Below are 56,497 nucleotides of genomic sequence, written 5' to 3'. Positions count from 1 at the left end.
CGAGGCCGAAATCGTCCGCTGGCTGGTGAAGGTCGGCGACGTGATCACCGTCGACACCCCCATCGCCGAGGTCGAAACCGCCAAGTCCATAGTCGAGCTCCCCTCGCCCTACGCCGGCACCGTCGAAGAACTCCACGGCGACCCAGGCACGACCATCCCGGTCGGCAAACCCCTCATCACCATCGCCGAGGCGAGCCGGACGGCCCAGCCCAACGCGGGCGAGGCCTACCGTCAGGAGGAACGTGCCGGCTCTGGCAACGTCCTGATCGGCTACGGCACCGGAGCCGGGGCCGCATCGGGTCGCCGGCGCAAGCCCCGCCCCGCGGCGACGGTTTCCGGAACATCACTGCCACCCAGCGCAAACAATGTTCCGGAAAGCGGAGACGCGCCGCGGGTGCCGTTGGTGATCTCGCCGTTGGTACGTCGGCTCGCGCGGGATGCCGGCGTGGATCTGAAAGGTCTGACCGGGTCGGGTGAGGGCGGTCTCATCGTGCGGCGGGACGTGGAGTTGGCGATCGCTCGCCGGCTGGGCACCGAGGAGGTCCAGGCCGAGGTGCGGCCGGTGACCATCGCGCAGAGCTCCCGGACCGGGTTGGCGGAGTTGCGGCGAGAGCCTATGAGTGGGTTCCGGAAGGCTGTCGTGGCCACGTTGAGTCGTAGCCGGGCGGAGATTCCGGAGGCGACCACCTGGGTGGACGTGGATGCGACCGCGCTGGTCGAGCTGCGCGAGTCGTTGCGCTCGGCAACCGATGGCGGGCCGGGGCTGCTGGCGTTGATGGGGCGGTTCGTGGTGGCGGGGCTGCTGAAGTATCCGGAGTTGAACGGGTACGTCGACACCGAGCGGGAAGAGCTGGTGCAGTACGACGGCGTCAACCTCGGCCTGGCCGCCCAGACCGACCGCGGGCTCGTCGTACCGGCGGTGGCCAACGCGCACCGATTGACAACGCGGGCTCTGGACGCGGAGATCCGGCGGCTGACCGAATCCGCGCGCGCCGGCCGGCTCACGCCGTACGAACTCGCCTGCGGGACGTTCACGCTGAACAACTACGGCAGCTTCGGAGTGGATGGCAGCGCGGCGATCATCAACCACCCGCAGGTCGCGATCCTCGGTGTCGGCCGGATCATCGACCGGCCGTGGGTGGTCAACGGTGAACTCGCGATTCGCAAACTCACCCAGCTGTCCCTCGTCTTCGACCACCGCGTGTGCGACGGCGGCACGGCAGCCGCCTTCCTCCGCTTCGTCGCGGACGCCTTCGAGAACCCGGCCTCGGCCTTCGCGGACCTCTAAAAGTTGTCCGCGATTGCCGCTAGCGTGGCGGTATGGCCAAAGCTCCGGCCGACAAGGTTGCCCTGTTCGACGTGCTCGTCGAACTGTTCCCGGACGTCGAGCGGAAGGGCGCCGGGTTCCCGTACACCTCGGCCAACGGCAACATGTTCTCGATCCTGAACGAGAACGGCACGCTCGCGCTGCGACTTCCCGCGGCTGAGCGTGACGCGTTCCTGACCAGGTACGACACGACACTCAACGTCGCCTATGGCGTGGTGCAGAAGGAATACGTGGTCGTGCCCGACGCGCTCCTGGCGAACACCGATGAGTTGCGCGAGCACTTCGCGGTGAGCGTCGCGTACGCCCGATCGCTCCGGCCGAAGCCAACGACCCGCAAGAAGGCCACGGCCGGCAAGAAACCCACGACCCGGAAGAAGCCGGCGGGTTAGGAGAGCTCGCGCGGGCGGAGGCCGATCAGGATGACGCGGAGGCCCGAGCTGAAGCGGGCCTCGGGTCCGGCCAGGCTCTCGCGGTTCAGGTAGGACGCGAGGCTGGCCGCGTCGACTCCGAGCGCACCGCCGGCCTCCCGTGCCCACCGGAACTCGTCCATGCCACTGCGCCGGATAACCGCGGCCCAGGCCGAGTCGGTGACCGCGGACCCGACCAGGTAGTGGAAGATCGCCGACACGGCCGAGTCCAGGTACGCGCCCTTGAACCCGGCCGACTTCAGGATCGCCTGCACCCGGTCGGTCAGCGCCTGGTAGTTCGGCCCGAGCCCGGCATGCGACGGAAGCAACTGCGACGCCCACGGGTGCATCCACAACGCGTGGTACGCCGCCTCGACGACCACGGTCACCTGGTCACGCCAGTCGCCCGCGCCCTCCGGCACCTGTGCATCCGCGAGTACTTCGTCAACGGCGAGCTCGAGCAGATCGTTCTTGTTCGCGATCCGCCAGTACAGGGCCGAGGTCGCGGCGGTCCCGAGCTCGGATGCCATCACCCGCATCGAGAACGTGTCCAGACCAACGCGGTCCAGCACCTTGATCGCCGTACGGACGATGTCGCCCCGACTCAGCCGCGCGCGCGTCGGCTCCGGCTCGTCCCGCAACCACACCGACCCGAGCACCGTCTTCTGATCCGCCTCGCGCGTCACCCGCGAGAGCATAGCGAAACCACTGTTCTTCGTTAAGGAACACTGTTTCAGCGGCGTGTCGGGCCTGCACAGCTTGCGCATGACACCTCAGCGCCTAAGAATGCCGGGGTCGAGGGGGCGTGGTCCGGGGGGACCACCGACGACGCAGCCGGTCATCCGACCGGCCTCCGACAACGCGTGGGGAAGACTTGTGAACGACGAATCTGTCGACGGGCGCGTGAAATCGCCGCGCTCGCGAGCGGTCGCATTGCTGGGTGGAGCCGGCGCGCTGGCGCTGGTCCTGGGCGGTGTCACGTTGGCGCTGGCTCCGTCGGCATCGGCCAGCGGGGACATCATCGAGGGCAACCCGACCTGCGCCGACGTGATCCCGGGCTCGATCGAGATCGCGTTCGACGGGGAGGGCGACAACCCGCCGGCGCCGGGCGAGAAGACCGTGGACGGCGTGACAGTGAGCTGGACCACGCGCACACTCGGCGAGGACGACCCGGACCACAACGGCGATCAGACCGGCGGCCAGCAGGTCGACTTCACCGCGACGGGCGGCACCGTGCGGGGCGCGCTGGTCAACTCCGCGATCGACGGCGGTGGGCACGCGGCGAACTACTTCAACTTCCAGCCGGCCGGAGTCACCTCGTATAACGGCCTGCACGCACCGGTGCAATCGTCCACCGGGAAGTACTACGTGATCGGCAACCTCCGATTCTGCGTCGCCAAGCCGGTCGTCACGCCGACGCCGACGCCGACGCCGACGATGACGCCGACCGAGTCCCCGTCGGAGACGCCAAGCGAGACGCCTTCGGAGACGCCGTCCGAGACGCCTTCGGAAACGCCGTCCGAGTCGCCTTCGGAAACGCCGTCGGAGTCCCCGAGCGAGTCGCCGTCGGAGTCGCCGAGCGAGTCGCCGTCGGAGTCTCCAAGCCAGTCGCCGTCGGAGTCGCCGTCGGAGTCGCCGAGCCAGTCGCCGTCCGAGTCGCCGAGCGCGACGCCGTCCAGCTCGCCGTCGGAGACCCCGTCGGTTACGCCGTCGGACAGTCCGACCAGTTCGTCGAGTTCGCCGGTTGTGGTGCCGACCGAGGTCGACGCCGGTCAGTCTGGTGGGTTCAAGCTCACCTCCGCGATCACCGCTCACCAGAGCAGCTGGGGTATCGCCCTGCTCCTGCTTGGTGGGGTGCTCGTGGCCGCCGGCATCCTGAAGTCACGGCAGACCCGCGGTCAGCACGCGGCCTGACATGTCCGAAGAGCGTCGCCGCCCGGGTCGCGCTCGGTCGTCATGGTTGACGATCGCGGCTCTGGCGGCCGGCGCCGCACTTCTGCTGGTTGGTGGATTCCTGCAGTTCACCGGCGGCAAAGCTGACGACGGCCGCCAACCGGCGGCCGTCGGCCGGCCCTCCGCGTCAAGCCACTCTCCGGGTACGGCGTCCGCCGTGCCCGGGAAGCCGTCGACGCAAACTGAGAGTCCACGGCAGAGCACGCCACCGCCGGAGGTCCGGAGTACCGCACGGCTCAAGCCTGTGGACCCGATCAAGGTGTCTGTGCCCAGTCTCGGTGTCTCTGCCCGCGTGCTCGGGATCCGCGCCCGCGGCGGCACGCTGATACCACCGTCGAACCCACTGCTCGTCGGCTGGTGGTCCGACGGCGCCCGGCCCGGCGCAGCTAAAGGCTCAGCGATCATCACAGGGCACACGGTGCATACCGGTGGTGGTGCCTTCGACGACCTGGACCGGCTGACCGCGGGCGACGCGGTCACAGTGACCACCGGTCGAAGCACCATCAAGTATCTGGTCGCGTCGGTGACCGTCTACCGCAAGAAGGCGCTGGCCAAGCAGGCTGCCCGCCTCTTCGACCAGACCGTCCCTGGCCGGCTCGTCCTCGTCACCTGCGAGGACTGGGACGGTACGGCGTACCTCAGCAACGCCGTAGTGATCGCGACCCCCAAGAAGTAGGTGGCCGGTCCCCGTGGACCGGCCACCATGAGTGAGAAGAGTCGTCCTGCCGCGGCGACTGGTGCAAGCGCTTGACAGGGGCACATCGGTGACGGGTCATGGCTGTGTCACGCGACCAAAGTCATGACGCCGTGGACCTCGGTACGACGACCTGACCGGCGTACCGGCGAACACTCGAAGCTATGACCGCATCGCGTATCGACCGGGCCCAGTTCCTCCGACGCGCGGCCGCCCTCGGCCTGTTCGCGACCACGACCGGCATCACGACGACCGGCATCACCACGGCCGCGACCGCCTCCGCCGCCGTACGACGCAAGCTCGAGCTCAAGGGGGTCGCCTACGACACCGGGACCGGGTTCCTCGGCGACGACAGCCGGATGCTGTGGCGGAGCAGCATCATGCGCGGCGAGATCCACGCGGTCCGCCACCGGCTGCACGCGAACTGGGTCAGCATCTACGGCAGCGACGTACGCCGCCTCACCGACACCGCGACCGCCGCACTGGAACAGGGGCTGACGGTGTCGATCCAGCCGCGGTCTTTCGACGAACCGCAGGCCGACGAACTGGAGAAGCTGCGCAAGGTCGCGGTCGAGGCCGAGCGGTTGCGGCGCCGCTACGACCAGGAGGTGATCCTGGTGATCGGGTGCGAGTTCATGCTGTTCACGCCGGGCATCGTGCCTGGTGCGACCTTCTTCGAGCGGGTCGAGTACCTGACCAAGGGCGAGTTCGACCTGGCCGAGCTGCAGCGGAAGTTCCGCGCCTTCACCGCCCGGATGGTGAAGGTTGCCCGCAGCAACTTCAAGGGCCGGATCACGTACGGCGCCGCGTCCGACCTGGAGCGGGTGGACTGGTCCCTGTTCGACCTGGTCGGGCTGGACTACTACTCGTACCACGCCGACCGCGCCGGTCACACCCAAGAGCTGGCGCCGTTCCGTCGCTGGGGCAAGCCGATCGTGATCCTGGAGTTCGGGTGCTGCACCTTCACCGGCGCGGCCGAGCTGGGCGGGATGGGGTGGGACATCGTCGACTACAGCGGCGATGTACCGGTGATCCCGCCGCAGTACGTCCGCGACGAGCACGAGCAGGCCGACCACCTTGCGAACATGCTTGGCGTCTTCACTGCCGAGGGGTTCCTCGGCGCGTCGCCGTACACCTTCATCTCACCCGACGCCCCACCGCCCGCATGACCGGCCCCATGACGAGGACGTCGTCGCCTTCAGCCTCTGCAAGGTCCTGCGCGACCACGATGCGGATTCGGCCTCGCCGTACCGCTGGCAACCGAAGAAGTCGTTCCACGCTGTCAGTGCCTTCTATGGGCGCTCGTGACAGTCTTCGGGGATGTCTGAACACCTGGGTGTCTACAGCGACTGGATCGAGCACGCGAGTGCGCCGGCTGCCCGCGCGGCGAGCTTGCCGGCGAGTCAGCAGGTCCGCGACGTCGTCCGGCGGATGGTCTCGACCGCCGGCACCGCGGACGGCCCGTCTGACGTCGAGGTCGAGCGACGCTGGACGGCCGGCGGCCTGATTGGTGAGGAGATCTCCTACTCGGTCGGATTCGGCCCACGGACGCACGCCTATGTGCTGAAGCCGGCCGACGCCACTGGACCGCTTCCGGGAGTACTCGCGCTGCACGGCCACGACGGCTTCAAGTACTACGGCAAGGAGAAGATCGCCGACACCGATCAACCACCGTCCGCCGCGGTCAGGGCACTGCGAGACAGCCTGTACGAGGGCCGGGCCTTCGCCAATGACCTGGCCGCGCAGGGGTACGTCGTTCTGGTGCCGGACGTCCTCGCCTGGGGCAGCCGCCGGTTCCCGCTGGAAGACATGCCGCCGCAGATCACGGCGGGTGTGGATCTCGATGTAACGGAGGTCGGCAACGATCTGCGGGCAACCGCCGCGTACAACGCCGCCGCAGGCCATCACGAACACCTCGTCGAGAAGTACTGCACCCTCCTCGGTACGACGTTCGCCGCCGTCGTCACCCGGGAGGACCGGATCGCACTCGCCTGCCTGCTCGGCCGCGACGACACCACCGACCGGACCGCGAGCATCGGCCTGTCCGGCGGCGGGTGCCGGTCCGCGTTGCTGCGGGCAACGAGCAGTGAGCTGACCGCCGCCGTGGTGGTCGGGATGATGGGCACGTACAACTCGCTGCTCGACCGGAACGTCGTCAGCCACACCTGGATGCTGATGCCGCGGCTGTTGCCCGCCGAGGTCGACTGGCCGGATGTCGCGGCCTGTCAGGCACCGGCGTCGCTGCTGGTGCAGTACAACCGGCAGGACGAGCTCTTTCCGCTGGACGGAGCCACCGCCGCACACGACCGGATCGCGGCGCATTATGCGGCCGCCGGCGCCGCGGCGTCGTACACCGGTCAGTTCTTCGACGGCCCGCACAAGTTCGACCTCGCGATGCAGGACGCGGCGTTCACCTGGTTGCGTGAGTCCTTGTGAGGCTGCCCGGAGAGAGCGGGCTGGTGGCCGGTTCCTGACGTCACACTGGCGCTCGGCGTACCGGACCGGCCAGGGTTGATGGCAGTCGAGGGAACGGGAAGGGCGTATGACGAACAGCAACGCCGGCAAACACACCGAGTCGACCGGCTTCCAGGAGCAGGCGCCGTACGACGAATCGATCGACCTGCGCACCGATTTCGTGATGGTCTACGGCCTCAACGACACAACGCCGGAGCGGATCGCCCGCTGGCGCGAGGCCGGGTATCGCGTCCATCTGATGACCGGCATCTCGTGGGGCACCTATCAGGACTATCTGGATGGACGGTGGGACGGCTCCGACCACTGGGCCGACGCGCAGACCGCGGGCGACGGATCGCCGATCCTGCACGGTCAGAGCACCGACATCCCGTACATGGTCCCGACGTTCAGCTTCACCGAGTACCTGGTGCAGAAACTTCGCCCGATCATCGAACTCGGTGTCGAAGGCATCCACCTCGAAGAGCCGGAGTTCTGGGCCCGCGCCGGCTATTCGAAGTCGTTCAAGCGGGAGTGGCAGGCCTTCTTCGGTGAGCCGTGGCAGCCCCCGCACAGCACCGCCGAAGCGCATTTCCGCTCCGGGCAGCTCAAGCAGCACCTGCTCTCCCGCAGTCTCGACCGGGTCACCTCCGTGCTGCAGGACGCAGCCCTCCAGCAGAGCCGCCAGGTGCGCTTCTACGTCCCCACGCACAGCCTCCTGAACTACACCCAGTGGCAGATCATCAGCCCCGAATCACGGCTCCGGACGCTGCCCTCCATCGACGGCGCCATCGCGCAGGTGTGGACCGGAACCTCCCGCACGCCGAACGTGTACGCCGGAAAGGTCGCCGAGCGCACGTTCGAGACGGCGTACCTGGAGTACGGCATCGCCCAGGACCTCACCCGCGGCACCGACCGTCGGATCTGGTTCCTGCACGACCCGATCGAGGACCACCCGGACCGCACCTGGGAGGACTACCTGGCCAACTACCAGCGCACCCTCGTCGCCTCGCTGCTGCACCCGGGCGTCTCGCGGTACGAGGTCGCGCCGTGGCCGAACCGGATCTTCAACCGCCCCTACCTGCGCGAGGGATCCACGGAACGGCAGCCCATCCCGCCGGACACCGCCACCAGCTACCTGATCGCCATGAACAGCCTGCGCGACCTGGACCAGCCTGACGTGCGCTGGGCCAGCGAAGGCCCGCGAATCGGGATCGCGCTCTCGGACACCGCCATGTTCCAGCGCTGGGCACCCGGTGGCGAGAGTGGACATTACGACGGCCTGCAGGACGCGCTGGCGCTGGAAGGCCGCGAGCAGTTGCACTTCTCCGACTTCTACGGTCTGGCTCTGCCACCGCTGTACGACGGGCAGCGGGTCAGCCCAGTCCAGCTGGAGAACGTGATCGACACTCCCGACGCACTGGACGATGTCGACGTACTCGTCCTGAGTTACGAATTCCAGAAGCCGCTGGCGCCCAGCATCCATTACGCGCTCGCCGGGTGGGTCAGCCGCGGTGGCAGTCTCCTGTACGTCGGCGGCGGCGCCGATCCGTATCACGAGATCCGCTCCTGGTGGACCGGTCGCTACCACACCTGCGCCGACCACCTGGCCGAGGCGCTGGGCGCGGACCGCGACAGCGACGGCGTTCAGCCGATCGGTAAGGGCCGGGTTCGATTCCTTCCGTCCCGGCCGGCCGGCTTCACTGAATCACCGGAACGCGCCGCCGAGCTGGTCGCGGCGATCCGCGAGTTGGCCGAAGCGGGCGGTCACACCTGGGAGTCCACCAACTGGCTGTCGGTGCAGCGTGGTCCGTACCTCGTCGGAGCCGTGCTGGAGGAGGCCGGCGGCTCGCATGTCGTCGAGGGCAGCTACCTCGATCTGCTCGACGCGCAACTGGGCATCGTGCGGAAGCGGGAACTAGGCCCGGGTCAGCTGACCTGGTTCCGCGATCTGACCTTCGACGAGGAACCGGTGCTGGCCTCCGCCGGCCGGGTCGTGGACTGGCAGGCCGACCAGGCCGGGATCCGCTACGGCTGTGAGGCTCCGCGCGGGGTGCAGGTGACTACCGCGCTGCGCGTTCCGGCCGAGCCGGCGGCCGTCCGGGCTGACGGCGCCGACGTCACCGACCTGCGGTACGACGCCGAGGTCGGTGTGCTGTGGCTGCGGCATCCCGGCGTTCCCGCCGGGACACGTGTCGAGATCAAGTTCTGATTGCTTCAGGCAACAGAGTTGAAAGCGGAGCGGCGGTCCGGCGTCGGTCCAGCAGGCCGCTGATCAGGGCGACCATCAGGCCGGAAACGGCCAGCGCGGCGCCGACCCAGTTGGGCGCGGTGTAGCCGAGGCCGTGCTGGATCGTCAGCCCGCCGAGGTACGCGCCGATCGCGTTGCCCAGGTTGAAGGCGGCGATGTTGGCCGCGGACGCCAGCGCCGGAGCGCCTTTCGCCTTGTCCATCACCCGCTTCTGCAGCGGCGCGACGGTGGCGAACCCGGCCGCGCCGAACACGGCGATCGTGACCGCGGACGGCACCTTGCCGTGCGCGGTGAAGACGAACACGACCAGTACGGCGGCCAGCAGCGCCAGGATCACGGAGAGACTCGGCATCAGCGACCGGTCCGCCGCCTTGCCGCCGAGCAGGTTGCCGACGACCAGACCGACACCGAAGAGCACCAGCAACCAGGTCACGGCGCCGGCCGAGAAGCCCGCGACCTCGGTCATCATCGGCGCGATGTAGGTGAACGACGCGAACACCCCGGCGAACCCGAGCGCCGTCATCGCCAACGCCAACCACACCTGCACACTCTTGAACACGGCCAACTCGCTCCGCAGCCCAGGACCCTCGGACGTGTCCTGCCGAGGGACGAGGAACACGATGCCGAGCAGCCCGATGACACCGAGCGCGGTCACGGCCCAGAACGTCGACCGCCAGCCGAACTGCTCGCCGAGTGCGGTCCCGCCCGGAACGCCGAGCACGTTCGCCACGGTCAGGCCGGTGAACATGAGCGCGATCGCACTCGCCTGTTTGGCCTTCGGCACCAGCGATGCCGCGACCACCGAGCCGACGCCGAAGAAGGCTCCGTGGGACAGCGCAGCCACGATCCGTCCGGCCATCAGAACGCCGTACGACGGAGCGACCGCGGCGACCAGGTTGCCGGCGATGAAGACGCCCATCAGCGCGATCAGCACGGTCTTGCGGGACACCCTGGACCCGATCGCGGTGAGCAGTGGAGCGCCGACCACGACGCCGAGTGCGTAGCCGGAGATGAGCAGGCCGGCGGACGGGATGCTGACCCCGAAGTCCGTCGCGACCTCGGGCAGCAGGCCCATGATGACGAACTCGGTGGTCCCGATCCCGAAAGCGCCGATAGCTAGCGCGAGCAGAGCCGCAGGCATAGCTGGTCGTCTCCTTCGAATGTAGTCTTATGACTGTTACCGGCGTGTGCGATAGTTGCACACGCGGGCTATTGCACAAGCGCTATGATTGCGCATGCAATCGTGAAGTTCAAGTGGAGGACTCGTGGGCCTACCGGATGACGCCGCCGAGGCGCGGGCGCAGGGGTGGCGGACCCTGGCCGCTCTGCATGCCCGGATCGAGGACGAGCTGGAGCGCGCGCTGCAGAAGCAGCACGGCCTGTCCGTGAGTGAGTACAGCGTGCTCGACGTACTGGCGCGGCAGGACGACTACCACCTGCGGATGAACCAGCTGTCCAACGCGGTCGTGCTGAGCCAGTCCGCTACCACCCGGCTGGTCAACCGGCTGGAGGACCGCAAGCTCCTGCAGCGATACCTGTGCCCGACCGACCGCCGCGGCATCTACACCGAGGTCACCAAGGCCGGTCGCGACCTGCTCGACCAGGCCCAGCCCACGCATGACGCCGTACTCACGGCCGCCCTGGAGAAGGCCGCGGAGCTGCCCGAGCTGGCTCCGCTGGTCGGTGCGCTGGACAGGCTGACGATGAAGGTCTGAGATGGCCCGCCGGTACGACAATCGGAAGCTCTACATCTGGTTGATGGGCAGTTGCCTGGTGCTGATCGGCCTGGCCTGGTTCGTCGTGCGCTTCTTCTCGGTGCCGGTGGCGATCGGGATGAGCGCGGTCGCGGCCGTGCTGCCGCCGATCGCGGTCATCGTGGCCAACTGGGGTCAGGACTGAGCCCCGGGGTGGGATCCAAGTAGAGGTGCCGGACCATCGGGAACTCCCGGCGGACGTCAGTGTCGACCTGCTCGGCCAGTTGCTCGATCGCGGAGCCGGTGGTCCGCATGTCGGCGAGGTCGACCGTCGCCACCACCAGGACCCGGTCCGGCGCCAGTCGCAGACTGAGCAGCTCCAGGACACCTTCGATACCTGGCGTGCCGCTGATGATGCCGCGGATCTGCTGCTGGACCGTGTCGGCGACCGAGTGTGCCGCCTCGGCCAGGAGTGCGGTCGACCCCGACAGCAGGCCGGCGACGACCTTCGCGATCGCGATCGCGAGGTTGGCCGCGCCGGCCAGGAGGACTGTGCTCTCGGACTCTTCTGCCATCAACTCCGCGTGCCCGCGGCCCCGCTGCTCCAAACCAGAACGTCGATGAACGCCGCGGCGAGCGGGTCGGGCTCACCCCGGGTGTACGCCGTGAGCGTGCGGCAGACGCGTGGTTCCGGGTGCAGGACGTGACCGTCGAAGTCCTTGGGCAGGATGTTGTCGGGGACGAGCGCAGGGCCGAGGCCCGCGGCGGCGAGGGCCGGTGCGGCGGCCGTCTGCTCGGTCCGTACGGCGACCCGCGGTTCGAAACCTGCTTGTGCACAAGCGAGATCGAGTACGTCGGCCAGTCCGTGGCCCGGGGTGTAATGGACCCAGGCGCGGTCGGCCAGATCCTTCATGCTGACGGTGTCGCCGACGGCCGCGGGATCGTCGGCCGCGACCACCACGACGAGCTCCTCGGTCCCGAGCGTGCGGCTGACGCCCGTCCAGCCGGCCGGCTCGGGGCCGACGGCGAGATCGGCCTGGCCGGCGTTCATGGCCTCGACGAGCTCGTCGGTGTGCCGGTGCTCGAACAGCCGGATACCGACGTCCGGGTAGGCCTGTCGCCAGCTTCGCAGTGCCTTCGGGAGCACGCCCAACGTGATCGAATACAGGGTCGCGATCTGGAGCTCGCCGACCTCCAGCCCCGCCGCTTGCCGCGCGGCGCAGCGGGCCCGGTCCGCGTCGGCGAGCGCTGCGCGGGCGTGGGGGAGCATGGCGCGGCCGGTCGGGGTGAGCCGGACGTTGCGGGGGAGCCGCTCGAGTAGCGGCCCACCGGCCGAGCGCTCCAGGGTGCGGATCTGGTGTGACAGTGCCGGCTGCGTCACATGCAGCAGCTCGGCGGCCTTGGTGAACGACCCCTGGTCGACCACGGTCACGAGGTATTCGAGCTGCCGCAGCGTTGTCATGATCTGAGCTTATGACATCAGTGAAAACTATGTCTTTGTCTTATCCGCGCAGGTCAGGCAGGCTGTCAGGCATGGAAAAGGTCGCATTGGTAGTCGGTGCCCGTGGGGTGATCGGGACGAATCTGGTCGAGCATCTGTCGTCGTTGCCGGACTGGCGGGTGATCGGGCTGTCCCGCCGCCGCGGGGTCGACGTGCCCGGCCGGGTCCGGCATGTCGCCGTCGACCTGCTCGATCCGGACGACACCCGGGCGCAGTTGGCCGGGCTGTCCGAGGTCACCCATGTGTTCTACGTCGCGTACCAGGACCGTCCGACCTGGGCCGAGCTGGTGGCGCCGAACCTCGCGATGCTGGTCAACGTGGTGGACGCGATCGAGCCGGTCGCGCGCGGTCTCCAGCACGTCAGCCTGATGCAGGGCTACAAGGTGTACGGCGCGCACCTCGGACCGTTCAAGACGCCGGCCCGCGAGGACGATCCGCCGCACCTGCCGCCGGAGTTCAACGTCGACCAGCAGCAGTTCCTCGAGGACCGGCAGCAGGGCAGGTCCTGGACCTGGTCGGCGCTGCGCCCCTCGGTCGTCGGTGGTGTCGCCCTCGGCAACCCGATGAACCTGGCGGTCGGGATCGCCGTCTATGCGTCGATGTCGAAGGAGCTCGGCGTACCCCTGCGGTTCCCGGGCAAGCCTGGCGCGTACGACGCTCTGCTGGAGCTGACCGATGCCGGATTGTTGGCCAAGGCAACGGTCTGGGCGGCCACCGCGCCGGCCGCGGCGAACCAGGCGTTCAACATCACGAACGGCGACCTGTTCCGCTGGAACGAGCTGTGGCCGAAGCTGGGCGCCTGGTTCGGGCTGGAAGTCGCTCCGCCTCTGCAGCTGTCGTTGACAGACGTGATGGCCGACAAAGAGCCCTTGTGGAAGGAGATGCAGGCGAGGCACGGCCTGGCCGCGACCTCCTTCGCCGAGGTCTCGTCCTGGCCGTTCGCCGACTTCGTCTTCGGCTGGGACTACGACTTCTTCGCCGACTCGTCCAAGGCACGCCGCGTCGGCTTCCACGAGTACGTCGACACCGAGCAGATGTTCTACGACATCTTCACCGACCTCCGGCGCCGGCACATCATCCCGTGACCAGGTGATCCACTCCGGTCACGGGGCCTCCCGTCCTGGACTGAGGAGCGGAGGGAGCGAAGCGACCAGAGCGACGAGGGAAGGGCGGGAGTGAAAGCCCCATGACCCGCCGTGCCGGAGGCGCGGCCGAAAGCACAGCGACCGGAGCGACGAAGGAAGGACGGGAGCCAAGGCCCCGTGACCGCGCCGCGCCGAAGGCGCGGCAATTGATATGGCATGCTCCGGGCTGTGGCGGCGATGGGTGCGGGTAGGTTGCTCGGAACGAATCTGCGGGCGCGGCGGGACGAGCAGGGCATCTCGCTGTCCGAGCTGGCGCGCCGGTCCGGGATCGCGAAGGGGACCCTGTCGCAGCTGGAGTCCGGGGCGGGGAACCCGACGATCGAGACAGTGTTCAGTCTGTCGAACGCTCTGGGAGTCCCGGTATCGGCCCTGCTGAGCGAGTCGCCGACCGCGGACCTGGTGCTGGTGCGGTCCGCGGACATCGACGTACTGTCCGGCGACGCGATCGACCTGCGGATGCTGCGGCGGCTGGAGAACCCGGGTGGGTTGTTCGAGATCTACAACCAGGAGGTCCGGCCGGACGCGATCCAGCATTCGGATGGTCATCCGGGGACCGAGCATCACATCGTCCTGAGTGGGCGGTTGCGGATCACCTCGCGCGGGCGGACCGAGGAGTTGGGGCCGGGGGACTACCTGGCGTTCCGGGCCGGCGGGCCGCACGGGTACGAGGCGGTGGACGGGCTGGTGCGGTCGGTGCTGCTGCTCGAGTACCCGCCGGACGCGTATCCGATCACGCCTGGCGGGCCGCATCTGCCGGGATAGTTCCTGGAGAGTGCGCGGAGAGTGCATTGACCGTGCGGCTCGGCGGCGCGTACGCTCGGAATCGTTCATTTTAGTGAACGGTTCTGACGGAGGAGTGTGCGATGCCCGGATCCGCGACGCCCGATGTGGTGATCGTCGGTGCGGGCATGGTCGGGGCGGCCTGTGCCGAGGCGCTGTCCGCGGCCGGGGTCCGGGTGCTGGTGATCGACCGCGACGGGCCTGCCGCCGGGACGACGGCGTCCGGCGAAGGCAATGTGCTCGTCTCGGACAAGGAGCCCGGGCCTGAGCTCGAGCTGGCGATCGCGTCGCGGGCCGAGTGGGACGTAGTACTCGATCGGCTGCCGGCGCGGGTCGCCGACGTCGAGTGGGAGTCCAAGGGCGGGGTCGTGGTGGCTACCGGTGAGCCCGGGCCGCTGCGGGAGTTCGCGGCCAAGCAGTCGGCGGCCGGGGTCGATGCTCGGGTGATCACGCCTGCTGAGGCGTTCGAGCTCGAGCCGTTGCTCACGCCTCGGGTGACAGTTGGCGTGCACTACCCGGACGACGCGCAGGTGCAGCCGGTGCTCGCGGCAACGGCTGTGCTGGCCGCGGTTCGCGACCGGGGTGGCGAGGTGCGGTCGGGGGTGACTGCGCTGGGAGTGCGGCAGTCCGGTGGGCGAGTCGTGGGCGTGGACACCTCGGAGGGTGACATCGCGTGTGGCGCCGTACTTAATGCCTGTGGTCCGTGGGCTGGGGCGTTCGGAGCCGCGGCGGATGCGCCGATCCAGGTGTTGCCGCGACGCGGGATGATCCTGGTGACGGCGCCGCTGCCGGAGTGCGTGCGGCACAAGGTGTACGACGCGGACTACGTCGGCGCGGTCGGGAGCGGTGTCGCGGACCTGCAGACATCGACGGTGATCGAGTCAACGCGAGCCGGGACCGTCCTCATCGGCTCGAGTCGCGAACGCGTCGGCTTCGACGACTCGGTCCGGGTGCACGTACTGCGCGAGCTGGCCCGGAAGGCGGTTGGGTTGTTCCCGTTCCTGGGCGACGTTCCAGTCATGCGCGCGTACGGCGGTTTCCGCCCGTACGCACCGGATCATCTGCCAGTGATCGGTCCTGATCCCCGCCTCCTCGGCCTCTGGCACGCGACCGGCCACGAAGGCGCCGGCATCGGCCTGGCCCCCTCGACCGGCCGCCTGATCACCGAGCTCTTCCTAGGCCTCACCCCCCATGTCGACCCTTCTCCCTTCCGGGTCGACCGCCCGGCGGTGGTAGCCGCATGACCGCCTACCTCCGTCCGCACTCGGACGACCCGGCCGAGATCGGTACGCCGCCCGCCGTACAAGTCACCATCGACGGCGAACCGGTCACCGCCCGAGCCGGCCAAACCATCGCCGCGGTCCTCCTCGCCCAGGGCCGCACCTCGTGGCGCACCACCCGGAGCACCGCGCGCCCCCGAGGCGTGTTCTGCGCCATCGGCGCGTGCTACGACTGCCTGGTCGTCGTCAACGGCACCCCCGACACTCGAGCCTGCCAACGCACGGTCCACGAAGGCGACGCAATAACCGCCCAACCCGGCGCCGTTCTCCCCCACCCCTCCGCCCCAAACCCCGAGCCCACCACCCCTAACCAGCCACCCGTCGCGGAGCACGCAACTCCCGCCCAGGCGCAGCACCTCGCCCTCAACGAGCCCCCGCAGTCCACCCCCGATCACCCGCAGCGCACTGCCCTGAATGAGCCGCCGCAGGCGGCGCGGGGTCCAGCGATGGATCGCCCGCCGAAGGTGGCTGATGTTGTGGTGGTGGGGGCTGGTCCTGCGGGGATCGCGGCGGCTCTGGCTGCTGCGGATGCCGGTGTCGACGTGGTGCTGATTGACAGCGGGCGGGCTGTGGGTGGGCAGTTCAACAGGCAGCTACCGGTGGAGTTCAACGCCCAGCGCCCAGGGAAGTTGCAGCACGGGTGGAAGGGGTTCGCGGAGCGGCGGGATCGCGTGGGTGCACACCCGCGGATCACCCACCTGGCGGACAGTTCTGTGTGGGCGATCGAAGGTCTCCGCCTGTGGGTGCAGCGCGGGCCGGCGGATGCCGTGGGCCGGGAGGTCTTCGCCGTCGACGCCAAGGCCGTCGTGCTCGCGACCGGTGCCTATGACCGCGTACTTCCCTTCCCTGGTTGGGATCTACCGGGGGTCTACAGCGCAGGTGCCGCCCAGGCGCTCGCGAAGGGACAACGCATCTCGGTCGGGAAACGCGTGATCGTCGCAGGCGCCGGCCCGTTCCTCCTCCCGGTCGCGGAATCCCTCGTCGAGGTCGGCGCCCAAGTCATCGGCCTACTCGAGGCCAACTCCCTGAAGACAGTCCGCCAGGGCTGGGCCACAGATCCACTAGTTGCCTCCAGCAAGTTTCGTGAAGGCCTTGGGTACGGCGCCCTGTTGGCCCGCCACCGCATCCCCCTCCGCCACGGCTGGACCGTCACCGCCGCTCACGGCACCGACCACGTCGAGGCCGTCACCATCGCCCGCCTCGACGACAACTGGCACCCGACCCCAGGCACCGAACGCCGCGTCGAAGTAGACGCCGTCTGTCTAGGCTTCGGCTTCACCGCCCAACTAGAACTAGCAGTCTCCGCCCACTGCGACCTCACCACCGGCCCCGACGGCGGCCCAGCCGTAACCGTCGACCCCAACCAGCAAACCACCACCCCCGGCATCTACGCCGCCGGCGAACTAACCGGCATAGGCGGAGCCGACCTCTCCACAGCCGAAGGCCACGTGGCCGGCACCGCCGCAGCCCACCACGCCCGAAGCCCAGAGAGCACGCCGCATGCTGCCGCGGCCGCAAGCCCGGCGGTGGTTGAGGAAGCGCGGAAGGCTGTGGTTAAGGGGCGGCGGTTTGCGGTGGCTTTGGGGAAGGCTTATCCGGTGCGGGAGGGGTGGCGCGGGTGGAGTCAGGCGGAGACGGTGGTTTGCCGGTGTGAGGAAGTTACGCGGGGGGAGATTGAAGCGGCGGTTACCGAGCGGGGCGTGGGGGATGGGCGGGGGTTGAAGCTCAGTACTCGCGCGGGGCTCGGGCTGTGTCAGGGGCGGGTGTGTTCGCGCACCGTCGCCGAGTTGGTCGCCGGACCAGGCAACGTACCGAAACCAAGCATGAAACGACCGATCGCCGTGCCTGTCAGGTTGCGGGATTTGGCTGAGGCTCAGGAGGAGCTGTGAGCGAGAAGTTGGACGGCGTGATCGTCGCCACCGCACTGCCGTACGCCGAGGATGCGTCGGCGCCGGCGGGTTTGCGCCCGGATCTGGACAAGTTCGCCGAGCACTGCCGCTGGCTGGTCGACAACGGCTGCCGCGGCGTCGGGCCGAACGGCTCACTCGGTGAGTACTCGTCACTCACCGACGACGAACGCCGGGCCGTCGCGCGGACCGCGATCGAGGCCGTCGGCGACGACGGCGTCGTGGTCGTCGGCGTGCACGGCGTCGGCGCGCACCAGGCGCGGGCCTGGGCGGAGAAGGCGGCCGAGGACGGCGCGGACGGCGTACTGTGCCTGCCGCCGACCATGTACCGGGCGAACCGCGGCGAGGTGCTCCACCACTTCACCGAGGTCGCGAAGGCCGGCCTGCCGGTGATGGTCTACAACAACCCGCACGACACGAAGGTCGACCTGACGCCGGACCTGCTGGCCGAGATCGCGCAGATCGAGAACGTCGTCGCGGTCAAGGAGTTCTCCGGCGACGTCCGCCGGATCCTGGAGATCCGCGAGCAGGCGCCGGATCTGGCCGTCATCGCCGGCGCCGACGACCTGACGCTCGAGGCGCTGCTGATGGGTGCGACCGGCTGGTTCGCCGGGTTCCCGAACGTGTTCCCGAAGGAATCGGTCCGCTTGTTCGACCTCGCCGTACAAGGCAAGCTGGACGAGGCCCGGGCGTTGTACGAGCCGCTGGTCGCCGCGTTCCGGTGGGACTCGCGGACCGAATTCGTCCAGGCGATCAAGTACGGCATGGACTACGTCGGCCGGTACGGCGGTCCGTGCCGCCCGCCGCGTGGGCCGCTGGTCCCCGAGCACGTCGCACAGCTGGAGCAGGACATGAAGAAAGCCGTGGAGTCCCTCGGATGAGGTCTGTCCGGACGATCACCGCGATCGATTCGCACACCGAGGGGATGCCGACGCGCGTCGTGACCGGCGGCGTCGGCGTCGTCCCCGGTACGACGATGGCCGAGCGGCGCGAGTACTTCGTCAAGCACCTGGACGACCTGCGGTTGTTCCTGATGAACGAGCCGCGGGGTCACTCGGCCATGAGCGGCGCGATCCTGCAGCCGCCGACCCGGTCCGACGCGGACTGGGGCGTGCTGTACATCGAGGTCTCCGGCTGCCTGCCGATGTGCGGCCACGGCACGATCGGCGTCGCCACGGTCCTGGTCGAGTCCGGCATGGTCGAGGTGACCGAGCCGATCACCAAGGTCCGTCTCGACACCCCGGCCGGCCTGGTCGTCGTTGACGTTGCCGTGAGCAACGGTCGGGCGGAACACGTGACCTTGCGCAATGTCCCGTCGTACAGCCACGCCCTGAGTGCGGCCGTGGACGTGCCGGGGCTCGGGAAGGTGACCTACGACCTCGCGTACGGCGGCAACTTCTACGCGATCCTGCCGTTGGAGCAGCTGGGGATCCCGTTCGACCGCGCCGAGAAGGACCGGATCCTGAAGGCCGGGCTGGACATCATGGACGCGATCAACGCGACCGATCGGCCGGTGCATCCGGTCGATCCGGGGATCAACGGGTGCAAGCACGTGCAGTTCACCGCACCGGGTCTCGACGGCGCGGACTCGCGGAACGCGATGGCGATCCACCCGGGCTGGTTCGACCGGTCGCCGTGTGGCACCGGTACGTCGGCGCGGATGGCGCAACTGCATGCCCGCGGCGAACTGGCGCTGGACACCGACTTCGTGAATGAGTCCTTCATCGGCACCCGCTTCACCGGCCGCCTCATCGAGGAGACCACGCTCGGCGACCGCCCGGCCGTCGTGCCCACCGTCACCGGCCGTGCCTGGATCACCGGCACCGCCAACTACCTACTCGACCCCGACGACCCATTCCCAGCCGGCTTCATCCTCTAGCCCACCTGAACCGGCCTCAGGCGCGCCAGGCGTGAAACCGCCCGCACGGCCCCAGGCGCGGTTTGCGCGGTAGGCGTGCAGACCGGCCGCATGGCCGCGGGCGCAGTAGGTGTGGAGACCGGCCGCATGGCCGCGGGCGCAGTAGGTGTGGAGACCGGCCGCACGGCACGGGCGCGCAGCAGACGTCGAGACCGGCCGCACGGCCGCAGGCGCGGTTGGCGTCGAGGCTGGCCGGCACGGCTGCGGGCGCGAGGCCGCCACTCTGCTTCCGTCGGCAACCCTGGTTAGCGTGGAGCGGCAGGTCGGGACGCGCTGTGATTGAGGCCGACGCTGCGTTCAGACGGTCCGCGTTGACTCCGGCGGGGGGCTCGTCAGCGGGCTCCTCGGCGCGGGGGGTCTCAGTGGTTGAGTTGGTGCGCCAGCCGTCGGGGACGTTGCCGCCGGGGGTCCGGCTGGTCCTCCGGGGGACTCCGGCGGGGCGAGCTCGGGGACCCGCCACTCGGCCTCCGCCGGCAACCCGGTTGACGAGGAGGGGCAGGTCGGAACGCGTTGTGGTTGAGGCCGATGGAGCGTTCAGACGGTCCGCGTTGACTCCGGCGGGGGGCTCGTCAGCGGGCTCCTCGGCGCGGGGGTGTCAGTGGTTGAGTTTGGTGCGCCAGTCGTCGGGGACATTGCCGCCGGGGACGGGCTGGTTCTCCGGGCGGGACTCCGGCGGCGCGAGCTCCGGGCCGTCGTAGTACTGGGACTCGCCGTAGTGCCAGAACCAGTCCTCGCCAGGCTCGAAGCTGCGGACGATCGGGTGACCGCTCGAGGCCGCGTGGGCGGAGGCGTGCTGGGCCGGGGACGAGTCACAGCAGCCGATGTGACCGCACTGGGCACAACGGCGGAGGTGGAACCACCAGCCGTCGACCTGCAGACAGTCCGCACAGCCGGTCCCGCTCGGTGGGACCGTCGCATCGATCCCCGGAATATCCGTCATAGCGGCCATCCTTGCGCGCCCCAGCCTCCCGGACAAGGAGCACCCCACCGTCCGCGATCCGGCAGGCGAGGGTGTTGGACCACCGGGCGAGGTGCAGTCCACGTCCCATCACCCGGCCTTCCGGAAACGCAACCCGCTACCGCTAACGGGCTGGTGCGGGTGTGGCGCCTCGCTCTCGGGCGGCCGCCCTCGCCCGTGTGCGGTGGGGTGGTCGGTGGGCTGTGCCGGTTTTGGTGTGGCAGCGGCGCCGCTGCCGGTGGGTCGGGAGGCAGGGCGCGTCGGCCGCGTGCGGGCAGGTGGAGGTGTGGCGCCCGGGCTCTCGGGCGGCCGCCCTCGTCCGCGGGCCGTCGGTGTGCAGTGGACTGTGCCGGTTCTCTTGCAGACCACGCCGCCGCTGCCGATGGGGCGGGAGGTAGGACGCGTCGGCCGCGTGCAGGCAGGTGAGGGGTGTTGTGCCCGGGGCTATCGCCGGGCGGCGCGTCCAGCGCGGCGGGGGTGGTGGGTGGGGTTCGGCGGTGGGCTGTGCCGGTTCTGGTGCGGGCCACGGCGCCGCTGTCGGTGGGTTGGGAGGCGGGGCGCGTCGGCGCGTGCAGGCAGGTGAGGGGTGTTGTGCCCGGGGCTCTCGCCGGGCGGCGCGTCCAGCGCGGCGGAGGTGGTGGGTGGAGCTCGGCGTTGGGCTGTGCCGGTTCTGGTGCGGGCAGCGGCGCCGCTGCGGTTCGGGGGAGGGCGCGTCGGCCGTGTGCGGGCAGGTGGACGTGTTCTGGCCTGGGCTCTTGGCGGGCGGGCGGTCCGGTGTGGTGGAGGTGGTGGGTGGAGCTCGGCTGTGGCTAGCTGCGGCGTCCGGGCCTGTGTGTGGCTGGAAGCGGGCTCGGGTGTGGTCTTGGGATGGGGTGGGTGTCGGCGGGTCGGGGGATGGCTGGGTCGGGGGTTCTGGTGGTGGGTGGGCTCGGCGGCGGGCTGCTGGGGGCTAGGGCTCGGGTTGGGAGGGGCGAGGTGCGGTTTGGTGACGGGGAGGTGATGGGCGTTGGCCAGTCAGGTGGTGGGTTGGTGGTGGCTGTGTTCAGTTGGAGTGCGGGGTGGGGGAAGTGGTCCCGGCTGTGGCCTGCGTTGGGCCGGGACTGCTGGTGAGTGGGGCGGGATGGTGATGGGCGTCAGGTAGGGCGGGATCGGGTTGGTGGGGGTTTTGCGCGCGACCGGTCGAGGGGTGGGGTGGTTGGTGGTGAGGAGTTTGGGCGTGCTGGGGTGACGCCTGGGGTGGCGGGGTGGTGGGTTTGATTTGGGGGGTTGGTGGGTGGTGGCGGTTGGGGTGATTGGTGGGGTGGTGCGGTTGGGGTCGCCCAGGTGGGGTGGGTGGCTTGGGCGTGGCCGTTGACCAAGTGGATGGGCCAGTGGGACTTGTGGACGGCGGTGTGGTCGCGTTTGCAGAGGAGGGTGAGGTTGTCGAGGGACGTGGTGCCGCCGTCGGCCCAGTGGACGATGTGGTGGGCTTCGCACATGGCTGCGGGTGCGCCGCAGATGATGCAGCCTTTGTCGCGGGCGTTCAGGGCGTGGCGGAGGGCCTTGGTGACGAAGCGGTGTTCGGTGCCGACGTCGAGGGGTTCGGAGTTCGAGCCGAGGACCAGCGGGATGACGCCGGCGTCGCAGGCCAGGCGGCGGACGGCGGATGCGGGCAGGGTGTCGCCGTGGATCAGGTCGCCGGTGCCGATGCCGGATCGGAGGTCGTCCAGGTCGATGGTGACGGTGATGTGCGGCTTGATGTCGCCGTGGCCGGGGACCGCCGTGCCGGTGCCGGCGGCGTTGTGCAGGATGGCGGTCAAGGCGTCGGCCTGACGTTTGCCGCGGAGCCGGGGGTCGCGGTGGCCGTCGGGGGTCTTGTGTGGTTTGGCGCCGGCGAAGATCAAGGTTTGCAGGAGTTCGGCGTTCTCGCCGGCGAGGTAGCCGCCGAAGGTGACGCCGTGGTCGGCCTTCTTGAGCCAGAGGTCTTCGCGCTCGCGGGCCTGGTCGTCTGCGGGTTCGGGGCCGTCGGTGTCGAGGCGTTTGCGGACCTCGACACCGAGTTTGCGGAGCTCGTCGGAGGAGAGGAAGCGGGCGGCCTTCACCATCTGTTCCTCGGCGACTTGCAGGTCCTCGATCGGCACCATCGCGGTGACCGGCACCTTTTCGAGCGCGGACACGATCGCCTGGGCTCAGGCCGGGTTCAGCGGCACGTCGGTTGGGGGCTGCGGGACGTCGGTGGAGCTGTCGGCGGCGGAGTTCGTGCTGTGGTTGAGGGCTGCGGAGACGGTCGGGTACTTCGGGAGCGCGGTGGCCAGGCGGAGATCACGGCGTACGTCGCGTGGGTCGAGGCGATGGCGGACGGACAGCAGTCGCACGGTGTCTCCGGCGCCGATGTCTTTGGCGTGGCCGTTCGCGTCGAGGGCGGCCAGGAGTTCGAGGCGACGTACCTGGCGGCGGGTGAGGTCGGCCTGGAGTCGGTCGAGAGCGGCGAGCATCTCGGCGCCGCTCATCGACCAGACCGGTCGCTCGTCCAGGAGTTCCATGCCAATGACTCTAGGCATGTCCACGGACAGTTTGCGAGCCGAGAAGGCCTTATTTGTAAGGGATTCCGACATTGGCACGTTCCTGCCAACTTATCCACATTCGACGGGAGGCTGTGCAGTTCCGTCGCGAAACTGATAGGCGTGAAGCGGCGACGTAGTTGCATTTGGCAACAGGTTGGCAGCTTTCCAGGTGGAGGACAGTAGCTGTCCTCTACCTGGGGCAGGCTGATGGGTATGACGCAGATTCCGGGTGGTAAGTCGACGGTTACGCCCGACGTGGTGGTGAAGGGAGCGGATCGGTTCCTGGAGTTTGTCGAGGGGACCTTCGGGTGCGTACGGCGTTGCGAGTGCCGAATGAGGATGGAACGGTCGGGCAGTCGGTCGTGATGGTGTTCGACGCGGCGGCGGATTGGCCTTGATACGCCGAGCTTCTTGAGTGTGCACGTCGATGATGTCGACAAGGTGTATGCGCGGGCGTTGGAGTCCGGGGCGACGGTCGTCACTGGCTTGATGTACTCGCGGATCACTGGTGATCGCGGGTGCCGGGTGAAGGATCCGGTGGGGAATATCTGGTGGCTGCAGACGCATCTGGAGGATGTCGATCCGTCGACGCTGGGTGAGCTGTTCGCGGACCCGGCCGAGTCGGCGGTGATGCGCGAGGCGCAGGAGTCCTTCGCGACCGAGATGTGGAGCCGGATCAAGTAGCCGACCCCTGCCGGCCGATGCCCGCCGTCGGCCGGACTTCCTTTAGGCCGGGATCAGCCGGAGCGGTTGGCCGGGGCGGAGTTGGGCGCAGGTGTCCAGGTCGGGCTCGGTGACGTAGGCGATGACCGGGTAGCCGCCGGTGACCGGGTGGTCGGCGAGGAAGATGACGGGGGTGCCGGACGGCGGGATCTGGATCGCGCCGAGAGTCATGCCCTCGCTGGCGAGTTCGCCGGTCCGGGCGCGGTCGAGAGGTCCGCCGTCCAGCCGCACGCCGACGCGGTTGCTATTGCTGCTCACCTGATAGGTCTGAGTGACCAGCGACTGCCAGCCCGCCTCGGTGAACCAGTCACGTCGAGGACCGGGCGTCACCCGGACAAAGGCCTTGCCACCCAGCGGATCGGCAACCGGAGCGATGTCGACCCCCGGCATCGGCCCGTACGAGCGGCCGACGGGCAACGTCTGACCGGACTCCAGCGGCGCCGGGCCCAGCCCGGAGAGGAGATCGGTGGAGCGGGAGCCGAGGACCGGAGGTACGTCGATCCCTCCTCGGACGGCGACGTACGTCCGCAAACCGGTGCGCGGCGGGCCGAAGCGGAGGACATGGCCGGCCTTCACCAGGGCGGGAGCATTGAGGGGAACGCCGGGGCACGGAGCGCCGGTGATGGCCAGGACAAGGTCGGTGTCGGCGTGCAGGACGAGTCCGCCGAAGGTGACCTCGATGACGCCGGCGCCGGGCCGGTTTCCAACCAACCGGTTGGATAACGCGTACGACGTACGGTCGCAGGCGCCGGAGAGGGGGATGCCGAGCGCGGCCTGACCGGCCCGGCCGCAATCCTGGATTGTTGCTAAAGGCCCCGATTCGAGGATAGTGAGGCTGCTCATCCACGACCCGCGTCGACGAACCGGACCCGGCGGCCCGGATGGAACAGCGCGGCCGGGTCGCGCTCCTGGTCGAAGATTTTCACGTCGGTCCGGCCGATCAACTGCCAGCCGCCCGGCGACTCGCGGGGGTACACACCGCTGAACTCACCGGCGAGAGCGACGGCGCCCCGAGGCACCTTCGTCCGCGGAGACTGCCGTCGCGGAATGTCCCACGACGACGAGCCGGTCAGATAGCCGAAGCCGGGAGCGAAGCCACAGAAGGCGACGGTCCACTCTTCGCCTGCGTGGCGAGTAACCACCTCGGACGCAGCGCATCCGAGCAGGTCGGCGACGTCCTGCAGGTCTTCCCCGTCGTACGTGACCGGGATCTCGATGAGGTCACCAGCGGCGCGAGTCCCGGGAGTCGGCGTGACCGAGCGAAGCGTGCTGGACAGGGCATCCAGGCTGCCCGCCGTGGTGACGAGCACGGTGCGTGCGGCCGGGACGATGTCCACCACGTCCGCGGGCGGGTCCGCGGCGAGGGCGGTGTAGTAGCCGAGCACCTGGTCGAGGTCGTCGAGTTCGATCAGTACCCCGCGGTCACCAGAAGGCAGGATCCGCATCAGTGCGCGAACGGGCGCAACGTCACGCCCGCTCCCTCCACCGCGGCTCGCACCCGGCGGGCGATGTCGACGGCGCCGGGGGTGTCGCCGTGCACGCAGATCGACGCGGGGCTCAGGGTCAGCGAGCCACCGGCGTTGTCCTGGATCGGCCGACCGGTCGCCATCGCCCTACACCGAGCGGCGATCTCGTCCGCATCGTGCAGTACCGATCCGTCCAGCCGCCGCGACACCAGCGTGCCCTCGGCCGTGTAGGCCCGGTCGGCAAAGGCCTCGTGTACGACGGTCAGCCCGGCGTCGGCCGCGAGCCGGAGCCAGGCGGAGCCGGGCAGGCCAAGGACGGGCAGTGTCTTGTCGTAGTCCGCGACCGCACCGACCACGGCCGCCGCCTGCTCCTCGTGAGAGCCGATCGTGTTGTAGAGCGCCCCATGCGGCTTCACGTACCGCACCCGGTCACCTGCGATCCGCGCGAACGCGTCCAGCGCCCCGATCTGGTACACCACCTCGTCGCGCAACGCAGCGGGCTCGATGTCGACGAACCGCCGTCCGAAGCCGGCCTTGTCGGCGTACCCGACATGCGCCCCGATCGCCACCCCGCGCTCGACCGCCTCCCCGGTCACTCGGCGCATGATCGACGGATCGCCGGCGTGGAAACCGCACGCCACGTTGGCACTGGTGACGACGTCCAGCAAGGCGCTGTCGTCACCCATCGGCCAGGATCCGAAGCCTTCGCCGAGATCCGCGTTGAGGTCCATGAGCACTCCTACAAGGTAAAGACCGGCTGACGGTGAGCAGAACAGCCAGACAGATCACCGTAGCGACAGCGAGATATCACCCGACAGTAGAGATTGTTCAACAATCCGGCAAGAGGCTTGTTCCACGAAACTTCCCCTGGGCGGCTTGGGTGGACGATGATGCCGGGATGAGCACGGGTGGGCAGGACACCGGCCGGCAAGCGTGGTTGCGGACAGTCGCCGCCGACGTCGCGCGGCTGGACCGCAGCAGCTCGGCCGAGCGGGCCGCCGACATCCTGCGCCGCAGCATCACCGAGGGTGCCTTGCCGCCCGGCGCGCAGCTGTCCGAGATCGAGCTGACCGAGGTGCTGGAGGTCAGCCGCAACACCCTCCGTGAAGCGTTCCGGCTGCTCACCCACGAAGGGCTGCTGGTCTACAAGCTGCATCGCGGCGTGTTCGTTCCCGAGCTGGGCGAGCGGGACGTGGTCGACCTGTACCGTCTCCGCCGGGTGCTCGAGGTCGACGTCGTCCGCGGCCTGGTGGACCGCGATCCGGAGCTGCCGTCGAGCCGGCTCGAGCCGCTGCAGGACGATGTCGAAGCCGCCGAGGCGGCCGCGCTCGCGGATCGCTGGCCGGCGGTCGGTACGGCGAACATGCGGTTCCACGAACACCTGATCGGCCTGGCCGACAGCGCCCGGATGGACGCGGTGACGGGCCGGCTGCTGGCCGAGCAGCGGCTCCTTTTCCACGTGATCGCGGCGCCGCGCGAGCTGCACGAGCCGTACATCGCGCGCAACCGTGGATTGCTCGAACTGCTCGAGGCCCGCAAGTACGACGAGGCCGCGGCCGACCTGCATCAGTATCTGCTGGACTCCGAGCAGGGGATCCTCGCGGCGTTCCGTTCGCGCTGATCTGGGACAGATCTCATAAGGGCTTGCGCGCCCCCGCGCAGACCTGAGTTGATGAACTCTGACCGTCAGCTGCAAAGGGGAGCTCAGCTCATGACCGAAGACGACCGGACCGATCCGACCCCGAAGTCCTACCGCCCGATCGACGCCAAGGGATTCCGGGACTTCGTCTCGCGGGGCTGGGGTCCGGTGGACCGGTCGGTGACGGTGCCGGAGGGCCTGGCCGAGGCCGCCGCCGCGCACCGGCGGAAGCTCTCCGCCGCGTTGCCGGGCCGCCGGATCGCGCTCGCGGCCGGCCTGGCGCCGGTGCGGTCGAACGACACCGACTACCAGTTCCGCGCCGACAGCGACTTCGTCTGGCTGACCGGTTGCCAGGCGGAGGGCGCCGTACTGGTGCTGTCGGCGGATGGTGAGGCGACGCTGTACCTGCGGGAGACCGCCGGTCCGGACGAGGCGGACTTCTTCGCCAACGCGCGCGACGGCGAGCTGTGGATCGGCCCGGTGCCGGGGCTGAAGGACTGGTCGGACGCACTCCAGATCGCCTGCCGCCCGATCGAGGAACTGCCGGCGGCCGTGCGCGGTGCCGTGCCGTTCATGCTGTCGACGCCCGGTGTCGAGCCGATGCTGGACGCGCTGGTCCGGACCTCTCCGACGGACGGCAACTCGCTGCGCCAGACGCTGGCCGAGCTGCGCCGGATCAAGGACGACTGGGAGCTGGACCAGCTGCGCGAGGCGGTCGCGGCCAGCGTGCTCGCGTTCGGCGACGTGGCCCGGGAGCTGCCCGAGGCCATCCGGGGTGGCGGCGAACGGTGGCTGCAGGGCACCTTCGACCGGCGCGCGCGGACCGCGGGCAACGGCGTCGGGTACGCCTCGATCGTTGCTGCCGGCCACCACGCGCCGGTGCTGCACTGGGTCCGCAACGACGGCCCGGTGAACGAGGGCGACGTGATCCTGCTTGACGCCGGGGTCGAGACCCGTACGCTCTACACCGCCGACGTGACCCGGACCTTCCCGGCCACTGGTGAGTACACCGCGGCCCAGCGGCAGGTCCACGACCTGGTGCACAAGGCGCAGTTGGCGTCCCTCGATGCCGTCAAGGTGGGAGCGCCGTACCGGGCCTTCCAGTACGAGGCGCTGCGGGTGCTGGCCCAGGGTCTGCGGGACTGGGGTCTGCTCGACGTGTCGATGGACGAGCTGCTCGGCCCGGACGGGCAGCAGCACCGGCGGTACATCGTCTGCGGGACCGGGCACTACATCGGCCTCGACGTGCACGACTGCGACGCGTCCCGGCCGGAGGCGTACTTCGCCGGCGACATCGAGGCCGGGATGGCGCTCGCCGTCGAGCCGGGGCTGTACTTCCACCCGAACGACGAGACCGTACCGCCGGAGCTGCGCGGGATCGGCATCCGGATCGAGGACAACGTCGTCGTGCATGCCGACCGGCTCGAGATCCTCACCAAGGACCTGCCGATCACGACCGACGAACTGGAGCAATGGACCCAGTCGCAGCTCAACGCTCGGTGACAGGCCGTCTACGCAAAATTAATCGTCACAAGCAGTAACATTCGCCCCGCCGCCGACGATGTATCGAGCGGGGGAGGGTCGAACTCGGCAGGGCGCGTGGCAGTGGGGGGCCGCGTACCACGCGCCCAGCCGAGCCGGCCCCGACTGGGGCCAGGGGGGACCCAGGATCCCTGGGCACGGGGAGTAGTCACCATGAATCTGCGAGTGCGAGTAGTCCACTACGGAGATCAGCACTGGTACGCCGACATCGACGATGCCGACGATCCGCAGCCCGACGACCCGTTCTGGTACGTCGACCACTGCCGATCGCAGATGCAGGCACTCGAGACCGCCTGCGCCGAACTCCGTCTGCTGGCGGGCCGCCTGGTCCGCGGCGACCATCTCGACCGCGTTTTCGACGTGGCCGGCGTCCCGGTCTGAGGGTCACACAGGCACCGGGGCCGGTGCTGGTTGGGAGGCGCCGGCCCCGGATCTCTCAGCCCTTCGGCGGTACGGCGGCGCAGCTGGTGCCGCGTTCGGGCACCTGACGCGAGACCAGATACGCGTCGATGGTCGTCTGCATGCAGGGGCTCGAGTTGTAGCTGCCGTGACCCCAGCCCTCGTAGGTGAGCAGTACGCCGTACCTGCCGAGCTGGCGTTCGACGCTCCAGGCCCAGTCGTAGCCGGTGGCCGGGTCGTGGATCGCGTTCGCGAGCAGGACCGGAGTCTTCAGGCCGTGGACCTTCAGCCGGTGCTGCGGGTTGGCGGCAGGCGGCTGCCCGAGGCAGATCGACACCGCCATCAGCTGACCGGGGTAGCGCATGTCGGGGTTGTTCCTGGCCAGCCGGTCGAGATGGCCGGCGTACTCCCGATAGTCGCGGACGCCGAGGTTCCAGTCCTGGCAGAACACCGCCAGCGGGTACGACGCCAGTCCGGGTGGTACTGGCGCCTGCCCGGTCGGCGGCGTACTCGCGTCGAGATGCTTCAACGTGTCGGCGAGAGCGACCCACTCCGGGTCATAGAGCTTGCGGAACACGAAGAAGCTCAGGTTGAACGGTGTGATCGCGACGGTCGGGTGCTGCGGATCCGGCACCTCGCCGCGGTCGGCCCGGGCGAGCAGATCCGCCCACAAGGTGTGGATGTCGCGACCGTGCACTGCGCAGGTCGTTGCCGCGTCGCACCATTTCACGAACTCGGAGAACGAGTCCTGGGCCGCAGCCGCCTGGGCGTCGAGGAACTCCTTCGCCGGCGCGGCACTGTGGTCGCTCACGCTCTCGAGCACCATCGCGCGCACCCGGCCCGGATACGTCTCGGCGTACTGGCCGCCGAGCACCGTTCCGTACGAGCTGCCGTGGAAGGAGATCGTCGACTCGCCGATCGCCCTGCGGATCGCGTCGACGTCATGGACCGTCTGCCAGCTGTCGAGGTGGTCGTACACCGGTCCGGTGTGGTCGCGGCAGTCGGTCGCGAGCTGCTGGTTGTAGCGGATGGTCGCGCGGAACTCGGCCGCACTCTTGATGATCGGTGACGGCTGATTGACCAGCAGCGCGGCCGTGCACTTCACCGGGTTGCTGCGGGCGACACCCCGCGGGTCGAAGCTCACGACGTCGAACCGATCCTGCAGGTTCTGACTGAACCGGGACATCCCGGTCTTGACCCGGTCGACGCCCGAGTCACCGGGACCGCCAGGGCCCCACATCAGCACGCCGACGCGGTCGGCCGGCGACTTCGCCGTACGACGGGCGATCGCCAGGCCGAAGGTGGGTCCGTCGGGATCGTGCCAGTCGACCGGTACCTGCAGGGTCGCGCACTGCGATCCCTTCACCTCCTCCGGATCATCCCTGCCCTCGGGCTTGCAGTCGGACCACTGCACGGTCACTTGCCTGGGTACGGCGGCCGGCGCCGGCAACGCGGTGAGGCCGGCCGCACCGAATCCGAGGACCACACCCCACGCGGTGGTCCTGAGAACTCGTCGGGACTTCATCAGCGGAATCTCCTGTCTGGGGACTCCCTCGATCCTCAGCAACCGTTTGCCTCACCACATCCGGGACAAGCCCCCGCCAGACCCCGGCCGGTGCTTGGGGGACTCGTTGGGGTCGGTCGCTGATGGTGCGGATCGGCCGGATTGACGTTGCCGGTGGGAGCGCCGTACCGTCCACACCGTCAGTCAATTCAACAGCCGCATGAACCCGTGCGGGAGAGACCCGGGCGTGACCTGGGCGCCGTAGGAGCAACTCTCCCCAAGAATCTCTCAGGCACCTTCACCGCGCGGGCGAGGCACCTCTGGAGGACTTCCGGTCCAACAGAGTGGGGAGGACACCAAACGGTCAACGGCGACCGGAAGGAACCTCCACACGATGGCGATCAGCGTCTTCGATCTGTTCAGCATCGGGATCGGCCCGTCGAGCTCCCACACGGTGGGGCCGATGCGCGCAGCCCGCACCTTCGCACTCGGCCTGGCCGACGCCGGCCTGCTGGCCGCGACGGCGAGGGTCGAAGCGCAACTCTTCGGTTCGCTCGGCGCGACCGGGCACGGCCACGGCAGCAACAAGGCGGTCCTGCTCGGGCTCGAGGGCGAGGACCCCGAGACCGTCGTCACTCATTCCGTCGACGCGCGGGTCGAGACGATCCGCGAGCGCGGCAGGGTGCTGCTGGCCGGTACGCACGAGATCGCGTTCGACGAGAACACCGACCTGATCATGCACCGGCGCAAAGCGCTGCCCTACCACCCGAACGGGATGAGTTTCGTGGCCCGCTCGGCGGACGGCGCCGTACTGCGGGAGCGCACGTACTACTCGGTCGGCGGCGGATTCGTGGTCGACGAGAACGCGGCGGCCGGCGACCGGATCGTGCTGGACACGACCCCGTTGAAGTACCCGTTCACCACCGGTGCCGAGCTGCTCGACCGCTGTCGCGAGTCGCAGTTGTCGATCAGCGAGGTGATGCTCGCGAACGAGCTCGCCTGGCGGACCGAGGAGGAGATCCGGGCCGGGCTGCTGCACATCTGGCAGGTGATGCAGGACTGTGTCCGCGAGGGTTGTGAGACCGAGGGCATTCTGCCCGGCGGCCTGAAGGTGCCGCGCCGGGCGCACTCACTGCACCGTCGACTGAGCGCTGACCCGTGGTCGGTGGATCCGCTGAAGGTGATGGACTGGGTCAACCTGTTCGCCCTCGCGGTGAACGAGCAGAACGCGTCCGGCGGCCGGATCGTCACCGCGCCGACGAACGGTGCCGCCGGCATCATTCCCGCCGTACTGCACTACTACCGGCGGTTCGTGCCGGGGGCGACCGACGACGGCGCGGTCAGATTCCTGCTGACCGCCGGTGCGATCGGCGTGCTGTACAAGGAGAACGCGTCGATCTCCGGCGCCGAGGTCGGCTGCCAGGGCGAGGTCGGCTCGGCCTGCTCGATGGCGGCGGCCGGCTTGTGCGAGGTCCTCGGCGGTACGCCGGGGCAGGTCGAGAACGCGGCCGAGATCGCGATGGAACACAACCTCGGCCTGACCTGCGACCCGGTCGGCGGGCTGGTGCAGATCCCCTGCATCGAGCGGAACGCGATGGCGTCGGTGAAGGCGATCAACGCGGCCCGGATGGCGATGCACGGCGACGGCGTGCACGTCGTCACCCTCGACAAGGTGATCAAGACGATGCGCGAGACCGGCGCCGACATGAAGATCAAGTACAAGGAGACCTCCCGCGGCGGCCTCGCCGTCAACGTCATCGAGTGCTGATCACCAGGGCACGTTGCCGTCCAGGCTGAGGTACTGGCCGGTCGGGCCGTTCGGGCCGATCGTGGCCAGGCGGACGATGATCTCCGCGCCCTTCTCGACGCTCTGTACGCCCCGGTGATTGTTGAAATCGGTCGCGGTGAACCCGGGATCGACGGTGTTGATCCGGAGCTCCGGTAGTTGCCGCGCGTACTGGACCGTGAGCATGTTGAGGGCCGCCTTGGACGATCCGTAACCCGCCGCGTACACCCAGACCGGTACGGCGGGAGGCCAGATCTCCGGATCGACAGCGGTGGCGATCGAGCCGAGTCCGCTGGACACGTTCACGACAACCGGGTTGTCGCTGTGATCGAGCAGCGGCAGGAAGTGGTGCACCATCCGGACCGGGCCGAACACGTTGACGTCGTACGTGATCCGCAGGTCCTCCGCCGTCAGCTCCCGGGCGGTGTGCCGCGGACCGGGGATGCCGGCGTTGTTGATGAGTACGTCGAGCCGGCCGGCTTCGGACTCGAGTTGCCGGGCCGCCGCTGCGACGGAGTCGTCGCTGGTGACATCCAACGGGAGGTAGTGCGCGCCGAGGTCGGTCGCGGCCTGCTTGCCGCGCTCGGGATCCCGGGCGCCGAGGTACACGGTGTGTCCCGCCGCGACGAGGCGACGGGCGGTTTCGAAACCGAGGCCCTTGTTGCCCCCGGTGATGAGTGTCGTGGTCATGACTCCACCCTCGCGCTGCGGCGGTCGGTCAGGTAGTGCCCGCGATGTCCTAGGGAATGGCAGTACCAGGCTGGTTCGGGGGGTGCGCGGAATACTGGGCGTATGGGTGAGCTCGGCCGGACACTGCACGCGTGGCGCGATCGAGTGACCCCGGACGAGGCCGGGCTGCCCGCTGGCGAACGGCGGCGCGCACCGGGGCTGCGTCGGGAGGAGTTGGCGCAGCTCGCCGGACTGTCGGTGGACTACATCGTCAGGCTCGAGCAGGGACGCTCGGACTCGCCGTCGGTGCAGGTGCTGACCGCGCTGTCCCGGGCACTCCGGCTGTCCGATGCCGAGCGCAACCATTTGTTCGTCCTCGCGGGCCAGGTGGAACCGTCCCCCGGCCGGATCTCGGCGTACATCCCGCCTGGGGTGCACCGGATGGTCGATCAGCTGGAGGGTGCGCCGCTCTGCGTGTGCGACGCGGCCTGGGGGCTGATCACCTGGAATCCGCTCTTCGCGGCCCTGATCGGGGACCCGTCGGAGTGGCGGGGTCGCCGGCGCAACATCATCTGGCGGCACTACGCGGCACCGGGCGAACGCGTGCTCCAGACACCCGAGCAGCGCCGCAGCTTCCAGATCGCGATGGTGACGGACCTGCGCGCCTCCCTGGCCCGCTATCCGCACGACCCGGAACTCAGGGCGCTGATCGACGAACTGCGCGCCGGGTACGACGAGTTCGCCCAGCTCTGGGATCAGCCCGTCGTCGGTTTCCATCAGACCGAGCAGAAGACCATCCGCCATCCCGGCCTCGGCACCCTCGTCATCGACTGCGACGTCCTCACCGTGCCGGGCAGTGATCTGCGCATCGTCGTCTACACGGCCGCGCCGAACAGCGAGGCCGCCGAGAAGCTGCGTCTGCTGTCGGTCATCGGCCTGCAAACCCTCGGCTGAATTCTGAACGCGTCAGTCCTAATAACGGACAGAGATGCTACGAGTACGGACTGGTTATCCAGCTGCCAAAAGGTTGCGATCCAGTGTGGAATTTCTTCCACGGTCTGTTTGAAGCGCTGGTTCAACCGCTACTCTGCGGAACCGTGAGACCGTTCCCTGCCACGGCATCCGGCCGCCCGCCCTGGCAGAACCCGCAGCGACTTCGACAGGTCGCCGCCGGCGCCGGCGTACTGCTGCTGCTGTACGTCGTGCTGTTCCTCACGGCGCTGGCGGGCGGCCCGCGGATCGGGGCCTCGTTCCTGCCGCTCCCGGGTGGTGGCCCCGACCCGGCCAACCCGGTCGCCGGCCTCGAACCCGGTCAGCCCAGCCAGAACGTCCCGGCGATCCCACGCGGCACCACGGCCACGCCGACCTCCCCCGGCACCACCCCGCCCGCGCCGTTGCCAACAGCAACGACTCCTGGAATCGGTGCGACCACCGCCCGCGTCCCCGGCGAAAACACCCCGTACCCGACGCCGGCCCCGGGTCGGCCGACCACGCAGATCGTCGACCGCTTCGAGCCGACCATCCCGGGCGCCACCAAGACCCCACCCACGCGCCCCGCCGATCCGCCCCGCACCGAGCCCACCACGCAGCCGACCACCAGTAATCCGACTGCCCCACCCCCGACCAGCACCACCCCGAGCACCCCGCCGACAACCCCCGAAAACCCAGACCCGCCGGACTCGCCTTCCCTAGGCGGCCTCCTCGGCGCCCTGCTCAACAAGCTCGGCCTTTAGGCGGCCCGGCGGATCGTGGTGGCCCGCCAATGGGACAGAGACGCTCAGTAGGCTTCCACCTCGGTGGTTTTCGCGTTGCCGCCGAGGGTGGGCTCCAGGTTCACCTGCCAGCTCTCGCTCCGGCCGAAGGCCTGCTCGAACTTCTGGAACGAGCAGTCCTCGCCGAACTGGCGACGGGTGGGACTCCAGTCCGTGCCGCTCTTGAAGTAGATGTGGTACGCGCCGCCGATCCGGCTGATTGTGGCGGCCTTGCCCGCCTGGATGTACATCATCACGTGCGGCTTGGCCGGCGGCTTACCGTCGGTGACGATCGAGACCGCGACGTCGTTCGCCGTACCGTTGGTGACCTTCAGCCGGCCGGTGCCGGTCGGGCCGCTGCGGATCACGATGGCACCGTTCGACGGGCGCACGGTCTTGGGTCCCGGTCCGGGATCGGGCAGCGTGCCGCCGAACTTCAGCCCCAACCGGTCCAACGGCACGGTCGCGCCGCTCAGGTCCGCCCGCAGCTGCCGCTGCACTTTCTGCGAGGTGTAGGCGACACCACCGCAGCGCGCGTTCGCCTCCGTCCGGTCGGAGTTCGACAGGGTCTCGGCCGCCGACCCGAGACTGTCCTGCAGCACCTCGTGTACGGCGGTCAGCCGCGCGGTCACCGTGAGGTCGGCCAGCTGTGACGATGCCGCGTCGAGTGAGTCGGCGAGCGTGGTCATCGCCTCGGTCAGACCCTCGGCGGTGCGCACCCGGGTCAGCGTGCGCAACGGACCGGCCAGGCTCTGCTCGAGCTTGGTCAGCTCCGCTTGGTACGCCGCCGACCCGAGCGGACCGCCCGGTGGTACTGACGCGGCCGGCGCCGGTGCGGGCGTCGTACCGATCGTGGATTGTGACGACGCGACCGGAGTCTCCTCCGGCATGCCGCTACAGCCGGCGAGCACGGCTAGCATCCCCACCCCTGCGCAGAGCGCAGCACAGCGCTTCATGTACTTCCCCCCAGGTCGCCCCAAAACCCTGTGCCGCACAGGGTATGCGCACACCTGCCTCGGAAGCGAGTGGCCTCAGTCCCGCGGAGCCGGCCGCACGAAGGGGAACGCGAGGGTCGCGCGGATGTTCTGGCCCGTCAGCATCATCAGAACGCGGTCCACGCCGATTCCCAGGCCGCCGCTGGGAGGCATCGCGTACTCCAGCGCGTGGAGGAAGTCCTCGTCGAGGGACATGGCCTCGGGGTCGCCCGCGGCGGCCTTCAGCGACTGCTCGGTGAGGCGACGGCGTTGCTCGACCGGGTCGACCAGTTCGGAGTACGCCGTACCGATCTCGGCGCCGAACGCGACCAGGTCCCAGCGTTCGGCGAGGCGTGGTTCGGATCGGTGGGTCCGGGTCAGCGGCGACGTCTCGAGCGGGAAGTCGGTGTAGAACGTCGGCAGCGTGGTGGCCGGCTCGACGAGTTCGTCGTACAACTCCAGGACGAGCTCACCGGCCGTCATCTCGAAGGTCGTGTGTACGCCGTGCTCCGCGCAGAGCTCCCGGAGTCGCTCGGCCGACGTGCCGGCGTCGATCGTCACCCCGGTGGCCCGGCTGACCGCGTCGTGCACGGTGATGACCGGCCACTCACCGGAGATGTCGATGTCGCCGTCCGGCCGGCGGACGATCGGCTTGCCGAACACCGCGGTCGCGGTCTCGATCAGCAGTTCGCGGGTGAGCTCGCGCATCACGTGGTAGTCGGCGTACGGCTGGTAGGCCTCGACCGAGGTGAACTCCGGGTTGTGGGTCGCGTCGGCGCCCTCGTTGCGGAAGTTCCGGTTCAGCTCGAAGATCTTGCCCATCCCGCCGACGCTGAGCCGCTTCAGGAACAGCTCGGGCGCGATCCGCAGAAACAGCTCGGTGTCGTAGGCGTTGATGTGGGTGACGAACGGTCGCGCGTTCGCCCCGCCGTGCACCGCCTGCAGCATCGGCGTCTCCACCTCGATGAAGCCGCGCGACTCGAAACCGTTGCGCAGGGCCCGGACCGCCGCGCTGCGGTGCCGCATCATCTGCAGCGAGTCCGGGTTCATCACCAGGTCGAGGTGCCGCTGCCGGACCCGCGCCTCCGGATCGGTGAATCCCTTCCGCTTGTCCGGCAAGGGATGCAGGCACTTGGCCGCCATCAGCCAGGCCGTCGCCGCGATCGAGAGCTCGCCACGGCGGCTCGTCACCACCTCGCCGGTGACGCTGACATGGTCGCCGATGTCGACCAGGCGCCGCCACTGGTCCAGCGGCACCTCGCCGCACGCCTCGGCCGTCAGCATCACCTGCAGCTGGGCCAGACCGTCCTGCAGTTGGGCGAACGCCAGGCCGCCGTGGTTCCGCATCCGCATCACCCGGCCGGTCACGGACACCGTCTGGCCGGTGTGGTGATCGGGCGGGAGGTTCTGATGCAGCTCGCGGATCCGCTCCAGCGTCTCCGTCCGCGGCACGTTCACCGGGTACGGATCGATGCCAGCGGCAACGAGTTCGGCGAGCTTGGTCCGGCGGATCAGCTCCTGCTCGGTCAGCTTGCGATCGGGCAGCGCCGGCCGCAGCAACTCCTCTTCCTGCTGCCGTACGGCGTTCGCGAACCGGCCACCGTCCGACGCCATGATCGCGTGCCGTTCGGCGGTCTGGGCACTGTCGACACGCGTCCAGGGCCGGGGTGCGGGCAGGAAGCCCTCCGCGGTCCCGGCCGCCAGCAGCACCTGGGCGAGCGACGCACCGCGCGAGTAGCAGATCAGTCGCGGCGACCAGCGCGGCAGGTACTTCTCGTTCGACTGGTAGAGACTCTCCAGCTGCCAGAACCGAGAGGCCGCCGTCAGCAGCGCGCTGGTCAGCCGCAGCACCGGCCCGGCGCCGACCCGCTCGGCGTCGCTGAAGATCTCCCGGAACATGGCGAAGTTCAGCGAGATCCGGTGCAGCCCGAGATCGCCGCAGGCGTCCACCAGCGACGTCACCATGAACTCCATCAGCCCGTTCGCGGACTCCGGATCCCGCCGCATCACATCCAGCGAGACGCCCCGCACACCCCACGGCGCGAACGACAGCACTCCGCGTACGGCGCCGTCCGCGTCGCGCGCGATCACCATCACGCAGCGCGCGTCGGCCGGATCGCCCAGCCGCCCGAGCGCCATCGAGAACCCGCGCTCGGTCCGCGCTCCCCGCCACTTCTCGGCGAGATGGACGTACTCCGCCATCGCCTCAGGTGACACGTCGCCGTGCCGAACCACCTCGGCGTGATAGCCGGCCCGCTGGACCCGGGTGACCGCCTGCCGGACCGGCCGCATCGTCCGGCCTTCCAGTGTGAAGTCGGCGACGTCGATGATCGCCTCGTCGCCCAGCGTCAGCGCCCGCAGGCCGGCATCGACGTACGCGTGGGCCGCCTCCTCGCTCGCCGACAAGACCGCGGGCGACCAGCCGTACGTGCGCGCCTCGGCGAGCCAGCGCTGGATCGCGGCGGGCCAGGCGGCCGGATCACCCAGGGGATCGCCGCTGGCCAGGCTGACCCCGTTGACCACCCGGTAGGCGATCGCGGCGTCGTTGCCGGGGGCGAAGATGACCGCCTTGTCCCGCCGGGTGGCGAAGTACCCGAGGGAGTCGCGCTCGCCGTGCAGCAGGAGCAGCCGCCGGACCTCGAGTTCCTCGGCCTGGGTGAGGTAGCGGACCCGGCGGACGGAGCGGAGGAAGATCCAGAACGCGATCACCAGCGAGGCGGCCGAGATCGCGCCGACCGTCAGGCCGATCCAGCCGTGCCCCTCGTGCCCGCCCATCTTGTTGCGGGACTGACCGAGCGCGGCGATGACGGCCCAGCCAATCTTCTGCCGCTGACCGGTCAGCGTCCGCGGGAAGATCTGGGTCAGGGTGATGCTCACCGCGATCGAGATCAGCAGGCCGAGCACCAGCGCGCCGATCGCGAGCCGCCGGGTGCCGGGCGCCAGCCGGGCCGGGAACGCGGCGCGGATGTTCCACAGCAGCACGATGATCGCGGCCACCACGAACACCTGGACGATGCCCCATTCCAGATCCTGGACACTGGCGGGGCCGAAGTCGCGGAGCAGTTCGGCATCGTTCGGGTTGGCCAGCCGGACGCTGGTGAACGCGACGGCCGCGATCTGCGCGATCAGCCAGAGGGCCTGGAAGACCCACAGGACCCAGAGCAGCGCCGCCCGTTTGCCCCGCAGCAGCGCGCTGCCGACGACGGCCAGGTAGACGGCCGAGAAGAAGGTGTGCCCGGCCGGGATGCCGAAGAAGTCGAACGCCATGTCGACGCGTTTCACGTACGCCGGGGCGAAAATGTGCAGCGGGATCGCCAGGAACGACCACACCGCCGCGAACACGACGACGCGGCCCACCCAGACCGCGGAGCGCTGCTTCCACGCGGGGATCACTTCCTGCTGTTCGGGCCGCACCAAGCGATCATCCCACTTGCTCGCTGAGAGTTCGGTCGCCCTAGGTCTACCTGGACGGTATAGCTGACGCCACAGTCAATCCTTTGGTCGACATACCGGGCCGGCGTGCCTGCCGGGGTGCACCTCGATGGCGCCGGTCGAACCACGATCTGTTGTCGAAGGCAACCGTCAGGTACGACGCCATCGCCGCAGCGGTTGTCGACCGAAACAGTCGTGGCAGTACCGATGAGTGATGAGCGTCAGGTGGTGCTGGTGAGGGCGGGGGTGGGGAGTTTGCGTTGCCAGACCTCGTCGAGGGCCATCCGCATGGCACCGGTGACCACGGCGTCCTCGGCCAGGGCGGACAGCTCCAGCTTCGGGTGGTTGAGGGTCAGCAGCCGCAGTTGGTCCGAGATGGCGTCGAGCAGTACGGCGCCGGCGCGAGCGACACCGCCACCGATGACCACGGCGGTCGGGTCCAGCACCAGTACGGCGGGGGCCAGAGCGCGGGCGAAGTCCCGGGCGACCCGTTGCACGACCGCCTGAGCCACCGGGTCGCGCTCTGCCGCGGCCGCGAACACATCGGCCGTGTCGAGCTGCTCTCCGCCCAGCTCGGCGAGGCGGGACTGTGGGTTGTCCAGAGCGGCCTGACGGCCGAGTGCGGCGATCGCCTCCGAGCCGACCGCACGCTCCAGCGGACCCCGGCTGTCCTCGGGGTTGATGACGTCATCCGGAGCGGTGGCGATGAAGCCGATCTCACCGGCCGCGCCAGTACCGCGGTGCAGCCGGCCGTCGATCACGATGCCGGCACCGAGCCGCTCTCCCCACTGGACGGCCAGCAGCGTGCCGGTCCCGCCACGAGCCGCCGCGATGGCCAGTGCGGCCAGGTTGGCGTCATTGTCGAGCATGACCGGGCAGTCGAGCAGACCGCGGACGTGCTTGATCAGGTCGATCGCGGACCAGCCCGGCACACTCGGGACCAGCTGGACCCGGCCGGTGTGCTCGTCCACGATGCCAGGGCTGGCGGCGACCACGGCCGCGATGTCCTCGGCCGGCACCTCGGCCTCCGCGAGCGCCTCGTTGATCACCTCGCCGATGACCCCGAGTAGCTCTTGTGCGGTCCATCCAGGTCCGGAGCGCCGTACCAGGGAGAGCTTGCGGCCGGCCAGGTCGGAGACCCCGACGGTCACCCGGTGCGGGCCGACGTCCAGACCGAGGACGGGGGCCGCACGGCCGCGGAGCGAGACGCGGATCGCCGGCCGCCCGAGTGAACGGTCGGCCGAATCCGGGCCGTGCTGCTGCAGCCAGCCGGCCTCCAGCAGCTCGTCCACGGCCTGGGCCACGGTCGGTCTGGCCAGACCGGTCCGTTCGACCAGTTCGGCCACGCGGAGTGGTGCCGGCGCGGATCGGCGGACCGCATCCAGGACCGCGGCGACGTTGATCCGCCGCAGCATCGTCGTACCGCCGCCGCCGACCGTTCCCTTGCTCATGTCCGACCCCTTGCTTGCCACCCGCCTATCTTAATAGAAAGCGAGCGTTCATAAATTACCGTGACGTGTGTTTCGCGTCGGCTGGCGGACGCCGATGCGTGAGTCGACAACTATCACCCTGCAGGGGCCCGATGTCCCAGCACACGCACCAGTGCCGAAATAGGCCCTGCCGCTGTCAGTCTTGGAGGACTGTCCGGGCGAAACTGCTCAGTGCCTCCCGATCCGGTTGCTGTGTCTTGGTCATCAGGCTGGCCACATGCTTCTCCACGGTCCGGGGCGAGATGTGCAGCCGGGAGGCGATCGACTTGTTCCCGATCCGGTCGACCAGGAGCTGACAGACCTCGTACTCGCGGGTGGTGACGCCGAGCTGGCGCAGATGCGCGGGCACCTGCTCGGTCCCGCTCCGCCGCTGCGAGACGGTCGCACCAAGCTGCCGCAACAGACTCCGGCACGCACTCGCCACCGCCGGGATCTCCGCGTTGTGGAAGTAGTCCTCAGCCTGCCGCAACCACGCGACAGGCTCGCCCCACCCGTCCGCGTGCGCCGGCTCGGCCACCATCCGCAGCCCGAGGTAGCGCGCCAGCGGATAGATCGACGCGGTCTCCAGCGCCTCCACCACTTTGGCGTTGGCCGCGTCGTACCGCCCGTCCCGCCCGAGCAGTACGGCGTGCGCCAGCTGGACAAACTGTTTGTTCCACCGCATCCCACTGGCGGCCGTCGCAGTGACCGCCTCGAAGTGCGCCCAGCCGTTCCTGCCGGACAAGACGCCGAGTAGCAGGCCCAGCCCGTTCTTGCCCGAGGTGTGGAAGGTGGTCGGGTTCTGAGCGTCGTACGCGAGGGCTTGGGCCAGGTCGGAGTCGGCCAGTTCGCGGTTCTCCTCCAGGAGTGCGCAGAACGCACGAGCCAGGCCGTAGGAGTACGGCAGCTCGTACGACGCGCGCTCGCCACCCCAGCTGGCCACCTCGGCGAGTGTCGCCTCCATCGCCGCCCGCCGGCCCCGGTGTGCCTCGAGAATCGCTTTGGTGGACAGGAAGTACGTCGCCGACCGGCCCATCCGGAGTCGCCGGGTGACCGCCAGGCACTCGTCGATGATCGCGGCCGCCTTGTCGTACTCGGATCGCAGGATCGCCTGCTGACCGAGGATCCCGTCCACCTCGTAGACCAACGGGATCGCGCCGATCCGCAGCGCCTGCTGCCGGGCCCGCTCCAGCTCGAGAATGCTCCCGTTCGCGAGGCAGATCGTCCCCGCCTGGAAGATGTGCGAACAAACCCGCTGGAACGTCATCGCATGCTCTTCGGCGACCTGCCGGGCCCGATGGAAGTAGTCGATCGACTGATCGAGGTCGTGCTCACGGGCCAGAATCCCCAGCAATTGAAGGGAGTCGCAGGCCACCGCGGGCAGCTTGGCCCGTTCGGCCGCCGCCGCGGCGCGGGTGGCCAGCTCGGTGGCCGCCTTCAGCCGGCCGGGACTCGATCGGGCCAGCTCGAGGTTGGCGGCGATCGCGTCGACCGGCGCGATGTCGGCGTCGGCGGCGTCGATACCGAGCAGCGACCGCGCGGTCGCGACCTGGGTCAGTGCGGCCGACCAGCGACCGGCCATGTGTTCGAGGTTGGCCAGCTGCACGTGCAGGGCGGCGACCTTGCGGCTGTCCAGGTTGCGGTCGGCCATCTCCTCGATCGTCGCGGCGTGGTCCCCGCTGGTCTCGAACTGGCCGGTCTCACTCAAGGCGATCAGCAACGAGCCCAGCACCTCGGCGCGGCAGGTGGTGTCCGGATCGCCGGCCAGCAAGGCATTCGAGCGCTCCAGCAGCTTCACCGCCGACGCCATCGACCCTTCGTCGAAGGACCGCCTCCCGGCCGTGGCGAACAGCCGGCCGGCCCGGGCTTTGTCGCCGCCGGTTTCGGCGAGCTCCGCGACCATCGGGCACCACTCGCCCGGCAGTCCGGGGTGCAGCTCCTCGATCGCGTCCGCACACCGTCGCGCGAGAGTGGAACGCTCGGTCGGTGTCAGCCCGGCTAGCAACGCATCGGCCGTCAGTGGATGCCGGAACGCGTACCAGTCAGGCACCGGCTCGTCCGGCCCGACCAGTTGCGCAGCCAAGCCGGCACGCAGCGTGGCCAACAGCAACCGTTCGTCGGTCCCAGTGGCTTTGCGTACGACGCTCAGCGGAAAGCGGTGACCGATCACGGCCGCCAGCACGAGCAGGTCGCGCGACTGCGGCCCGAGCTGATCGGTGCGGCTACCGATGCTCCGGACAACGGCCGCGGGCACGTTCGTCTGCAGACCGTCGACGACCTGCACACTCCCGTCGGCCCTGGACAGTAGTTGCCCGGTCCGGCTCGCCTCCTGCAGCAGTTCCTCAACGATGAAAGGGATTCCGGCGCTGTCATGCCACAGCCGATCGACCAGGGTGTCGGGTACGCCGCTCGCGGGCACCTCGAGACAGCCGGCGGCCAACTCGCCGACCTCGGCCCGGTCCAGCGGCGGCAGCTCGATCAGGGCGGCCGTTCCGCGTTGTGCTGACAATCTGGCCAGCTCGAGCGCCGCGCAGGTCTCGGAGCGCAGAGTTGCGACCAGCGCGATCGGCTGGTCCTCCAGGTTGTCGAGCAGGTACTCGATCACTGCCAGGGTCTCGGGATCGGAGCCGTGCAGATCCTCCAGTACCAGCAGGCAACCGCGGTCCTTGGCGACCAGGGCGAGGAGCCGCAGGACAGCCTCGCCCAGGACGACGGTCGAGGTCGCGGTGTCGTGCGCAGTACCGTCGTCCCAGTCCGGGATCAGCCGGCTGAGCACCTGACGGTAGGGGCCGAGCCCGTCGGTGGCGGGCATCTCGCCCCGGCGGACGAGCGACAGCAAAGCCTCGGTGAACGGGCGGAACGCAACCATGGCGCCGATGGCTCCGACCCTTCCACGCAGGGTCGCCATTGCGTCATCCAGTGCTTTGGTGGTGGCCAGTCCGGCCAGCCGGCTCTTGCCGATGCCGGGCTCACCGACCAGGAAGACCGCACCGCCGTGGCCCCCACGGGCCGCAGCCAGCAGGTGGTCGAGATGATCGATCTCCCGGTCCCTGCCGACCACTCTGGGCGAACGGGTCTGCATGCTTGCCAACTCTAACGACGTATCGCTGACCCCGCAGTGAATCGGCGAAGCCGGTCACCCCCCAGGGCCGGCCGGCTTCACCGTTCAAACGTTCGCTGCGAGTCAGTTCAGGCTGATGGTCGGCCAGGTGCTGGCGAGTTCGTTGCCGACGGCTGCGATCGCGAAGGTGCTCAGGCCGACGGTGCCGACCAGGGCCATCGCGCGGGCGCCGACTTTGGTGCGCTTCGGCAGTGTGATCGGACCGAGCGGGTCGGTAGCGTCCGGAGCGGTGGACTGGGCGTCGGGCTGGGATTCGGGCTGGTGCTGGGCGGTCATGCGCTTCCCCTGTCGCTGTGTGGGTTCCGGCGCTGTGATGGGCGCCTCGACCCGGTGGTTGGTTCGAGCAGCAGCACGGACGGAACGCGTTCGGGGAACGCCAGCCGGAGCAGGCCGTAGCCGATTCCCGCCAGACCGGTCAGCAGGCCTGGAGATGGAACCGCCCGCGGTGTCCCGCACTGCGGCCCGTACTGCTGTACTGCGGCGAGCACCAGCCCGGCACGGCGTCGCCGTACCGCCTCGACGGCTGGGTGATCGCGTTCGGCCAGCCACATCAGTGGCTCGACCGCGCCGAGCTCGCCGTGGCACAGACTCATGTCGGCGAGCACCGGACGTTCTGTTGCGGCCCTCAGATACGCATCGAGGTCCGCGGGTACTCCGGCCGCCAGCCGGGCCAGTGCGGTGCCGGCGTCACCCGAGCACCAGCCGTGGCCGGCAGGCCGGTCCCCTCGATCCAGATCGGCAGCCGCGCGCGCGGCATCCAGGTACCTGTCACCAGGCACGCCGTACTGACCGAGAGACCACGCGATTCCCTGGTAACCGCGAGCGAAACCGTGATCCGCTGCTACTCGGCCACGGAGGCCGCTCTCTACGGTGGTTACCAGTTCGTCGGCGTACCGCGTGGCCAGTCTGTGTGCCGCCGGGAGGCCGTCGATCGCTTGCATGGCGGCGAGTCCGCCGGCTGCGCCCTCGGCGTACGTCGGGAACTCGGTGGGATCGGGGACGAGCCGCTCGGTGAGTTCCAGCGCCCCTGCCAACCAGGTGGTGAGCTCGGAGTCGCCGAGGAGTTCGCAGAGGCGGTTGAGGCCGTAGCTGATGCCGCCGAGTCCGTGGAAGCCGGGTCCCACGAGTTGCGCCGACTCCGGGTCCGCGGCCAAGGCCTCGAGCAAGTGGGGGAGCGGGCGGATCGCGTCGCGCGCGAGATCGCAGTACTTACCGGCTCCGGTGAGGACGCCGACCTGAGCAAGGAAGAGCGCCGTACCGGTGTAGCCGTTGGAAAGCCCTGCACCCATTGGCCTGATGGCCCAGTGGTGGTCGTCGAGCAGTTCGAGACCGAGCCAGTTGGCCGCGCCGCCGCGCTCGCTGATCACCTGCGCGACGATCTCGTCGGCGATGTCGGTGGCCGCTGCCAGCATGCACTCGGGGTCCGCCTCGGTGGCGCCGAGCCACGGCCTGCTGGCCGTCGTCGCGTGCACGATCGGCTCCGGCCGGGTGGCGAGCGATGCCGAGATCAGCCACTTCTGCCGGTGCTCGTCGATGTCGCCGAGACTCGCGATCTTCGCCTCGACCGCGGCCAGGCCTTCGGTGGCGAGGACGTTGGCGATGCGGGTGCCGTCGGACGACCAGACGTCACGGCTGTCCGGACGTGCAGTGAAGAGCGGTACGTCGCCGGCCCACAGGTCGGCCAGCTCGTAAGGCACCAGGTCGCGCAGGGACTCGTCGGCGTCCCACAGCAGATCCAGTAGCCGGCTGCGACCGGCCGCGTCCCGCAGTGCGTCCGGATGCGTCGACTCGTCCAGCAGGCCCGTGTAGAGACTGGTGCTCCTCGGGACGAACCTGATCTGGTCCGAAGCGCAGCGAGCCAGCAGACCGTCGGGCCCGATCAGCTCGTCGCGATGCCAGGCGATCGCCTCGTACGCGGCCCGGAACCCTGTCAGCACAGCGATCTCGTGGTCCCGCGGCTCGATCATCGCACCGTCGAGCAGCGGCCGGTTGGCGGCGCTGTGCGTCCGGCCAGGACGCCGGACCAGGTGCATCGAGTCCAGACCGGCGTCGGCCCAGTCGACCACCCCCATGGGCGCCGCCGCGTCCGCGTCACCGCCCAGCCCGGACAGGTCAGCCACTCCGTGCTCGCCGGTGACCAGCAGCGGCAACAGCGCGGTGCGGTAGACCGAACTGAGAAGCGCGCGGTACGCCGGGTCGCGGCTGAGCGAGCCCACTGGTGTGTTGCTCGGATGGAACAGGGTCTCCACGTCGACGAGGACAGGCTGGTCGCCGACGGCGATCAGGTTCTCGTAGTGCATGTCGGTGCCGTCCAGCACGTATAGCAGCGCCAGTAACGCGCCCTGCCGGTGATAGAAGCGCCGTACGCCGGCCAGATCGTCACACGGCTCGTGTACGACGTACTCCAGCCAGCCATAGCCGTGACGGGTCAGCAGGTCGACCGTGCGGATGTCCAGACCGGTCTTGTCGTTCAGCCAGTCGACGAGCTCGTTGAAATGCCGATGCAGGCCGAGCGGCCGGGGCTTGTAGACCAGCCGCCGCCCGTCCGCGAAGGTGAGGGTCGCTGTGCACCGCCCGCCGCGGTGGGGATCGCCACCGGGCTCGATGGCGGTCAGCCCGCCGGGGTCACGGCCGCCCAGCAGTCCGGTGACCAGCGACTCACGGTCGTCGGCGAGCCGTGCCAGCAACTCGAGATGACCCTCGACCGCCTGCCGGCACGACTCGCCCAGGACCCGCGCCAGCACCGGGTAGGCGGCCAGGAACTCCGCCAGCTCGCTCCCTCCGACGAGCCGGTGGGTGAAGTCCAGGAACCGTTCGGCCGAGGTGTCGCCGGCCAGCTCACCGCGGTCGCGGGCGCGGGCGAGCTCCAGCACCAGCGTCCGCGACGCCAGCTTCACCAGCCGCAGCCCGAGCCGGTGCAGGAACTGCTCGGTCAGGACGCCGGTGTGCCCGGCGGCGACCAGATCGCGGCGTGCCGCGGTCAGGAGGGGTTCCAGGCAGCGCATAAGCGCCTGCCGCCAGTCCGTGCCGGGCCCACCCGTTGCCTCGGCCGCCCCACCTGACGTGTGGCCGCCGATGACACCGGTCCCTGCAGGGCCCCGACCGGCGGCAGGCGCGCTCGGTGGGAGAGCGGTACTGCGCTCCACGTACTCGACCCAGGCCGGAGCGGTCTGGGTCAGCTCGTGCGGGCGCATCCCCGCGGACCACCAGGTGTCACGCTGGTCGGTCCGGGCCCGCCCGGTGGTCACTGAGTTGAGCACGCGCACAGGCTGCCATCGGCGACGGGGTCGGGGCATGGGTAACCAGCCCCCATATTTAGGTGGGGGCTCGTGGCGGCGTCGGGTTCGAGCCTTGGCGGCGATGCCTGCCGCGGGGCGACGACTGGGGGTTGACCACCCCGCGGCAGCAGCGCCCGGCCGAGCGGCCTCTGGTGGAAGGCCGGCCGGCTCAGGTCGGGAACGCTACGGTTCCCAGCTCGATGTCTGCACTCCTGGTTGGCCTCCTCTGTCCGCGAATCCGCAACGATCGCCGGGAACGATGCCGCGACGATCCGGCACCGGGCAAGGGCTCCGAACCCCCAATTTCCGGCCGCCCGGCAGGCCCGGACAGATGGGTGTGGAACGGCCGGAACATGGGGGGCGAACACCCATGTGTGATGCCGCGGACACTGCAACGGTGAACAGGTGCTCACCCCTGTCGCTCCTGGACTGCCCGTCTCGGCTCACTCCGTGCTGGACGTCGTACCGCAGCTGCCCGGTCAGTCGGCTGCGGCCGCGCTCCGGGAGACCGCGGAGGTGGCACAGGCTGCCGACGACCTCGGCTACCGCCGGTTCTGGGTGGGGGAGCAGCACGGCGTCCGAGGCGTCGGCAGCGCGGCACCGGCTGTGCTCGCGGCGGTCCTGGCCGCACGGACGGACCGGATCCGGTTGGGCGCCGGCGGTGTGCAGCTGGCCAACCATCAACCGCTGGTCGTCGCAGAGCAGTTCGCTGCACTGGCAGCGGCGTACCCGAGCCGGATCGATCTCGGCGTGGGCCAGCAGCACAGCCTGATCCCGAGTACGGCGGCCGCGCTCGGCGGTGGAGCCCGGGACGCGTTCCCGCAGCGGTTGGACGAGCTGTGCGGCTTCCTCCGGGACGGCTTGCCCGGGCGAGCACCTGTGGGCGACGTACGGCTGACACTGGCCGGCTTGCCGCCACCGGTGTTCGTACTGGCCGACCATCCGGGTGCTGCGGCGACTGCTGCCGTCCGTGGGCTGCCTCTGTTCCTGGCGCATCACTGCGCGGCTGCCGGGACGCCGGCGGCGGTGGCGGCGTACCGGGATCACTTCGAGCCGACCGGGCCCACGGTGAAGCCGTACCTCGCTGTCACCGTCGGTGTGGTCGCGGCCGACTCGGAGGAGGAGGCGATCATCCGGTTCGCGGAGTACGTGCGGGTGAAGACCCGCCTCGGTACGACGGGACCGCGAGCGACACCGGCCGAACTGATGGCGGTCCTCGAGCAACCACTGACCGGACGCGAGCGCGGCCGGGCCGAGCGGATGCTGGACGACCCGAGCACCATCGTCGGCTCGCGAGCGTCCGTGGTGGCCGAGCTCGGTGGACTGGTCGCCAATACGACCGCCGACGAGATCATGCTGGTCCCACTCGCCTTCGACGGCCTGGTCCGGTCGGCGATCCTCCGCACCATCGCCGCCGGCCTGACCCGCATGGTCCGCACGATCCCGAGGCACGCCCCACCACTCATCGCCACCGCCTAATGTGGGTACTGCCGACTAGTGAGAGGCGGGCTCATGTCACGGGAGCGGGAAGTCGTCGAGGCGTGTCCGACCGAGCTGTACATCGGGGGGAAGTGGGTAGCGGCCGAGGGTGGGAAGACGCTCGCCGTCGAGGACCCAGCCACCGGTACGACGCTCTGCGACGTGGCCGATGCCAGTCCGGCCGACGGCAAGGCCGCACTGGACGCAGCGGTCGCCGCGCAGGCGGACTGGGCCGCCACCCCGCCGCGAGAGCGTGGCGAGATCCTGCGCCGTACCTATGAGCTGATGACCGAGCGGGCCGACGACCTCGCGCTGCTGATGACGCTCGAGATGGGCAAGCCGGTCGCGGAGTCCAAGGGCGAGATCGCCTATGCGGCCGAGTTCTTCCGCTGGTTCGCCGAGGAGGCCGTCCGGATCGACGGCGGCTACCAGATCGCGCCGAACGGCAAGGGCCGCTTCCTGGTGATGCGGCAGCCGGTCGGGCCCTGCCTGCTGATCACTCCGTGGAACTTCCCGGCCGCGATGGGCGCCCGCAAGATCGGTCCGGCCGTCGCCGCGGGCTGCACGATGGTGATCAAGCCGGCCTCCCAGACCCCGCTGTCGATGCTCAAGCTGGCCGAGCTGATGACCGAGGCCGGACTGCCGGCCGGGGTGCTGAACGTGATCACCACGCACAACGCCGGCGGTGTGATGGAGCCGCTGATCCGGGACGGCCGCGCGCGCAAGCTGTCCTTCACCGGCTCGACCCAGATCGGCCGGAAGCTGATCGAGCAGGCCGCCGAGCAGGTGCTGCGGACCAGCATGGAGCTGGGCGGCAACGCACCTTTGCTCGTGTTCGCCGACGCCGACCTGGACAAGGCGGTCGACGGCGCGATGCTGGCCAAGATGCGCAACGGCGGCGAGGCCTGTACGGCGGCCAACCGGATCTACGTACAGACGCCGGTGATGGACGCGTTCGCGGCCCGGCTGACCGAGCGGATGGCCGCGCTGAAGGTCGGCCGTGGCACCGAGGACGGGGTCGACGTCGGCCCGTTGATCGACGGGACCCAGCGGGACAAGGTGCGCGAGCTCGTCGACGACGCGGTGGACCAGGGCGCGCGGGCGCTGACCGGCGGATCGGTTGCCTCGGGCAACGGGTACTTCTACCCGCCGACCGTGCTGGCCGACGTCCCGCAGAGCGCCCGGCTGCAGAAGGAGGAGATCTTCGGCCCGGTCGCACCACTGACCGCCTTCGAGACCGAGGAGGAAGCGGTCCGGATGGCCAACGACACGGAGTACGGCCTGGTCTCCTACCTGTTCACCAACGACCTCACCCGCGCGCTGCGTGTCTCCGAGAAGCTCGAGACCGGGATGATCGGCCTCAACCAGGGCATCGTCTCCAACCCGGCCGCACCGTTCGGCGGCGTCAAGCAATCCGGCCTCGGCCGCGAGGGCGGCACCGTCGGCATCGACGAATACCTGGAGATCAAGTACGTCGCGATCAACGTGGACTGATCTATTCGACGGTCAGGGTCAGGCGCTGGATGCCCCAGTTGCCGGCGGCTGGGCCGGGCGGGAACCAGACGTCGACGATGTCGTCCTTGATCCAGCTGCCGATGTCGGCCGCGTAGCAGTGGCCGTAGCCGGGCACCCATAGGCGGGTCCCCCACGGGATGATCCGGGCATCGACCGCGCAGATCCCGGTGCCGGCGTTGTAGCCGAGCGCGGTCTGAGCGACATCGTTGTACGCCGAGACCCGGTAGTTCAGCGTGGTCCCCGGCGCCAGGGCGAACGCGGCCAGCCGGTTGGACGAGTTCAGCCGGTACGACGTGGTGATCTGCCCGATCGATGCCGCCGCGGTGTCCTCCGACGACATCGCATAGACCTGGTAGTGCGCACCGTCGCACGGGCTCGCATCAGTCACCTGCAAGGTCGGTTGACCCCAGTCACTGATCCACTGCAGCGCCTGACCGTTCTTGAACGCGCGATACGCCTTCGCCCCGGCCACCCGGCTGAACGTGAACGTCACCTTCCCGTCCGCGCCGAGCCCGCCGTCGATCCCCGTCGGCGCGGGCAGTCGCCCGCTGACGTCGTACGGCGGTGCGGTCGTCCCGTCGCCGTGACCACCGGAGATCGGCCGGTCGGGAATCGGGCCGGTGTAAAAATGCTGACAGGCCGGCAGCGCCGCCGACGCGGTGGATGGTGCGACGACAAGGGCGGCAAGGCTGACGAGAACGACGCTCAGAGCACGCGATCGAGGCATGACGGCAAGACCTCCAAGGTGGGGCGGGACCATGAGGTTTCACCCTCAAGTAGCGGTCCCGCACCCCACTTAGTCAAGGTCTCGACGTAATTCAGTTCACCAGATCGTTCGCCGAGCGCAGCACCGGTACGCCGACCTGCGCCGGAGCCGTCCCGCCCGTCACGTGGAAGGTGTGGCGCTCGCCCGCGGACAGGGTGATCAGACACGAGTCCACCCGCGCCGCCGCGTCCAGCCGGTCCGGGAACAGCGCCAGGTCCTTCGCCAGTGCGGTCGCGGTGACGGTCACGTCGTACCCGTCGGTGGTCGGAGCGACCGACGCGGTGTAGGCGTCGCCGGCCAGCCGCAGCGCGGTGTCCTCGACGAAGTACCAGTACGCCGTCGACTCGCCGCTGCGGACCTCGAGGTACTCGCGGTGGGGGTCGCCCGGCGTGGCGACCGATTCGGGAACCGAGCTGAGGACCGCCGAGCGTGGTTCGACCTCGAGCGCGAACGTCTCCTGCGCGAGGACGGTGCTGTCGGCGCCGGTCGATCGCCGGCGGACCGTGATCTCGCCCGTCCACCGCGCATCCGTGTCGTTGTGCGCGGCAACTACTAGCCCGTCTTCCCGCGGCTGCACGGTCAGCAGGCGGTCGGCGTACACGCGCTTCAAGGCGAACCACAGCGGCTTCCGGATCCCGTGCCCGTCGACCGCCGCCCACGACACCACCGGCCAGTTGTCGTTCAGCTGCCAGACCACCGCGCCGGTGTTCAACGGGAACAGGCTACGGAAGTGCTCGATGCCATAGGCAACCGCTCGCGCCTGGTTCAGCTGGGTCGTCCAGTGCCAGTCGTCGATGTCCTTCCACCCCGGCAGGTGATCCCCGAGCCCGCGATCCAGCTTGAGGTTGCCCTCGAAGGCCTTCTGGTGCACGAGCATCTGCGCACCGTACGGATCCAGCGGCGCGTCGTGCACGACCGAGGTCAGCGTCGACCACGCCGGCGGCCCCTGGAACCCGAACTCCGACACGAACCGCGGCTTGTACTTCCGGTACGTCGTGTAGTCCACCTGGTTCCAGACGTCCCAGATGTGCATCGTCCCGTGCCGCTCGTCGTTCGGGTGGATGAAGCGGTCGTACGAGTATGGGCTGCCCGGCGAGTACGGCGTCCGCGGGTCGAGCTCGGCCACTATCTTCGGCAGCAGGTCGAAGTAGTACCCCTCACCCCAGGCGCGCCCGGCCAGCGGCACCCGCCAGCCCCACTCGACGTACCCCCAGATGTTCTCGTTGTTGCCGTTCCACACCGCGAGGCTGGCGTGCTTGCTCAGCCGGCCGACCGCCTCCCGTGCCTCGGCCTCCACCTCGCTCCACAGCGGTTCGTCCTCCGAGTACGCCGCACACGCGAACAGGAAATCCTGCCAGACAAGGATTCCCAGCTCGTCGCAGACGTCGTAGAAGGCTTCGCTCTCGTAGATGCCACCTCCCCAGACACGCAGCAGGTTCATGCCGGCGCCGACCGCGTCCTGGATGCTGGTGCGGTAGGTCTCCGGGGTCAGCCGGGTCACGAACGCTTCGTCGGGGATCCAGTTCGCGCCCCGGATGTAGATCGGCTTGTCGTTCACCGACAGCACGAACGGCGTCCCATCGTTGTCCGGAGCAACATTCAGCGACACGGTCCGGAACCCGACCCGCCCGTTCCACTCATCCCGGTCGTCCACCGTGACGGTCACGTCGTACAGCGGCTGCTCGCCGTGCCCGCGCGGCCACCACAGGTCCACCGCGTCGATCGTCGAGGTGAGCTCGACGGTCTCGGTGCCGGCGGCAACTGTCACCGTCTGCGTCGTGCCGCCGACCTCGACGGTGATCGACGCCTCGCCGCCCTCGCCGTCGGCCCACGCGAGCGCGACGTGAGTAGTCAGGACGCCCTGGTCGCCGTCGACACCGGCCAACGGACGGACCATGTCGATCCGCACGCCGGACCACGACTCGATCCGGATCGGCCGCCAGACACCCACGGTCGCGACGTCCGGACCCCAGTCCCAGCCGAAGTTCGACGCCATCTTCCGCAGCTCGTTGTACGGGTGCAGGTTCGTGTGCGGCCAGTCGCCGACGGTCGCCCGGATCTCCTCGGTCGCCGACACCGGACCCGCGAACTCGATGACCAACTCGTTGTCACCGGCAATCAACGCCTCGGTGACGTCGAACCGGTACAACCGGTGCTGGTTCGCGGTGCGGCCGAGCTCCCGGCCGTTCAGCGTCACCGTCGCCACCGTGTCGAGGCCCTCGGCGACCAGCTCCTGCCGGTTGTTGCCGTCCGCAGTCCAGGTGAACTCGGTCCGGTAGCGCCACGACGTCCGGCCGATCCAGGCCAGCTTCGACTCGTTGTCACCGTCGAACGGATCCGGGATCTCGCCCGCCGCGAGCAGATCGGTGTGCACCTCGCCGGGCACCGTGGCGGTGATCGGCCGCCCGATCAGGCCCTCCGGCGCGGAACCCTCCAGCGCACTCACGGTCCAGACAGCACCGCCGTCGGTGGTCAACGGCACGACATTGAGGGTTGTCACAGGCGTTCTCCCAGGTGAACCGGTTTAGTCGGTGCGAACCACTCCCCGATCGAGGGGAGCGGTGAGTTTCAGTCTTGCAGCACGACGCGTCGCCACAGGTCGGCGATCGCGCGGTGTCCGGCGGCGGTCGGGTGCACGCCGTCGTTCGCGAGTGTGGCCGCACCGACGGCCGCGGCCTGCCGGTTCAGCTCGACATCGGCCGGCACCAGGATGGCGCCGTACTCGACGGCGAGTTTGCGGACCACGTCCAGCTTCGGATCGAGGTCCTCCCGCCATGCCTCCTGCCCGTCCTTCACCGGGAGCAGGAAGGGCTCCATCACGACGACGGGGCAGGTGAGCGGGTCGAGCATCGCCCGGTACGACTCCTCGAACGACTCGGCCGTCGTCGCGTCGTCCTCGTCGTACCGCCGCCAGGTGTCGTTGATCCCGACCAGGATCGACACCAGCGACGGCTCGTGGGCCAGCACATCGGCGGACCACCGGGCAGCCAGGTCGGTTGCCGCTGATGCCGGCGTTGACGATCCGCGGCCGGCGCTGACCGAGATCGTCGTACAGGGTGCGCACATAGCCGTCGCCGAGCCCGTCCGGGTCGATACGACGGCCGCAGTCGGTGACCGAGTCCCCGGCGAACACGAGGGTCCGCCGGGGATCGAGGAGGATCGTGGTCACAGGGTGGCCGCGGTGACGTCCCAGTCGTCCGGCAGGATCGGCGCGACCTCGACGGTGCTCTGCACGTCGACGAACGCGCCGGTGTCGATCGACTCGGTGATGGACGCCATCACGTCGACGATGTGGAACGCCAGCGCCCCGGTCGCCCGGTGCGGCCGGCCGGCCCGGATCGCCCGCGCCATCTCCAGCACGCCGGTGCCCCGCTCGGCCACCGCCGTGGTGCTGGCGAGCGTCTCCCACTCGTCCGCGCCCCGGCGGCGGATCTTGACGTCCCCGGCGAACCCGTTCGGGTCCGGTACGGCGAGGGTCGCCTCGGAGCCGGTGATCTCGACGAACCCGGCCCGCGACAGCGGCGAGTCGAAGCTGAAGATGCTCTGCGACGACTGCCCCGACTCGAACCGCGCGATCGCGCTGACGTGGGTCGGCACGGTCACGTCGAAGTCGGTCCCCGCCAGCGGACCGGATCCGATCGTGCGCTTCTCCCGCGACTTCGAACCGAGCCCCGCCACCGCGCCGACCGGACCGAACAGCTGCACCAGCGTGGTCAGGTAGTACGGGCCGATGTCCCACAGCGGTCCCGCGCCCTCCTGGAACAGGAACGCCGGGTTCGGGTGCCAGGACTCCGGGCCGGGCGACTGCATCAGGGTCAGCGCCGTCAGCGGCTGACCGATGTCACCGCGCTCGATGATGCGGCGGGACTCCTGCAGGCCCGGACCCAGGATGGTGTCGGGTGCACAGCCCAGCCGCACGCCCGCGTCCTGGGCCGCCGACAGCAGCTTCAGGCCGCTGTCCTGGTCCAGCGAGAACGGCTTCTCACTCCACACATGCTTGCCTGCGGCAACCGCTGCCAGGGCCACCTCGACGTGTGCGACCGGGATGGTCAGGTTGACCACGATCTCGACGTCCGGGTGGTTCAGGACCGCGTCGGGACCGCCGTGGGTCTCGATCCCGTACTGGTCGGCCTTCTCCTTCGCCGCCTCCGGCCGGAGGTCGCCGATCGCGACGACCTTCAGGTCGGGGAAGCTCTGCATGCTCTTGATGTAGGCGTCGGAGATCACCCCGGCGCCGATCACCCCTACGCCGACAGCGGTCATGCCGGTGCGCCCTCTCCGGTGAGGAAGGTGTAGCTGCCCTCGACCGCGTCGAAGATCTCGCCGGTGAAGTCGTCCAGCTCGACCACGCGCAGCGCGTTCGGCGCGGCGGCCAGGATGTCCCGGACCGCGATGACGCCGTCGCCGACCGCGACCTGGGCCTTGTTGTCCAGGGTGCCGTCGCCGTCCTTGACGTGGATCGCCTTCACCCGGTCGCCGAACTTGCCGAGCAGCGCCGGTACGTCGGCGCCGCCGACGGCGGCCCAGTAGGTGTCCACCTCGAGGATCACGTCGTCGGACAGGTTGTCGACCAGGATCTCCAGCCCGTGCGCGCCGCCGATCTTCGACTCGAGCTCGAACTGGTGGTTGTGGTAGCCGACCGTGATGCCGTGGTCGGCGGCCTCGATCGCGGCCTTGTTCAGCCCGTCGGCGATGACCTTGATGTCGTCGGCGGACTGCCAGCGCGCGGGGTCGGTGTGCGGGTCGATCACGGTGGTGATGCCGAGCCGCTTCGCCGCGGCGTAGATCGGGGCGCTGTCGTCCCGGAGCAGGCCGGCGTGGGTGGTGGGTGCCGAGAGTCCGTGCTTGGGCAGCGCCTCGGCCAGCCGGTCCGCGAAGGCGGTGACACCGAAGGGTTCGACCTTCGTGTAGCCGATCTCCGCGATCCGGGCCAGGGTGGCGTCGAAGTCCTCTTCGAGCTTGCCCCGGACCGTGTACAACTGGAGGGACAGGTTGTCCACTGCGACCATGGTTTCTCCTCGTCGCCGGCGCCTCGCCCGCTGCCCTGGGGTTCACACCGACTGATAAGCCGAACCGGTTAAGTAACGACGGCAACGCTATCCCACCCGACCCCGCCGACACCACCCTCCGCCCAACCACTGGTCGGTCACCATCCCGCAAACCCTCCAACTGAGTGGAGATCCCCCGAGCTAGGGGGTTGCCCCTTCAGATTCCGAGCGGGCAACCCTCCCTCTGAGCGGGCAACCCTCCATCCGAGGGGGCAACCTTCCACCCGAGGGGGCATCCCTTCAGGTGGAGGGTTTGCGGTGTGGAGGGGATTTGATCAAATGATCACGCTCCGCGCCTGAGCGATGACATGGTGTGGAAATCCGCGCACACTGGAGGATTCCGGACCGACTCGTCAGCGGTCCGGCCGCCGTGAGGGGTGTTCGTCGTGGCTCGAGTGACCATCAAGGAGATCGCCAGACGCTGCGGCGTCTCCCAGGGCGCGGTGTCGTACGCGCTGAACAACCAGCCGGGGGTCTCCGCGGCCACCCGGGCTCGGGTCCTGAGAGTGGCCGCCGAACTGGAGTGGATGCCCAACCGGGCCGCGCGGCAGTTGTCGGCGGCGCGCAGCGAGACGTTCGGGCTCGTCCTCGCCAGGACCGTGCAGACCTTGATCGAGGAACCGTATTTCATGGGCTTCGTCGGTGGCGTGGAGTCCGTGCTGGGCGAGAAGTCGTACGCGCTGGCCCTGCAGGTCGTGGCGGACCTGGCCGAGGAGCAGGCGACGTACCGGAAATGGACCGCGGAGCGCCGGGTCGACGGCGTGATCGTGGTCGACCTGCGGGTCGCCGATCCGCGCATCCCGCTGCTGCGGAAGCTCGGGCTGCCGGCCGTCCTGGTCGGCGATCCGGCGCTCGCCGATGGGATGCCGTGCGTCTGGACCGACAGCACGGCGGCGATGAACGCGGCCCTCGATCACCTCGCGTCGCTCGGCCACCGTACGGTCGCCCGGGTGGCCGGACCGCCGGAGTTCGGCGATGTGTGGATCAGGGACCAGGCGTTCGCAGTGGCCGGCCGGAGGCTCGACCTGGACGGCCGGATCCGGCACACGGACTTCTCCGCCGCCGAAGGCGCCTCAGCGACCCGCGAGCTGCTGACGGCCGGTTCGCGGCCGACCGCGATCATCTAC

General features: G+C 69.4%; 48 protein-coding genes, 1 pseudogene and 1 riboswitch (2 of these 50 running past the window's edge). Of the genes and pseudogenes, 26 read left to right on the top strand and 23 right to left on the bottom strand.

The window, feature by feature from the left end:
* Positions 1–1,288: the 3' portion of a dihydrolipoamide acetyltransferase family protein gene (locus ACXC9Q_RS10250; protein WP_457056241.1), read on the top strand. Its footprint begins 41 nt before the window's first position; the window shows 1,288 of its 1,329 coding nt (coding positions 42–1,329); the start codon falls outside the window, past its left edge; the stop codon is at positions 1,286–1,288.
* Positions 1,289–1,320: 32 nt separating this feature from the next.
* Positions 1,321–1,716 carry a hypothetical protein gene (locus ACXC9Q_RS10245; protein ID WP_457056240.1) on the top strand — a complete coding sequence of 132 codons (396 nt, stop codon included), beginning with the start codon at positions 1,321–1,323 and terminating at the stop codon, positions 1,714–1,716.
* On the opposite strand, the gene ACXC9Q_RS10240 is transcribed toward ACXC9Q_RS10245, so the two are convergent.
* Positions 1,713–2,420 carry a TetR/AcrR family transcriptional regulator C-terminal domain-containing protein gene (locus ACXC9Q_RS10240; RefSeq protein WP_457056239.1) on the bottom strand — a complete coding sequence of 236 codons (708 nt, stop codon included), beginning with the start codon at positions 2,418–2,420 and terminating at the stop codon, positions 1,713–1,715. The genes ACXC9Q_RS10245 and ACXC9Q_RS10240 overlap by 4 nt on opposite strands.
* A gap of 190 nt (positions 2,421–2,610) precedes the next feature.
* On the opposite strand from ACXC9Q_RS10240, the gene ACXC9Q_RS10235 reads away from it, so the two are divergent.
* From ACXC9Q_RS10235 to ACXC9Q_RS10215, 5 genes are all read left to right on the top strand, one after another.
* Positions 2,611–3,648 carry a hypothetical protein gene (locus ACXC9Q_RS10235; RefSeq protein WP_457056238.1) on the top strand — a complete coding sequence of 346 codons (1,038 nt, stop codon included), beginning with the start codon at positions 2,611–2,613 and terminating at the stop codon, positions 3,646–3,648.
* Between the two features lies 1 nt (position 3,649).
* Positions 3,650–4,363 (top strand): class F sortase, encoded by a 714-nt coding sequence (locus ACXC9Q_RS10230; protein WP_457056237.1) that lies wholly within the window; start codon positions 3,650–3,652, stop codon positions 4,361–4,363.
* 182 nt (positions 4,364–4,545) lie between these two features.
* Positions 4,546–5,550, top strand: coding sequence for a hypothetical protein (locus ACXC9Q_RS10225; protein WP_457056236.1), 1,005 nt, complete (start codon positions 4,546–4,548; stop codon positions 5,548–5,550).
* Between the two features lie 151 nt (positions 5,551–5,701).
* Positions 5,702–6,817, top strand: a complete 1,116-nt coding sequence (locus tag ACXC9Q_RS10220; protein WP_457056235.1) for a dienelactone hydrolase family protein — start codon at positions 5,702–5,704, stop codon at positions 6,815–6,817.
* Positions 6,818–6,923: 106 nt separating this feature from the next.
* Complete coding sequence (locus ACXC9Q_RS10215) at positions 6,924–9,044, top strand: hypothetical protein (RefSeq protein WP_457056234.1); 2,121 nt, start codon at positions 6,924–6,926, stop codon at positions 9,042–9,044.
* Here ACXC9Q_RS10215 and ACXC9Q_RS10210 read toward each other — a convergent pair.
* Positions 9,034–10,224 carry an MFS transporter gene (locus tag ACXC9Q_RS10210; protein WP_457056233.1) on the bottom strand — a complete coding sequence of 397 codons (1,191 nt, stop codon included), beginning with the start codon at positions 10,222–10,224 and terminating at the stop codon, positions 9,034–9,036. The genes ACXC9Q_RS10215 and ACXC9Q_RS10210 overlap by 11 nt on opposite strands.
* Positions 10,225–10,348: 124 nt before the next feature.
* Between ACXC9Q_RS10210 and ACXC9Q_RS10205 the strand changes: the two genes are divergently transcribed.
* Positions 10,349–10,798, top strand: coding sequence for a MarR family winged helix-turn-helix transcriptional regulator (locus ACXC9Q_RS10205; protein ID WP_457056232.1), 450 nt, complete (start codon positions 10,349–10,351; stop codon positions 10,796–10,798).
* 1 nt (position 10,799) lies between these two features.
* On the top strand, positions 10,800–10,982 hold the full coding sequence (locus ACXC9Q_RS10200) for a DUF3099 domain-containing protein (protein ID WP_328525705.1): 183 nt from the start codon (positions 10,800–10,802) through the stop codon (positions 10,980–10,982).
* On the opposite strand, the gene ACXC9Q_RS10195 is transcribed toward ACXC9Q_RS10200, so the two are convergent.
* Together ACXC9Q_RS10195 and ACXC9Q_RS10190 are read right to left on the bottom strand one after the other, a co-directional pair.
* The gene (locus ACXC9Q_RS10195) at positions 10,954–11,352 is read right to left on the bottom strand and encodes a cation transporter (RefSeq protein ID WP_457056231.1); all 399 of its coding nucleotides are present in this window, start codon (positions 11,350–11,352) and stop codon (positions 10,954–10,956) included. The genes ACXC9Q_RS10200 and ACXC9Q_RS10195 overlap by 29 nt on opposite strands.
* Positions 11,352–12,239, bottom strand: coding sequence for a LysR family transcriptional regulator (locus ACXC9Q_RS10190; RefSeq protein ID WP_457056230.1), 888 nt, complete (start codon positions 12,237–12,239; stop codon positions 11,352–11,354). Before ACXC9Q_RS10190 ends, ACXC9Q_RS10195 begins: the two co-directional genes overlap by 1 nt.
* Before the next feature lie 71 nt (positions 12,240–12,310).
* On the opposite strand from ACXC9Q_RS10190, the gene ACXC9Q_RS10185 reads away from it, so the two are divergent.
* The 7 genes and pseudogenes from ACXC9Q_RS10185 to ACXC9Q_RS10155 all read left to right on the top strand — a co-directional run bounded on the left by ACXC9Q_RS10185 (position 12,311) and on the right by ACXC9Q_RS10155 (position 19,269).
* Positions 12,311–13,363, top strand: coding sequence for an SDR family oxidoreductase (locus ACXC9Q_RS10185; protein WP_457056229.1), 1,053 nt, complete (start codon positions 12,311–12,313; stop codon positions 13,361–13,363).
* Positions 13,364–13,579: 216 nt separating this feature from the next.
* A complete protein-coding gene (locus ACXC9Q_RS10180) occupies positions 13,580–14,185 on the top strand; it encodes a helix-turn-helix domain-containing protein (protein WP_457056228.1) in 606 nt (201 codons plus the stop codon).
* A gap of 101 nt (positions 14,186–14,286) precedes the next feature.
* A complete protein-coding gene (locus ACXC9Q_RS10175) occupies positions 14,287–15,447 on the top strand; it encodes an NAD(P)/FAD-dependent oxidoreductase (RefSeq protein WP_457056227.1) in 1,161 nt (386 codons plus the stop codon).
* Positions 15,444–15,725: pseudogene (locus ACXC9Q_RS10170) on the top strand ((2Fe-2S)-binding protein); the annotation flags it as partial. The gene ACXC9Q_RS10175 and the pseudogene ACXC9Q_RS10170, both read left to right, overlap by 4 nt.
* A 222-nt stretch (positions 15,726–15,947) precedes the next feature.
* Complete coding sequence (locus tag ACXC9Q_RS10165) at positions 15,948–17,372, top strand: FAD-dependent oxidoreductase (RefSeq protein ID WP_457056764.1); 1,425 nt, start codon at positions 15,948–15,950, stop codon at positions 17,370–17,372.
* Positions 17,369–18,271, top strand: coding sequence for a dihydrodipicolinate synthase family protein (locus ACXC9Q_RS10160; RefSeq protein ID WP_457056226.1), 903 nt, complete (start codon positions 17,369–17,371; stop codon positions 18,269–18,271). Before ACXC9Q_RS10165 ends, ACXC9Q_RS10160 begins: the two co-directional genes overlap by 4 nt.
* On the top strand, positions 18,268–19,269 hold the full coding sequence (locus ACXC9Q_RS10155) for a proline racemase family protein (protein WP_457056225.1): 1,002 nt from the start codon (positions 18,268–18,270) through the stop codon (positions 19,267–19,269). Before ACXC9Q_RS10160 ends, ACXC9Q_RS10155 begins: the two co-directional genes overlap by 4 nt.
* A 634-nt stretch (positions 19,270–19,903) precedes the next feature.
* Here the strand turns inward: ACXC9Q_RS10155 and ACXC9Q_RS10150 are convergent.
* The 3 genes from ACXC9Q_RS10150 to ACXC9Q_RS10140 all read right to left on the bottom strand — a co-directional run bounded on the left by ACXC9Q_RS10150 (position 19,904) and on the right by ACXC9Q_RS10140 (position 22,788).
* Positions 19,904–20,248, bottom strand: coding sequence for a UBP-type zinc finger domain-containing protein (locus tag ACXC9Q_RS10150; RefSeq protein ID WP_457056224.1), 345 nt, complete (start codon positions 20,246–20,248; stop codon positions 19,904–19,906).
* A 1,151-nt stretch (positions 20,249–21,399) separates the two neighbouring features.
* Positions 21,400–22,422 (bottom strand): DUF222 domain-containing protein, encoded by a 1,023-nt coding sequence (locus ACXC9Q_RS10145; protein WP_457056223.1) that lies wholly within the window; start codon positions 22,420–22,422, stop codon positions 21,400–21,402.
* Between the two features lie 12 nt (positions 22,423–22,434).
* Positions 22,435–22,788 carry a hypothetical protein gene (locus ACXC9Q_RS10140; RefSeq protein WP_457056222.1) on the bottom strand — a complete coding sequence of 118 codons (354 nt, stop codon included), beginning with the start codon at positions 22,786–22,788 and terminating at the stop codon, positions 22,435–22,437.
* 432 nt (positions 22,789–23,220) lie between these two features.
* Here ACXC9Q_RS10140 and ACXC9Q_RS10135 point away from each other — a divergent pair, with 432 nt between their 5' ends.
* A complete protein-coding gene (locus ACXC9Q_RS10135) occupies positions 23,221–23,493 on the top strand; it encodes a hypothetical protein (protein WP_457056221.1) in 273 nt (90 codons plus the stop codon).
* Between the two features lie 42 nt (positions 23,494–23,535).
* On the opposite strand, the gene ACXC9Q_RS10130 is transcribed toward ACXC9Q_RS10135, so the two are convergent.
* From ACXC9Q_RS10130 to ACXC9Q_RS10120, 3 genes are read right to left on the bottom strand one after another with little or no spacing between them, the layout of a single operon-like run.
* Entirely contained in the window at positions 23,536–24,375 is an 840-nt protein-coding gene (locus tag ACXC9Q_RS10130) for a 5-oxoprolinase subunit C family protein (RefSeq protein ID WP_457056220.1), read from the bottom strand.
* A complete protein-coding gene (locus ACXC9Q_RS10125) occupies positions 24,372–24,977 on the bottom strand; it encodes a 5-oxoprolinase subunit B family protein (RefSeq protein ID WP_457056219.1) in 606 nt (201 codons plus the stop codon). The genes ACXC9Q_RS10130 and ACXC9Q_RS10125 overlap by 4 nt, the downstream gene beginning before the upstream one ends.
* Complete coding sequence (locus ACXC9Q_RS10120; RefSeq protein WP_457056218.1) at positions 24,977–25,729, bottom strand: LamB/YcsF family protein; 753 nt, start codon at positions 25,727–25,729, stop codon at positions 24,977–24,979. The genes ACXC9Q_RS10125 and ACXC9Q_RS10120 overlap by 1 nt, the downstream gene beginning before the upstream one ends.
* A gap of 167 nt (positions 25,730–25,896) precedes the next feature.
* On the opposite strand from ACXC9Q_RS10120, the gene ACXC9Q_RS10115 reads away from it, so the two are divergent.
* From ACXC9Q_RS10115 to ACXC9Q_RS10105, 3 genes are all read left to right on the top strand, one after another.
* Positions 25,897–26,619, top strand: coding sequence for a GntR family transcriptional regulator (locus tag ACXC9Q_RS10115; protein WP_457056217.1), 723 nt, complete (start codon positions 25,897–25,899; stop codon positions 26,617–26,619).
* Positions 26,620–26,709: 90 nt separating this feature from the next.
* On the top strand, positions 26,710–28,140 hold the full coding sequence (locus tag ACXC9Q_RS10110) for an aminopeptidase P family protein (RefSeq protein ID WP_457056216.1): 1,431 nt from the start codon (positions 26,710–26,712) through the stop codon (positions 28,138–28,140).
* A 192-nt stretch (positions 28,141–28,332) separates the two neighbouring features.
* Positions 28,333–28,560, top strand: a complete 228-nt coding sequence (locus tag ACXC9Q_RS10105; protein WP_328525720.1) for a hypothetical protein — start codon at positions 28,333–28,335, stop codon at positions 28,558–28,560.
* Between the two features lie 55 nt (positions 28,561–28,615).
* Here ACXC9Q_RS10105 and ACXC9Q_RS10100 read toward each other — a convergent pair whose 3' ends face one another.
* Complete coding sequence (locus ACXC9Q_RS10100) at positions 28,616–30,103, bottom strand: alpha/beta fold hydrolase (protein ID WP_457056215.1); 1,488 nt, start codon at positions 30,101–30,103, stop codon at positions 28,616–28,618.
* 200 nt (positions 30,104–30,303) lie between these two features.
* Positions 30,304–30,396, top strand: a riboswitch (glycine riboswitch).
* A gap of 80 nt (positions 30,397–30,476) precedes the next feature.
* Here ACXC9Q_RS10100 and ACXC9Q_RS10095 point away from each other — a divergent pair.
* Positions 30,477–31,850: an L-serine ammonia-lyase gene (locus tag ACXC9Q_RS10095; RefSeq protein ID WP_457056214.1), complete on the top strand. Its 1,374-nt coding sequence runs from the start codon at positions 30,477–30,479 to the stop codon at positions 31,848–31,850.
* Here the strand turns inward: ACXC9Q_RS10095 and ACXC9Q_RS10090 are convergent, their stop codons facing one another.
* Positions 31,851–32,558 carry an SDR family oxidoreductase gene (locus ACXC9Q_RS10090; RefSeq protein WP_457056213.1) on the bottom strand — a complete coding sequence of 236 codons (708 nt, stop codon included), beginning with the start codon at positions 32,556–32,558 and terminating at the stop codon, positions 31,851–31,853.
* Positions 32,559–32,660: 102 nt separating this feature from the next.
* On the opposite strand from ACXC9Q_RS10090, the gene ACXC9Q_RS10085 reads away from it, so the two are divergent.
* Positions 32,661–33,491 (top strand): helix-turn-helix transcriptional regulator, encoded by an 831-nt coding sequence (locus ACXC9Q_RS10085; RefSeq protein ID WP_457056212.1) that lies wholly within the window; start codon positions 32,661–32,663, stop codon positions 33,489–33,491.
* A gap of 143 nt (positions 33,492–33,634) precedes the next feature.
* The gene (locus ACXC9Q_RS10080; RefSeq protein ID WP_457056211.1) at positions 33,635–34,270 is read left to right on the top strand and encodes a hypothetical protein; all 636 of its coding nucleotides are present in this window, start codon (positions 33,635–33,637) and stop codon (positions 34,268–34,270) included.
* A gap of 44 nt (positions 34,271–34,314) precedes the next feature.
* Here ACXC9Q_RS10080 and ACXC9Q_RS10075 read toward each other — a convergent pair whose 3' ends face one another.
* The 6 genes from ACXC9Q_RS10075 to ACXC9Q_RS10050 all read right to left on the bottom strand — a co-directional run bounded on the left by ACXC9Q_RS10075 (position 34,315) and on the right by ACXC9Q_RS10050 (position 46,544).
* Positions 34,315–35,208 carry a hypothetical protein gene (locus tag ACXC9Q_RS10075; RefSeq protein WP_457056210.1) on the bottom strand — a complete coding sequence of 298 codons (894 nt, stop codon included), beginning with the start codon at positions 35,206–35,208 and terminating at the stop codon, positions 34,315–34,317.
* Between the two features lie 111 nt (positions 35,209–35,319).
* Positions 35,320–38,676: a bifunctional lysylphosphatidylglycerol synthetase/lysine--tRNA ligase LysX gene (gene lysX, locus ACXC9Q_RS10070; RefSeq protein ID WP_457056209.1), complete on the bottom strand. Its 3,357-nt coding sequence runs from the start codon at positions 38,674–38,676 to the stop codon at positions 35,320–35,322.
* 239 nt (positions 38,677–38,915) lie between these two features.
* A complete protein-coding gene (locus ACXC9Q_RS10065) occupies positions 38,916–40,145 on the bottom strand; it encodes an ROK family transcriptional regulator (protein ID WP_329482523.1) in 1,230 nt (409 codons plus the stop codon).
* A gap of 175 nt (positions 40,146–40,320) precedes the next feature.
* On the bottom strand, positions 40,321–43,245 hold the full coding sequence (locus ACXC9Q_RS10060) for an ATP-binding protein (protein ID WP_457056208.1): 2,925 nt from the start codon (positions 43,243–43,245) through the stop codon (positions 40,321–40,323).
* A 102-nt stretch (positions 43,246–43,347) separates the two neighbouring features.
* On the bottom strand, positions 43,348–43,560 hold the full coding sequence (locus ACXC9Q_RS10055; protein ID WP_328525731.1) for a hypothetical protein: 213 nt from the start codon (positions 43,558–43,560) through the stop codon (positions 43,348–43,350).
* Positions 43,557–46,544 (bottom strand): type 2 lanthipeptide synthetase LanM family protein, encoded by a 2,988-nt coding sequence (locus tag ACXC9Q_RS10050; RefSeq protein ID WP_457056207.1) that lies wholly within the window; start codon positions 46,542–46,544, stop codon positions 43,557–43,559. The genes ACXC9Q_RS10055 and ACXC9Q_RS10050 overlap by 4 nt, the downstream gene beginning before the upstream one ends.
* Before the next feature lie 423 nt (positions 46,545–46,967).
* Here ACXC9Q_RS10050 and ACXC9Q_RS10045 point away from each other — a divergent pair, with 423 nt between their 5' ends.
* Together ACXC9Q_RS10045 and ACXC9Q_RS10040 are read left to right on the top strand one after the other, a co-directional pair.
* The gene (locus ACXC9Q_RS10045) at positions 46,968–48,041 is read left to right on the top strand and encodes an MsnO8 family LLM class oxidoreductase (RefSeq protein ID WP_457056206.1); all 1,074 of its coding nucleotides are present in this window, start codon (positions 46,968–46,970) and stop codon (positions 48,039–48,041) included.
* Between the two features lie 33 nt (positions 48,042–48,074).
* Entirely contained in the window at positions 48,075–49,535 is a 1,461-nt protein-coding gene (locus tag ACXC9Q_RS10040) for an NAD-dependent succinate-semialdehyde dehydrogenase (RefSeq protein WP_457056205.1), read from the top strand.
* Between the two features lies 1 nt (position 49,536).
* Here ACXC9Q_RS10040 and ACXC9Q_RS10035 read toward each other — a convergent pair whose 3' ends face one another.
* The 5 genes from ACXC9Q_RS10035 to ACXC9Q_RS10015 all read right to left on the bottom strand — a co-directional run bounded on the left by ACXC9Q_RS10035 (position 49,537) and on the right by ACXC9Q_RS10015 (position 55,331).
* Positions 49,537–50,283 (bottom strand): 3D domain-containing protein, encoded by a 747-nt coding sequence (locus tag ACXC9Q_RS10035; RefSeq protein ID WP_457056204.1) that lies wholly within the window; start codon positions 50,281–50,283, stop codon positions 49,537–49,539.
* A gap of 91 nt (positions 50,284–50,374) precedes the next feature.
* Complete coding sequence (locus tag ACXC9Q_RS10030; protein ID WP_457056203.1) at positions 50,375–52,822, bottom strand: glycoside hydrolase family 2 protein; 2,448 nt, start codon at positions 52,820–52,822, stop codon at positions 50,375–50,377.
* Between the two features lie 68 nt (positions 52,823–52,890).
* Positions 52,891–53,388: a GDSL-type esterase/lipase family protein gene (locus ACXC9Q_RS10025; RefSeq protein WP_457056202.1), complete on the bottom strand. Its 498-nt coding sequence runs from the start codon at positions 53,386–53,388 to the stop codon at positions 52,891–52,893.
* 99 nt (positions 53,389–53,487) lie between these two features.
* Entirely contained in the window at positions 53,488–54,585 is a 1,098-nt protein-coding gene (locus ACXC9Q_RS10020; protein WP_457056201.1) for a Gfo/Idh/MocA family protein, read from the bottom strand.
* Positions 54,582–55,331 (bottom strand): sugar phosphate isomerase/epimerase family protein, encoded by a 750-nt coding sequence (locus tag ACXC9Q_RS10015; protein ID WP_457056200.1) that lies wholly within the window; start codon positions 55,329–55,331, stop codon positions 54,582–54,584. Before ACXC9Q_RS10015 ends, ACXC9Q_RS10020 begins: the two co-directional genes overlap by 4 nt.
* Positions 55,332–55,756: 425 nt before the next feature.
* Here ACXC9Q_RS10015 and ACXC9Q_RS10010 point away from each other — a divergent pair, with 425 nt between their 5' ends.
* Positions 55,757–56,497, top strand: the 5' portion of a protein-coding gene (locus ACXC9Q_RS10010) for a LacI family DNA-binding transcriptional regulator (protein WP_457056199.1). It continues 288 nt past the right edge of the window; the window shows 741 of its 1,029 coding nt (coding positions 1–741); the start codon lies at positions 55,757–55,759; its stop codon lies beyond the right edge, outside the window.

The organism is Kribbella sp. CWNU-51, from assembly GCF_054073265.1.
Note: the sequence above shows the minus strand (reverse complement) of the source record. Positions and strands in the feature narration are given on the sequence as shown.

Excerpts from the sequence above, each read along its gene's own strand:
- ACXC9Q_RS10060 (WP_457056208.1), bottom strand. The coding sequence starts at position 43,245 with ATGCAGACCCGTTCGCCCAGAGTGGTCGGCAGGGACCGGGAGATCGAT.
- ACXC9Q_RS10090 (WP_457056213.1), bottom strand. The coding sequence starts at position 32,558 with ATGACCACGACACTCATCACCGGGGGCAACAAGGGCCTCGGTTTCGAA.
- ACXC9Q_RS10185 (WP_457056229.1), top strand. The coding sequence starts at position 12,311 with ATGGAAAAGGTCGCATTGGTAGTCGGTGCCCGTGGGGTGATCGGGACG.
- ACXC9Q_RS10105 (WP_328525720.1), top strand. The coding sequence starts at position 28,333 with ATGAATCTGCGAGTGCGAGTAGTCCACTACGGAGATCAGCACTGGTAC.
- ACXC9Q_RS10195 (WP_457056231.1), bottom strand. The coding sequence starts at position 11,352 with ATGGCAGAAGAGTCCGAGAGCACAGTCCTCCTGGCCGGCGCGGCCAAC.
- ACXC9Q_RS10245 (WP_457056240.1), top strand. The coding sequence starts at position 1,321 with ATGGCCAAAGCTCCGGCCGACAAGGTTGCCCTGTTCGACGTGCTCGTC.
- ACXC9Q_RS10085 (WP_457056212.1), top strand. The coding sequence starts at position 32,661 with ATGGGTGAGCTCGGCCGGACACTGCACGCGTGGCGCGATCGAGTGACC.
- ACXC9Q_RS10035 (WP_457056204.1), bottom strand. The coding sequence starts at position 50,283 with ATGCCTCGATCGCGTGCTCTGAGCGTCGTTCTCGTCAGCCTTGCCGCC.
- ACXC9Q_RS10015 (WP_457056200.1), bottom strand. The coding sequence starts at position 55,331 with ATGGTCGCAGTGGACAACCTGTCCCTCCAGTTGTACACGGTCCGGGGC.
- ACXC9Q_RS10120 (WP_457056218.1), bottom strand. The coding sequence starts at position 25,729 with ATGGACCTCAACGCGGATCTCGGCGAAGGCTTCGGATCCTGGCCGATG.
- ACXC9Q_RS10140 (WP_457056222.1), bottom strand. The coding sequence starts at position 22,788 with ATGGAACTCCTGGACGAGCGACCGGTCTGGTCGATGAGCGGCGCCGAG.
- ACXC9Q_RS10220 (WP_457056235.1), top strand. The coding sequence starts at position 5,702 with ATGTCTGAACACCTGGGTGTCTACAGCGACTGGATCGAGCACGCGAGT.
- ACXC9Q_RS10210 (WP_457056233.1), bottom strand. The coding sequence starts at position 10,224 with ATGCCTGCGGCTCTGCTCGCGCTAGCTATCGGCGCTTTCGGGATCGGG.
- ACXC9Q_RS10175 (WP_457056227.1), top strand. The coding sequence starts at position 14,287 with ATGCCCGGATCCGCGACGCCCGATGTGGTGATCGTCGGTGCGGGCATG.
- ACXC9Q_RS10225 (WP_457056236.1), top strand. The coding sequence starts at position 4,546 with ATGACCGCATCGCGTATCGACCGGGCCCAGTTCCTCCGACGCGCGGCC.
- ACXC9Q_RS10020 (WP_457056201.1), bottom strand. The coding sequence starts at position 54,585 with ATGACCGCTGTCGGCGTAGGGGTGATCGGCGCCGGGGTGATCTCCGAC.
- ACXC9Q_RS10055 (WP_328525731.1), bottom strand. The coding sequence starts at position 43,560 with ATGACCGCCCAGCACCAGCCCGAATCCCAGCCCGACGCCCAGTCCACC.
- ACXC9Q_RS10200 (WP_328525705.1), top strand. The coding sequence starts at position 10,800 with ATGGCCCGCCGGTACGACAATCGGAAGCTCTACATCTGGTTGATGGGC.
- ACXC9Q_RS10150 (WP_457056224.1), bottom strand. The coding sequence starts at position 20,248 with ATGACGGATATTCCGGGGATCGATGCGACGGTCCCACCGAGCGGGACC.
- ACXC9Q_RS10130 (WP_457056220.1), bottom strand. The coding sequence starts at position 24,375 with ATGAGCAGCCTCACTATCCTCGAATCGGGGCCTTTAGCAACAATCCAG.
- ACXC9Q_RS10075 (WP_457056210.1), bottom strand. The coding sequence starts at position 35,208 with ATGCTAGCCGTGCTCGCCGGCTGTAGCGGCATGCCGGAGGAGACTCCG.
- ACXC9Q_RS10230 (WP_457056237.1), top strand. The coding sequence starts at position 3,650 with ATGTCCGAAGAGCGTCGCCGCCCGGGTCGCGCTCGGTCGTCATGGTTG.
- ACXC9Q_RS10025 (WP_457056202.1), bottom strand. The coding sequence starts at position 53,388 with ATGTGCGCACCCTGTACGACGATCTCGGTCAGCGCCGGCCGCGGATCG.
- ACXC9Q_RS10155 (WP_457056225.1), top strand. The coding sequence starts at position 18,268 with ATGAGGTCTGTCCGGACGATCACCGCGATCGATTCGCACACCGAGGGG.
- ACXC9Q_RS10215 (WP_457056234.1), top strand. The coding sequence starts at position 6,924 with ATGACGAACAGCAACGCCGGCAAACACACCGAGTCGACCGGCTTCCAG.
- ACXC9Q_RS10110 (WP_457056216.1), top strand. The coding sequence starts at position 26,710 with ATGACCGAAGACGACCGGACCGATCCGACCCCGAAGTCCTACCGCCCG.
- ACXC9Q_RS10040 (WP_457056205.1), top strand. The coding sequence starts at position 48,075 with ATGTCACGGGAGCGGGAAGTCGTCGAGGCGTGTCCGACCGAGCTGTAC.
- ACXC9Q_RS10115 (WP_457056217.1), top strand. The coding sequence starts at position 25,897 with ATGAGCACGGGTGGGCAGGACACCGGCCGGCAAGCGTGGTTGCGGACA.
- ACXC9Q_RS10180 (WP_457056228.1), top strand. The coding sequence starts at position 13,580 with ATGCTCCGGGCTGTGGCGGCGATGGGTGCGGGTAGGTTGCTCGGAACG.
- ACXC9Q_RS10125 (WP_457056219.1), bottom strand. The coding sequence starts at position 24,977 with ATGCGGATCCTGCCTTCTGGTGACCGCGGGGTACTGATCGAACTCGAC.
- ACXC9Q_RS10065 (WP_329482523.1), bottom strand. The coding sequence starts at position 40,145 with ATGAGCAAGGGAACGGTCGGCGGCGGCGGTACGACGATGCTGCGGCGG.
- ACXC9Q_RS10100 (WP_457056215.1), bottom strand. The coding sequence starts at position 30,103 with ATGAAGTCCCGACGAGTTCTCAGGACCACCGCGTGGGGTGTGGTCCTC.
- ACXC9Q_RS10190 (WP_457056230.1), bottom strand. The coding sequence starts at position 12,239 with ATGACAACGCTGCGGCAGCTCGAATACCTCGTGACCGTGGTCGACCAG.
- ACXC9Q_RS10095 (WP_457056214.1), top strand. The coding sequence starts at position 30,477 with ATGGCGATCAGCGTCTTCGATCTGTTCAGCATCGGGATCGGCCCGTCG.